Annotated in this window: 51 protein-coding genes (2 of these 51 running past the window's edge); 25 read left to right on the forward strand and 26 right to left on the reverse strand. The window is 67.4% G+C overall.

Annotated elements, in window-relative coordinates:
• Positions 1-506 carry the 5' portion of an RNA 2'-phosphotransferase gene (locus ACAM54_RS23100; protein WP_369649047.1) on the reverse strand. 37 nt of this gene lie to the left of the window's left edge, so the window shows 506 of its 543 coding nt (coding positions 1-506); its start codon is at positions 504-506; its stop codon lies off the left edge, out of view.
• Entirely contained in the window at positions 503-1420 is a 918-nt protein-coding gene (locus ACAM54_RS23105) for a LysR family transcriptional regulator (RefSeq protein WP_369649048.1), read from the reverse strand. Before ACAM54_RS23105 ends, ACAM54_RS23100 begins: the two co-directional genes overlap by 4 nt.
• Positions 1421-1513: 93 nt before the next feature.
• On the opposite strand from ACAM54_RS23105, the gene ACAM54_RS23110 reads away from it, so the two are divergent.
• Positions 1514-2014: a hypothetical protein gene (locus ACAM54_RS23110; protein ID WP_369649049.1), complete on the forward strand. Its 501-nt coding sequence runs from the start codon at positions 1514-1516 to the stop codon at positions 2012-2014.
• Positions 2015-2024: 10 nt separating this feature from the next.
• Here the strand turns inward: ACAM54_RS23110 and ACAM54_RS23115 are convergent, their stop codons facing one another.
• On the reverse strand, positions 2025-2753 hold the full coding sequence (locus tag ACAM54_RS23115) for a glutathione S-transferase (protein WP_307698469.1): 729 nt from the start codon (positions 2751-2753) through the stop codon (positions 2025-2027).
• 54 nt (positions 2754-2807) lie between these two features.
• The gene (locus ACAM54_RS23120; RefSeq protein WP_369649050.1) at positions 2808-3440 is read right to left on the reverse strand and encodes an FMN-dependent NADH-azoreductase; all 633 of its coding nucleotides are present in this window, start codon (positions 3438-3440) and stop codon (positions 2808-2810) included.
• A gap of 103 nt (positions 3441-3543) precedes the next feature.
• On the opposite strand from ACAM54_RS23120, the gene ACAM54_RS23125 reads away from it, so the two are divergent.
• The 3 genes from ACAM54_RS23125 (at position 3544) to ACAM54_RS23135 (ending at position 6678) form a co-directional block, all read left to right on the forward strand.
• A complete protein-coding gene (locus tag ACAM54_RS23125) occupies positions 3544-4431 on the forward strand; it encodes a LysR family transcriptional regulator (RefSeq protein ID WP_369649051.1) in 888 nt (295 codons plus the stop codon).
• A gap of 241 nt (positions 4432-4672) precedes the next feature.
• The gene (locus ACAM54_RS23130) at positions 4673-5683 is read left to right on the forward strand and encodes an ABC transporter substrate-binding protein (protein WP_369649052.1); all 1011 of its coding nucleotides are present in this window, start codon (positions 4673-4675) and stop codon (positions 5681-5683) included.
• Positions 5680-6678: an isopenicillin N synthase family dioxygenase gene (locus ACAM54_RS23135; RefSeq protein WP_369649053.1), complete on the forward strand. Its 999-nt coding sequence runs from the start codon at positions 5680-5682 to the stop codon at positions 6676-6678. Before ACAM54_RS23130 ends, ACAM54_RS23135 begins: the two co-directional genes overlap by 4 nt.
• A gap of 44 nt (positions 6679-6722) precedes the next feature.
• Here ACAM54_RS23135 and ACAM54_RS23140 read toward each other — a convergent pair whose 3' ends face one another.
• Together ACAM54_RS23140 and ACAM54_RS23145 are read right to left on the reverse strand one after the other, a co-directional pair.
• Positions 6723-7724, reverse strand: coding sequence for a Bug family tripartite tricarboxylate transporter substrate binding protein (locus ACAM54_RS23140; protein ID WP_369649054.1), 1002 nt, complete (start codon positions 7722-7724; stop codon positions 6723-6725).
• Between the two features lie 17 nt (positions 7725-7741).
• Positions 7742-8911 (reverse strand): M20 family metallopeptidase, encoded by a 1170-nt coding sequence (locus ACAM54_RS23145; protein WP_369649055.1) that lies wholly within the window; start codon positions 8909-8911, stop codon positions 7742-7744.
• A 102-nt stretch (positions 8912-9013) separates the two neighbouring features.
• Here ACAM54_RS23145 and ACAM54_RS23150 point away from each other — a divergent pair, with 102 nt between their 5' ends.
• From ACAM54_RS23150 to ACAM54_RS23170, 5 genes are all read left to right on the forward strand, one after another.
• Positions 9014-9952 carry a MurR/RpiR family transcriptional regulator gene (locus ACAM54_RS23150; RefSeq protein WP_369649056.1) on the forward strand — a complete coding sequence of 313 codons (939 nt, stop codon included), beginning with the start codon at positions 9014-9016 and terminating at the stop codon, positions 9950-9952.
• Positions 9953-10235: 283 nt separating this feature from the next.
• Positions 10236-11918 carry a ShlB/FhaC/HecB family hemolysin secretion/activation protein gene (locus ACAM54_RS23155; protein ID WP_309927684.1) on the forward strand — a complete coding sequence of 561 codons (1683 nt, stop codon included), beginning with the start codon at positions 10236-10238 and terminating at the stop codon, positions 11916-11918.
• A 21-nt stretch (positions 11919-11939) separates the two neighbouring features.
• The gene (locus ACAM54_RS23160; protein WP_369649057.1) at positions 11940-20747 is read left to right on the forward strand and encodes a hemagglutinin repeat-containing protein; all 8808 of its coding nucleotides are present in this window, start codon (positions 11940-11942) and stop codon (positions 20745-20747) included.
• A 66-nt stretch (positions 20748-20813) separates the two neighbouring features.
• On the forward strand, positions 20814-21476 hold the full coding sequence (locus tag ACAM54_RS23165) for a response regulator transcription factor (RefSeq protein ID WP_369649058.1): 663 nt from the start codon (positions 20814-20816) through the stop codon (positions 21474-21476).
• Positions 21386-23344, forward strand: coding sequence for an ATP-binding protein (locus ACAM54_RS23170; protein ID WP_369649059.1), 1959 nt, complete (start codon positions 21386-21388; stop codon positions 23342-23344). The genes ACAM54_RS23165 and ACAM54_RS23170 overlap by 91 nt, the downstream gene beginning before the upstream one ends.
• Positions 23345-23362: 18 nt before the next feature.
• Here the strand turns inward: ACAM54_RS23170 and ACAM54_RS23175 are convergent, their stop codons facing one another.
• Positions 23363-24325, reverse strand: a complete 963-nt coding sequence (locus ACAM54_RS23175; protein ID WP_192328317.1) for a LysR family transcriptional regulator — start codon at positions 24323-24325, stop codon at positions 23363-23365.
• Between the two features lie 88 nt (positions 24326-24413).
• On the opposite strand from ACAM54_RS23175, the gene ACAM54_RS23180 reads away from it, so the two are divergent.
• Genes ACAM54_RS23180 through aroQ form a run of 6 tightly spaced genes read left to right on the forward strand, consistent with a single transcriptional unit; the run spans position 24414 to position 28720 of the window.
• On the forward strand, positions 24414-25343 hold the full coding sequence (locus tag ACAM54_RS23180; RefSeq protein WP_369649060.1) for a ketopantoate reductase family protein: 930 nt from the start codon (positions 24414-24416) through the stop codon (positions 25341-25343).
• Positions 25344-25730, forward strand: a complete 387-nt coding sequence (locus tag ACAM54_RS23185) for a VOC family protein (protein ID WP_369649061.1) — start codon at positions 25344-25346, stop codon at positions 25728-25730.
• A 25-nt stretch (positions 25731-25755) separates the two neighbouring features.
• Positions 25756-26211: a MaoC family dehydratase gene (locus ACAM54_RS23190; protein ID WP_145739749.1), complete on the forward strand. Its 456-nt coding sequence runs from the start codon at positions 25756-25758 to the stop codon at positions 26209-26211.
• Positions 26208-27431 (forward strand): CaiB/BaiF CoA transferase family protein, encoded by a 1224-nt coding sequence (locus ACAM54_RS23195; RefSeq protein ID WP_369649062.1) that lies wholly within the window; start codon positions 26208-26210, stop codon positions 27429-27431. Before ACAM54_RS23190 ends, ACAM54_RS23195 begins: the two co-directional genes overlap by 4 nt.
• Before the next feature lie 14 nt (positions 27432-27445).
• Positions 27446-28267: a shikimate dehydrogenase gene (gene aroE / locus ACAM54_RS23200; RefSeq protein ID WP_369649063.1), complete on the forward strand. Its 822-nt coding sequence runs from the start codon at positions 27446-27448 to the stop codon at positions 28265-28267.
• Between the two features lie 15 nt (positions 28268-28282).
• Entirely contained in the window at positions 28283-28720 is a 438-nt protein-coding gene (aroQ, locus tag ACAM54_RS23205) for a type II 3-dehydroquinate dehydratase (protein ID WP_369649064.1), read from the forward strand.
• An 8-nt stretch (positions 28721-28728) separates the two neighbouring features.
• Here the strand turns inward: aroQ and ACAM54_RS23210 are convergent, their stop codons facing one another.
• The 8 genes from ACAM54_RS23210 to iolC all read right to left on the reverse strand — a co-directional run bounded on the left by ACAM54_RS23210 (position 28729) and on the right by iolC (position 36901).
• Positions 28729-29745, reverse strand: coding sequence for a Bug family tripartite tricarboxylate transporter substrate binding protein (locus ACAM54_RS23210; protein WP_369649065.1), 1017 nt, complete (start codon positions 29743-29745; stop codon positions 28729-28731).
• A gap of 38 nt (positions 29746-29783) precedes the next feature.
• The gene (locus tag ACAM54_RS23215) at positions 29784-30425 is read right to left on the reverse strand and encodes an HAD family hydrolase (protein ID WP_369649066.1); all 642 of its coding nucleotides are present in this window, start codon (positions 30423-30425) and stop codon (positions 29784-29786) included.
• Entirely contained in the window at positions 30422-31231 is an 810-nt protein-coding gene (locus ACAM54_RS23220) for an SDR family NAD(P)-dependent oxidoreductase (protein ID WP_369649067.1), read from the reverse strand. Before ACAM54_RS23220 ends, ACAM54_RS23215 begins: the two co-directional genes overlap by 4 nt.
• A 23-nt stretch (positions 31232-31254) precedes the next feature.
• Complete coding sequence (locus tag ACAM54_RS23225; protein WP_369649068.1) at positions 31255-32013, reverse strand: SDR family NAD(P)-dependent oxidoreductase; 759 nt, start codon at positions 32011-32013, stop codon at positions 31255-31257.
• 4 nt (positions 32014-32017) lie between these two features.
• Complete coding sequence (locus ACAM54_RS23230) at positions 32018-33001, reverse strand: tripartite tricarboxylate transporter substrate binding protein (protein WP_369649069.1); 984 nt, start codon at positions 32999-33001, stop codon at positions 32018-32020.
• 33 nt (positions 33002-33034) lie between these two features.
• Positions 33035-34018 (reverse strand): Bug family tripartite tricarboxylate transporter substrate binding protein, encoded by a 984-nt coding sequence (locus ACAM54_RS23235; RefSeq protein ID WP_369649070.1) that lies wholly within the window; start codon positions 34016-34018, stop codon positions 33035-33037.
• Between the two features lie 121 nt (positions 34019-34139).
• Positions 34140-34934 carry a 5-deoxy-glucuronate isomerase gene (iolB, locus tag ACAM54_RS23240; RefSeq protein WP_369649071.1) on the reverse strand — a complete coding sequence of 265 codons (795 nt, stop codon included), beginning with the start codon at positions 34932-34934 and terminating at the stop codon, positions 34140-34142.
• A complete protein-coding gene (gene iolC, locus ACAM54_RS23245; RefSeq protein ID WP_369649072.1) occupies positions 34931-36901 on the reverse strand; it encodes a 5-dehydro-2-deoxygluconokinase in 1971 nt (656 codons plus the stop codon). The genes iolB and iolC overlap by 4 nt, the downstream gene beginning before the upstream one ends.
• 121 nt (positions 36902-37022) lie before the next feature.
• Here iolC and ACAM54_RS23250 point away from each other — a divergent pair, with 121 nt between their 5' ends.
• The 5 genes from ACAM54_RS23250 (at position 37023) to ACAM54_RS23270 (ending at position 40869) form a co-directional block, all read left to right on the forward strand.
• Complete coding sequence (locus tag ACAM54_RS23250; protein WP_369649073.1) at positions 37023-37922, forward strand: MurR/RpiR family transcriptional regulator; 900 nt, start codon at positions 37023-37025, stop codon at positions 37920-37922.
• Between the two features lie 539 nt (positions 37923-38461).
• The gene (locus tag ACAM54_RS23255; protein ID WP_369649074.1) at positions 38462-39247 is read left to right on the forward strand and encodes a Bug family tripartite tricarboxylate transporter substrate binding protein; all 786 of its coding nucleotides are present in this window, start codon (positions 38462-38464) and stop codon (positions 39245-39247) included.
• 6 nt (positions 39248-39253) lie between these two features.
• Positions 39254-39589 carry a chorismate mutase gene (locus tag ACAM54_RS23260; RefSeq protein WP_369649075.1) on the forward strand — a complete coding sequence of 112 codons (336 nt, stop codon included), beginning with the start codon at positions 39254-39256 and terminating at the stop codon, positions 39587-39589.
• The gene (locus tag ACAM54_RS23265) at positions 39586-40188 is read left to right on the forward strand and encodes a hypothetical protein (protein WP_369649076.1); all 603 of its coding nucleotides are present in this window, start codon (positions 39586-39588) and stop codon (positions 40186-40188) included. The genes ACAM54_RS23260 and ACAM54_RS23265 overlap by 4 nt, the downstream gene beginning before the upstream one ends.
• Positions 40189-40332: 144 nt before the next feature.
• Positions 40333-40869 carry a helix-turn-helix domain-containing protein gene (locus ACAM54_RS23270; protein ID WP_369651897.1) on the forward strand — a complete coding sequence of 179 codons (537 nt, stop codon included), beginning with the start codon at positions 40333-40335 and terminating at the stop codon, positions 40867-40869.
• Positions 40870-41063: 194 nt separating this feature from the next.
• On the opposite strand, the gene ACAM54_RS23275 is transcribed toward ACAM54_RS23270, so the two are convergent.
• From ACAM54_RS23275 to ACAM54_RS23310, 8 genes are all read right to left on the reverse strand, one after another.
• Entirely contained in the window at positions 41064-41975 is a 912-nt protein-coding gene (locus tag ACAM54_RS23275; protein WP_309927645.1) for an AraC family transcriptional regulator, read from the reverse strand.
• 44 nt (positions 41976-42019) lie between these two features.
• On the reverse strand, positions 42020-42535 hold the full coding sequence (locus ACAM54_RS23280) for a RidA family protein (protein WP_369649077.1): 516 nt from the start codon (positions 42533-42535) through the stop codon (positions 42020-42022).
• 391 nt (positions 42536-42926) lie between these two features.
• Positions 42927-43748: an alpha/beta hydrolase gene (locus ACAM54_RS23285; protein WP_309927641.1), complete on the reverse strand. Its 822-nt coding sequence runs from the start codon at positions 43746-43748 to the stop codon at positions 42927-42929.
• A gap of 34 nt (positions 43749-43782) precedes the next feature.
• Entirely contained in the window at positions 43783-45357 is a 1575-nt protein-coding gene (locus tag ACAM54_RS23290; protein ID WP_369649078.1) for an MFS transporter, read from the reverse strand.
• On the reverse strand, positions 45350-45754 hold the full coding sequence (locus tag ACAM54_RS23295) for a DoxX family protein (RefSeq protein ID WP_369649079.1): 405 nt from the start codon (positions 45752-45754) through the stop codon (positions 45350-45352). Before ACAM54_RS23295 ends, ACAM54_RS23290 begins: the two co-directional genes overlap by 8 nt.
• Positions 45755-45771: 17 nt before the next feature.
• Positions 45772-47661, reverse strand: a complete 1890-nt coding sequence (locus ACAM54_RS23300; protein WP_309927635.1) for an amidohydrolase — start codon at positions 47659-47661, stop codon at positions 45772-45774.
• Between the two features lie 101 nt (positions 47662-47762).
• Positions 47763-48047 carry a DUF1427 family protein gene (locus tag ACAM54_RS23305; protein WP_309927632.1) on the reverse strand — a complete coding sequence of 95 codons (285 nt, stop codon included), beginning with the start codon at positions 48045-48047 and terminating at the stop codon, positions 47763-47765.
• 45 nt (positions 48048-48092) lie between these two features.
• Positions 48093-48746, reverse strand: a complete 654-nt coding sequence (locus tag ACAM54_RS23310; protein WP_369649080.1) for a hydrolase — start codon at positions 48744-48746, stop codon at positions 48093-48095.
• A gap of 171 nt (positions 48747-48917) precedes the next feature.
• Here ACAM54_RS23310 and ACAM54_RS23315 point away from each other — a divergent pair, with 171 nt between their 5' ends.
• From ACAM54_RS23315 to ACAM54_RS23325, 3 genes are all read left to right on the forward strand, one after another.
• Complete coding sequence (locus ACAM54_RS23315) at positions 48918-49691, forward strand: helix-turn-helix domain-containing protein (RefSeq protein WP_369649081.1); 774 nt, start codon at positions 48918-48920, stop codon at positions 49689-49691.
• Positions 49692-49814: 123 nt separating this feature from the next.
• The gene (locus tag ACAM54_RS23320) at positions 49815-50810 is read left to right on the forward strand and encodes a Bug family tripartite tricarboxylate transporter substrate binding protein (protein WP_369649082.1); all 996 of its coding nucleotides are present in this window, start codon (positions 49815-49817) and stop codon (positions 50808-50810) included.
• On the forward strand, positions 50803-51729 hold the full coding sequence (locus ACAM54_RS23325; RefSeq protein WP_369649083.1) for a PhzF family phenazine biosynthesis protein: 927 nt from the start codon (positions 50803-50805) through the stop codon (positions 51727-51729). Before ACAM54_RS23320 ends, ACAM54_RS23325 begins: the two co-directional genes overlap by 8 nt.
• A 57-nt stretch (positions 51730-51786) precedes the next feature.
• On the opposite strand, the gene ACAM54_RS23330 is transcribed toward ACAM54_RS23325, so the two are convergent.
• The gene (locus ACAM54_RS23330; RefSeq protein ID WP_369649084.1) at positions 51787-52464 is read right to left on the reverse strand and encodes a hypothetical protein; all 678 of its coding nucleotides are present in this window, start codon (positions 52462-52464) and stop codon (positions 51787-51789) included.
• Positions 52465-52668: 204 nt separating this feature from the next.
• Between ACAM54_RS23330 and ACAM54_RS23335 the strand changes: the two genes are divergently transcribed.
• Both ACAM54_RS23335 and ACAM54_RS23340 read left to right on the forward strand, forming a co-directional pair.
• Complete coding sequence (locus tag ACAM54_RS23335) at positions 52669-52941, forward strand: helix-turn-helix transcriptional regulator (protein ID WP_354375798.1); 273 nt, start codon at positions 52669-52671, stop codon at positions 52939-52941.
• Between the two features lie 337 nt (positions 52942-53278).
• Positions 53279-54268: a hypothetical protein gene (locus tag ACAM54_RS23340; protein WP_369649085.1), complete on the forward strand. Its 990-nt coding sequence runs from the start codon at positions 53279-53281 to the stop codon at positions 54266-54268.
• Between the two features lie 7 nt (positions 54269-54275).
• Here ACAM54_RS23340 and ACAM54_RS23345 read toward each other — a convergent pair whose 3' ends face one another.
• Together ACAM54_RS23345 and ACAM54_RS23350 are read right to left on the reverse strand one after the other, a co-directional pair.
• Complete coding sequence (locus tag ACAM54_RS23345; protein WP_369649086.1) at positions 54276-55115, reverse strand: haloacid dehalogenase-like hydrolase; 840 nt, start codon at positions 55113-55115, stop codon at positions 54276-54278.
• A 43-nt stretch (positions 55116-55158) separates the two neighbouring features.
• Positions 55159-55705: the 3' portion of a hypothetical protein gene (locus tag ACAM54_RS23350; RefSeq protein WP_369649087.1), read on the reverse strand. It continues 134 nt past the right edge of the window; the window shows 547 of its 681 coding nt (coding positions 135-681); its start codon lies off the right edge, out of view; its stop codon occupies positions 55159-55161.

The raw sequence follows: 55705 nt of genomic DNA on the forward strand, positions 1-55705 counted from the left end.
TCAGTCAGCCAAACCCCGTTCTCGGCGCGATGAAAGGCATGGCCGAGCGCATGCATTCGGCCTGAATCGACCCGCAGCACGTGCGCCTTGCCATGCCGGCTTCCCACCTGAAATGCTGTAGCTTCGTCGGCGGAAAGATGAACATGTTGCCGCGAGCCGGGTACGAGACCTTGCTCACGAATGACGGCAAGAAAGCGCGTGGCCGTTCCATGAAAAAGTTGCGCTGGAGGAACCAGGACATCGAAGCTGCGACTGACCTGGGGCGTGGAATGGCCTTGCAGGGCCCGAATGCGTTGCCCGTCGTCCGAAAGCTCGTAGCGTTTCTTCGCGCCCGAAGTCGCTGCTTGCATAACCTCTGGTCGAGTCAGATCGCGACCGGCGGTCGTTGAGCCCGTGACCAGCGCATCAATGTCGGCCCACCCCTCCGCGTCGAGTCGCAGGCCAATGGACTCCGGAGCGTGCCGCAGCACGTAGGCGATGAATTTGCTGACGTCTTCTGGAGTCATGCTGTTCTTTCAGTCGAGCGAAGGGTCGTCTGCCAACGGTCGCCCTCGGCGAGCAACGCATCCATCAATTTCTGCATGTCCGCAGTCAGCGGCCGGTCGCCTGAATGAAACACTTGGTATTCGAGCGGCGGGTAACCATTCAATGGAATGGCGACCAACCCCTTGGGAATGCGGCAGCAAGCATTCACAACCGTTACACCGAAACCCAACTGGGCAAAGCGCAACATCAATTCCCAGCCATTGGCTTCCAGCACCGGCTGCCAAGGCACTGCCTCGGCCTGCAGAAGCCGGCCAAGAAGCTCGCGATGAGGCTTGCCTGCCGGCGGAACGATGAGCGGCGCATCCTTGAGATCTCGCAGTCGTACTGTTTTACGCGAGGCGAGGGCATGTGTACGAGGCACGACCAATACCTGTCCAACCGTAGTCAATCGGGCCGCTTTCAGATCCGCAGGAACCGTACCGAGCGGCGCAATGCCCAGTTGCGCCTGTCCAGCCCGCACTGCCCGAATTGACTCATCGCGATTGTGCGTAAGCAATTGCAGATGCAAAGACGCGCCAACTCTGGAGAACTGTGACAGGGCTTTGCCCAGCAGGTAGAGATAGGCCCCTTCGCCCGCTGTCAGCGTGATGGTGGGTTTGTCATGCCCCACCTGCAATCCTTTCACGAAGCGGCGATTCAGCATCAGCAACTCCCGTGCGTGCCGTGCGACTTGCTCGCCAAGACGTGTGAGTTCAAGGGAACTTCCCACGCGCAGATACAGCTTCGCGTCGAGCTGTTCGGAGAGCTTTCGGACCTTTGCATGCAGAGCGGGCTGGCTGATGTGCAGCAGGCGAGCCGACTCACTGAAATTCAGCGTGTCGGCAAACACGGCGAACGATTGCAGCGCGTCGAGGTTGGTGCGAGGAATTTCCATCTATCCATTTTATGGATAGCGCTTCCAATATCAGTAGTTCCTGTCGATTCATTTCGTTTTTACGATTCATCTGATTTCAAACAGGAACAAGAAATGAAAAACACAGACAACCATCTTCCCCGCCTTGGCATCGACATAGGACGCGTGTTGATCGCCGCCGAAGGCCCGGGCGGCGCCGATACCTCATTCATCGGTGGCTCGTTGGATGACGCACTGAGCACGCCGCCTTACGAAGGCATGTTCGATGCGGTCGCACCACTGGTCGAAAAGTTCGAGGGACGAGTCTGGCTGGTTTCGAAATGCGGACCAAGTGTGCAGGCCAAGAGTCGTGCGTGGCTGTTGCATCATCGCTTTTTCGAGCGAACTGGCATGGCGCCCTCAAACCTACGCTTCTGCCTTGAACGACCTCAGAAGGCCGACCATTGCCGCGAGCTCCGCATTACGCACTTCATCGACGATCGAACCGACGTACTTCATCATCTGAAAGGCATCGTGCCAAACCGATACCTCTTCGGACCTCAGCGCAAACCAGTCATGGACGCAGGGCTTGTCCTCCTGCCGGCATGGAAAGACGCGGCGGCACTCGTCAAGTGACGGTTCAACCTCAGGCATCCAGCTCCGCATAGCGCCTGAAGATCCCGTCCTCGTTGAACGCGATGCGGCGCGGGCTTTGCAGGTAGTCGTGCACGCGCTGGCGGCGCTTGACGTTGTCGTGCAGCTTCTCGACCGCCGGCGTGGCGGCCAGCGCGCGGGCCGCGGCTTTCGGGAACGCATAGCGCAGGCCTTCGACCAGCTGGAACAGCGACAGGTCGGCGTAGGTCAGCACGTCGCCCACGAGGTGCGAAGACCCCGCGGGGTTGCGCCGCAGCACGCGCTCGAACCAGTTCAGGAACTTGGGAATCCGCTCTTCGCGGAAGGCCCGGGCGCGCTGCACGGCCGCGTCGCGCTGGTCCTCGTAGTAGGCGCCGGTGGAAATCGGATGGTGCGTGTCGTGCGCCTCCGCCACCACGTCGGCAATGGTGAGCTGCAGCTGGTGCGTCCAGAGGCCGTCGGATTCGCCGACGCCCGCGAGGCCGAGCCGCGGCCCGAGGTACAGCAGGATGGCCGCGGTCTGCCCCACGACGATGTCGCCATCGATCAGGAACGGCGGCGCGAAGGACGGGCGGACGATGTCCGGGTCGTCGAGCCGGTCGCCCAGTGCGGACTCGCCGCCGCCTTTCGATTCGGGCAGCCGCGCCACGTCGACATAGTCCGCACCGGCCGCCTCGAGCGCGAGCCGCACGAATTCCCCGCGGCCCTGGATGGTGGGCCAGTAGTGAAGTTGGTATGTCATGCGGCCATGGTGTCAGGCTCCGCATGCCCCTGCAACCGCCCCGCTCTTAGGCCCTCAGAGCCCCTCGGCGAGCTCCACCGCGCGGCGCTTCGCGCCGGCCCTTGCGCCGGCATCCACCTCCGGGCCCATCAGCGTCTTCTCGACCACCACCGAGCGCACCTCCTGCACGCCGATGAAGCGCAGCCAGGTCTCGATGTAGGGCAGCTGGAAGTCGAGCGCGTGCGCGGAGCCGTCCTTTCCCAGCGGGTAGTCCAGCCCCCTTGCGCACACCACTGTCGCTCGCCGGGTCTGCAGCATGCCGGACAGCCCCGAGGCGTCGAAGCGGAACAGCACGTCCTTGTGCGACACCACGTCGATCAGGTGCTTCAGCTTGTAGGGAATACCAAAGTTCCACAGCGGCATCGCCAGCACGATGTGGTCCGCCGCGTGGAAGGGCGCGGCAATGCGCCGCACCTCGTCCCAGGCCGTCTGCTGGGCGGCGGTGAGCGGCACGCCGTTGATGCCGGCGTACTTGGCGTCGAGCATGTCCTGCGACAGCTCGGGGAGCGCCATCGTCCAGGGGTTCAGGGTGGTGACGCGGCACGCAGGGTGGACCCGCTTCACTTCGTCGATGAAGGCACCGGCCACTTCGATGCTGGCGGAGCGCGTGGTCCTTGGCGAGGTCTCGATGTACAGGAGTTCTTTCATGGCGTGCATGGTGAGTGGTTCAGAAGGCCAAGGCTAGGCACCACGGACCCTGCACACAAGCAACATAATTTGCAGCTATTCAGAACTAATCTCACTGAAACCCATGCTCGACTCCCAGCAGCTGCGCGCCTTCGTCTCGGTGGCCGACCATGGCAGCGTGACCCGCGCGGCCGAAGCCATGCACCTGACGCAATCGGCCGTGAGCGCGCAGATCCGGCGGCTGGAAGAGCAGCTGGGCTGCCGCGTCTTCGACCGCACCACGCGGTCGCTGGAACTCACGGCCCAGGGCAGCGTGCTGCTGAGCTATGCCAGGAGCATCCTCAACCTGCAGCAGCAGGCGGTCTCCAGGCTCGCGGCGCCCCGGCGTGCGCCGACCACGCTGCGCCTCGGGTGCTCGGAGGGCTTTCCCAGCGAATGGCTGTTTGCCGCGCTCGCGGGCTTTCGCCAGCGCAGGCCCGACGTGCATGTGGAAATCACCTGCGGCATCAGCACGGCGCTGGCCAAACAGGTGCGGCAGCGCTCGCTGGACCTGATGGTCGGCACGGTCTGCGACGCCGGCAGCGACACCGAAACGCTCTGGATGGAGCCGCTGGTGTGGGCCTTTTCGGAAAGGGCGCTGCTCGACCCCGACGCGCCCGCCCCACTGGCGTTTCTGTCGGAGCCCTGCCCGTTCCGCGAAGCCGCGCTCGCCTCGCTGGCCGGACACGGAACGACCCACTGGCAGATCGTGCTGACCGCGCACGGCTCCGGCCCGTTGATGGCCGCCGCGGCCGCCGGCCTGGCCATTACCGTGCTGACGCCGTCGGGCATGCCGCCCCTGCTGCGTTCCATTCCGCCGGGCAGCTTCCTGCCGCCGCTGCCGCCTGCCCGCTTCGTGATCCAGCAGGCCGAAGGCAGCGCGGAGCCGGAGCCGCTGGCGGCGCTGGTCGACGAGGTGCGCGAGGCCTGCTTCCGCTGGCGCGGGGCGCATGCCTTGCCGCCCCGGTCCTGACCCATCTGCAGGCCACTCGCTGGCACAGATTCTGCTCGCCACGCCAACGCGGAGTAGAAGCGGTCAGCAGATGCACCATCTGCGGGACATTGCTCCGGATGACATCCAGGCAAGCCTCGTTTTGCTTCGTGCGTTTCATCCGCTCCGCCGGCATCCGCCGGTGCCTTCAGCGGACGAACTTCGCATGGTGGCGATGCACCCCTGGATATTTCCAAGGCAACGCATCCACAGGGACGAACGCATGAAACTCTTCACCACAGGCCGCTCCACACTGCTGCGGCGCTGGAGCCTCCCACTGTCGCTGATCGCGGCCATCGCTGCACCCGCGCATGGCGCCGACAAGCTCCGGTTCGGCTTGAACTGGTATCCGCAGGCCGAGCATTGCGGCTGGTTCCAGGCGCAAGCCGCCGGGCTGTACAAGAAGGCCGGGCTGGAAGTGGAACTGATCGGCGGCAGCCCCGACCGGAACGTACCGCTGCTGGTGGCTGCGGGCGAGCTGGACCTCGGCATGGGTTCGAGCTTCACCACGCTCAACATGGCGGCGCGCGGCATTCCCGCGCGCACCATTGCCGCCTTCCTGCAGAAGGACCCGCAGACGCTGGTCGCGCACGCCGACCAGGGCGTGAAGACGCTGGCCGACCTGAAGGGCCGGCCGATCATGGTCGCCAAGTTCTCGCAGGCGGAGTTCTGGGCTTTCCTCAAGCAGAAGCACGGTTTCAGCGACAGCCAGCTGCGCCCCTACGCGTATTCCCCGGCGCCGTTCCTGGCGGATGCCAAGGCGGTTCAGCAGGGCTACATCACGGAAGACGCCCAGCTGCTTGGCAAGGCGCTGCCGAAGCCGCCGGTCTCCATCCTGCTGGCCGACTACGGCTACGAGAACTACGCATCGACGATCTTCGCGATGGACCGCTACATTGCCGCGAACGAAAAGGCGGTTGCCGCGTTCGTCGAGGCAACCCGGGCCGGGTGGCAGCAGTGCATCGATGGCGACTACGCACCCGCCTTGAACGCCGTGGTTGCCGCGGACCCGAAGCACGACGTCGCGCTCTTCCACTTCAAGATGAAGCAGATGAAGGAGCTGGCCATGGTGAAGCATGGCGATGCGCTGCAGTCCGGCGCCGGCGCCATGTCGGATGCACGCTGGAAACGCTTCTTCGACACCATGTCGGCGGCCGGCATCTACCCTGCGACGCTGGACTACAAGGCCGCCTACACGCTTCGATTCAGCAACGCCAAGGCGGCCTGGCAATGATGCAGCAAGCCAGGCACGGCACCGCGTCGGTGCCGCTGATCGACATGGCGCCGTTCATGCGCGGGGACGCCGCCGCGCGGCTCGCAACCGCCCGGCAGTTCGGCAGGGCCTTCGAGGAGACCGGCTTTGCGGCGATCGTCAACCATGGCGTCTCCGCGCGCCTGGCGGACGATGTCTACGCGCAGGCCAAGGCCTTCTTCGCCTTGCCGCTCGACCACAAGTCGCAACTGATGCCGCCCGAGAAGGTCAAGGGCCGCGGCTACCTGCCGATGGGCATCGAGAGCGTGGCGGCAACCCTGGATGGCGAGACGCCGCCGGACCTTTGCGAAGCGCTCGTCTTCGCGTCCCTGCAGCGCGAGCGCGATGGCCGGGGCCAGCGCAACCTCTGGCCCAGCGAGCCGACGGGGTTCGACCAGAACATCAACGCCTGGTTCGACGCCATCCATGGCCTGTGCGGCCGGCTCATGCGCATGTCGGCGCTGGCGCTCGACCTGCCCGAAGACTGGTTCGATGCCTGCTTTAGCGAACCCTCGCTCACGCTGCGCTTCGTCAACTATCCGGACCAGCCGGTCGAGCCGCGGCCGGGCCAGCTGCGCTACGGCGCGCACCACGACTACGGCGGCCTCACCATCCTGCGCCAGGACAACGCGCCGGGCGGGCTGGAGGTCTGCGATCTTCAGGGCCGCTGGCACGACGTGCCGGTGATTGCGGACAGCTTCGTGATCAATGTCGGCGACCTCATGCAGCGCTGGACCAACGGCCGGTGGCGGTCGACCCTGCACCGCGTCAGCAACCCGCCGCGCGACCTGACCGGCTCCACGCAGCGGCTGTCGATGGTGGCGTTCACCGGCCCGGAGGAAAGCACGAGCGTCGAATGCCTGCCCTCCTGCTGCGATGCGGCCCATCCGGCCCGCTTCGAGCCGGTGATTGCGGGGGAGTACATCCAGGGCAAGCTGCGCTCGTCGATGGAATTGACGCCCCCCGCATCGCGCTGACTGCCGCTGCGAACCACGTTTGCAGCGGCAGCCACAGCGGCCTGCTACTCGGCCGTGATCCCCGCCTTGCGCACCACCTCGCCAAACTTCACGAGGCGCTCGGACATCATCTTCTCGAAGGCGGCGGGCGTCATTTCCTCGGGCGCGATCACGCCGCGGTCCTTCAGGCTGGCCTGCATGGCCGGCGACGCGGCCACCTGGCGCACGGCCTTGTACAGCGTCTGCACGATGGCGTCCGGCGTGCCGCCCGGTGCGGCCAGGCCGGTCCACGAGCTGAGGTTGAGCTGCGGGTAGCCCACTTCGGCCATGGTGGGCACGTCGGGCAGCTGCGGCAGGCGCTGGTCGGCCGCCACCGCCAGCGCGCGCACCTTGCCGGCCTGCACGTGGGGCAGCATGATGACCAGGTTGTCGAGGATGAACTGCACCTCGTTGGACAGCACCGCCGTGATCAGCGGCGAGCCGCCGCGGTAGGGGATGTGGGTGGTGAACACGCCCGTGGCGGCCTTGAGCATCTCCACGTTGAGCTGGCCCATGCTGCCCACGCCGCCGCTGCCGTAGTTGAGCTTGCCGGGGTTCTTCTTCGCGTAGTCGATGAACTCCTTGAAGCTCTTGATGGGCAGGCTCGAATGCACCACCAGCGCATTGGGCTGGCGGCCCAGGATGGCGATGTTCTCGAAGTCCTTGATGGGGTCGTAGCCCACCTTGGGCTGCGTGAGCGGGTTGGCCAGGTGGCTGCTCTGCGACGACACCACCAGCGTGTAGCCGTCGGGCTTGGCGCGCGCCACCATCTGCGACGCCACCGAGCCGCCCGCGCCGGCGCGGTTCTCCACCACGATGGGCACGCCCAGCGCGCTCGACAGCGGCTCCGAATACTGGCGCGCCATGATGTCCACCGAGCCGCCCGGGGGGAACGGCACCACGAGCGTGATGGGGCGCGAGGGGTACTTGTCGTCGGCGGCGCGCGCCGCCAGCGGGGCGAGGCCCGCGAGGCCAAGGCCCAGGCCGGCGTTGAGGATGTGGCGGCGGGTGGGTTGTGTGGAATGCATGAGTCGGTTCTCGAAAATCAGGGGTGGTCCAGGATGGCCAGCGCCACGGCCTGGGCGCGCGGCACGAAGGTGGCGAGCTCGCAGTACTCGCGCTCGGTGTGCGCATGCCCGCCTACGGGGCCGGTGCCGCACAGCGTGGGCGCGCCCACCGAGGCGGTCAGGCCGCTGTCGGCCGCGCCGCCCGTGAACTCGCCCTGCACCTCGAAGCCCAGCGCCCTGGCGCCGCGCTGGTAGAGCGCCAGCAGCTCGTCGGGCGTGGGCTTCATGGGCATGGTGCGGCGCGTTTCCGTGATGCGCCCCTTGGTGCGCGACACCGACTCTTCCTCGACGATCGCGCGCACCTTCGCGAGCAGTTCGTCCGGATCGGTTTCCGACGTGAAGCGCATGTCCAGCTCGGCCTTGGCATGCGGCGCCACCATGTTGGGCACGATGCCGCCGTGCACCACGCCCACGTTGGCCGTGACGCCCGTGGCCGGGTCGGTCAGCGCATGCAGCGCGAGGATCTTGCGGGCCAGCGCCTCGATGGCACTGGCGCCCGCCGCGTGGTTGATGCCCGCATGGGCGGCGACGCCCTCGACCTCGAACTCCACCACCATCGAGCCCTTGCGGCTGGTGACGAGGTTGCCGCTGACGCGGCCCGGTTCGGCGTTGAGCACCGCCCGCGCGCCGCGCGCCCTGGCCATGATGCGGTCGCGCGTGGCGGCCGAGCCGATCTCTTCATCGCACGAGAAGAACAGCTGCAGCGGCGACTGGAGCCCGCCGCAGCGTGCGAAGGCCTCGGCCACGAACACGTTCATCACCAGGCCCGACTTCATGTCGGCCACGCCGGGACCGTAGGCGCGCCCGTCTTCCACGCGGAAGGGCCGGCGCGCCGCGGTGCCCGCCGGGTACACGGTGTCCATGTGCCCCATGAGCAGGATGGGCGCGCCCTCGGCGGGCCCGGGCACCTGGGCATGCAGCAGCACGCCATAGCCCGGCACCGGCTCGAACTGCACGGCCACGCCGGCGGCCTCCAGCCGTTCGCGCAGGGCCGCGGCCACGGCGGTCACGCCGGCTTCGTTGCGGCTGCCGCTGTCGATGTCGACCACTTTCTGCAACAGGTCTTGCATGGCCTGCCCCTGGCCGGCCAGCCAGTCCAGGATGCGCGCGCGCACCTGCGAGCGGCTCTCTTCAAGGGTATCCTGCATCTTCGTCCTTCGATGAACCCCGCGGCGGCGGGGTGAAATTTGGGCCGCAGTGTTGCACGCGTTGCTTGTGTTTGCAATGCTTTTTTCATAAATGAGACATCAATGAAATCATCATTGCAAGAATCGGCCGGCCTGCTCACCGAGCGCCTGGCCCGCCAGGGCGGCGAGCTGACGGCCAGCGAACGCGCCCTGGCCGAGGCCCTGGGGCGCGACTATCCGCACGCGCTGCTCGAATCCGCCACCGCCCTGGCCGCGCACAACGGCACCAGCGCCTCCACCGTGGTGCGGCTGTTCGCCAAGCTGGGCTATGCGAGCTATGCCGAGGCGCAGCGCGAAGCGCGGGCAGAAGTCACCGCGCTGCTGCAGACCGCCGGCCAGCGCGCCCCCGTGACCATCGGCACCCAGCGCAGCCTGCAGCAGTGCGTGGACGATGCCCTGCTGCACGACCAGCACAACATCAACGCCACGCGCGACGGCCTGGACATGGCGGCGTTCGAGGCCATGGCCACGCGCATCGCCAAGGGCAAGGGGCGCCTCTTCGTGCTGGCGCAGATCAACAGCGCGCCCGTGGCCGCCTGGCTGGCCCTGCACCTCAACATGTGCCGCCCCGGCGTGCACGAGCTGGGCGCGGGCGCGGTGACCGCCACCGACCAGCTGCTGTGGATCCAGCCCGAAGACGCCCTGCTGGCCTTCAGCATCCGCCGCTACGCCAGCGGGCCGGTGAAGGTGGCGCAGCGCTTTCGCGAAGCCGGCGCGCAGGTGCTGGCCATCACCGACAGCCCCGCCGCGCCGCTGGCCGCGCTGGCGCATCACCGGGTGCAGGTGCGCACGTCCAACGCATCGCCGTTCGATTCCTACACGGCGGCGTTCTTCGTCTGCAATGCGCTGGTGTCGGCGGTGGCGCAGCTGCGGCACGAGGCCGTGCCGCAGGTGCTGGCGCGGCGCGACCAGCTGTGGAAGGACGTGGAGGCCTCGCAGCTCATCGTGGATGAGGCGCCTGTGCGTTCAGTGTCCGCGCGGCGCAAGGCGGGCAAGGGGTAGGCGGGCTCGCCATGGGTGTCGCTTCGAGCGCAGCAGTGCTCGACCGGGACGATCCATTGCCTTTGCGCGCAGGCATCGCGCACCAATCACCGGTTTCCGTGATTCCCAGAATTGCGGCCACATGTAACAGTCCGCGTCCTAACGAAGCCGCCCCGAGGCCCCTCGCAGGGCCTGCATCCCGCACTCGGTGCCGGCCTCGAATCGGACCCGAACCATGCCTCTCGCCAAGCGCCGGCGCCGCCCCTTGCGGCAGACACAGAAAATACATCTTCTGACATTTGTCTTGCTGGCGGCCGCGGCGCAGGCGCAGGCGCAGATCACCCCGGGCGCCCTGGACCGCCAGAACCAGCTCATCGAGCGCCAGCAGCAGGAGCTGCTGCGCCAGGAACAGGAGCGCGCCCTGCCGCAGCGCCCGCCGCCGGGTGGCACCGACCTGAGGACGATCGAGCCGAAGGTGTCGGTGCCGGACCTCGGCGCCCCGTGCCGAGAGATCCGCGAGATCCGCATCGGCGGCGCGAGCCGCCTGCCCGAGGACGTTCGCACCGCCATCACGCGCGACCATGCGGGCCGCTGCCTCGGCACGGCCGAGCTCGAGGCCGTTCTGGCGGCGCTCACCAAGAGCTACATCGACCGCGGCTTCATCACGACGCGCGCCTACCTGCCTGCACAGGACCTGCGCAGCGGCGTGCTCGACATCGCGGTGGTGGAAGGCAGCATCGAGCGCTTCGAGCTGCAGCAGACGGGCCGCAGCGCCAGCGCGGTGTCGATTGCCGGCGCCTTCCCGGCACGCCCCGGCGACCTGCTGAACCTGCGCGACCTGGAGCAGGGCATCGACCAGATCAACAGCCTGTCCTCGAACGAGGCCACGCTCGATGTCCAGCCCGGCAGCCAGCCCGGCCGCAGCGTGGTGGTGGTGCGCAACAAGGCGCGCCTGCCGGTGCACCTGTTCACGACCTACGACAACACAGGCACGCCGGCCACCGGGGAAAGGAGTGCCTCGGCCACCCTGAGCCTGGACGGCCTGCTGGGCCTGAACGAGCTGATCGCGATCACGCGCCGCCAATCGGTGCCGCACGACCGCGAGCACAACGCCGGCATGACGGCGCTGCGCGCCTCCGTGCCCTTCGGCTACAGCAGCTTCAGCCTGGACGCGAGCGAAAGCGACTACACCAACACGCTGGTGCTCCCGAGCGGCAGGAAGCTGGCGTCCGAAGGGCGCACCGCCACGCAGAGCCTCGGCGTCGACCACGTGGTGTACCGCGACCAGGCCAGCCGCATATCGATGTCGGCCAGGCTCTCGGTGCAGGACAGCCGCAACTTCCTGGGCGGCGAGTTCCTCTCGGTGAGCAGCCGCAAGCTGAGCACGCTCGACCTCGGCACCGCAGCCTTCACCCAGCTGGGCGGCGGCGTGCTGAACGCCCGCCTCGGCTTTGTGCGGGGCCTGGCGATCCTGGGCGCGCTGGAAGACCCGGCGGGGCTCTCCGACAAGCTGCCGCATGCGCAGTTCAGCAAGTTCACGCTCGACCTGGGCTACAGCCGCCGCTTCGACGCCGGCGGCCTGCCGCTCCTGTGGTCGAGCCAGTTCAGCGGGCAGCACAGCCGCGACACGCTCTACGGCTCGCAGCAGATCCTGGTGGGCGGCATCGCCTCGGTGCGCGGCTCGCTGCTCAACACGCTGAGCGGCGACAGCGGCTACTACTGGCGCAACGAGATCGCCCTGCCCTGGCAGACCGTGGCGGGCGGCGAGGCGCTGTCGGGCCGCGTCTACCTCGGCTACGACTTCGGCCGCGTGAGCAACCGCGCGGACGGCGTGCCCTCGGGCTCGATGTCGGGCGCCACGCTCGGCGCCTCGCTGCTGTGGCGCCGGCTCAGCCTGGACGTCTTCGCCTCGCGTGCGCTCCACCTGCCCGCCTCCATGACGCGCGAATCGACGCGCGTCGGGGTGCGCCTGTCCTATTCGCTCTGAACCTGCGCTGAAAGGCCTCCCATGAACCACATCTATCGCGTCGTCTGGAACGCCGCCTTCGGCAGTTGGGTCGCCGTTGCCGAAACCGCACGCGGACGCGGCAAGGGCAGCAGGCGCTCGCGCCTGGCCGCCGCGGCCGTGCTCGCGGCCGCGCTGTCGGCCGCGCAGGCCCAGGTGCCTTCCGCCGTGCTCGCCCCCGGCGGGCAGGCCAGCGCCTACGTCTCGCCCAACGGCACGACGGTGGTCAACATCAACGCCGCCAACGCGGCGGGGCTGTCCCACAACCGCTACCAGCAGTTCAACGTGAACGCGAACGGCCTGGTGCTGAACAACACGACCAGCACACAGCAGATCAACTACCAGTCGCAGCTCGCCGGCCAGGTGCTGGCGAACTTCAACATGGTTGCGCCGGCGAACGTGATCCTCAACGAGGTGGTGAGCAACAACCGCAGCACGCTGGCCGGCTTTACCGAAGTGCTGGGCAACAAGGCCGACGTGGTGCTGGCCAATCCCTACGGCATCACCTGCTCGGGCTGCGGCTTCATCAACACCGACCGGGTGACGCTCTCGACCGGCGTGCCCTTCTTCACGGCGAACGGTGCGCTCGGCGGCTTCAACGTCAACCAGGGCGACATCCTGGTCACGGGCAACGGCCTGAACGCCACGGCGCAGCAGGTGCTGGACCTGGTGACGCGCTCGGTGCGGCTGGAAGCCAGCGTCAACGCGAAGGACCTGGGCATCTTCGCCGGCCCGAACCGGTGGGACTACGGCACGCGCGCCATCACCGGCAGCGCCGATGCGCTCGGCAGTGCGCCGGCCTACGCCATCGACAGCTCGGCGCTGGGCGGCATGTACGCCAACCGCATCCGCCTGATGGCGACCGAAGCGGGCGTGGGCGTGCGCATGCTGGGCGATGCGGCGGCCAGCGCCGAGGACTTCACGCTCTCGGCGGCCGGCCGCATCGAATTGCGCAACCGCCTGTCGGCGCAGCGCGACGTGCTGGTGGCGAGCAGCAGCACCGATGCCGCGGCCATCGCGCTGGTCGATGCCACGCTGACCGCCGCCCGCGACGCCCGGGTGGCCGCGGCGCAGGGCGGCCTGGCGCTCGACCGCGCCTCGCTCATTGCCGGCAACGACCTCGAGGCGGGCGCGAGGCGCATCGACGCGGGGCAAGGGTCGCGATTGCAATCGGCGCGCGCCCTGGAAGCCCGCGCCACCGCGGGCGACCTGGCCCTCGGCGCCGCGGCCGTGCGGGCGGGAGGCGACCTGCACCTGGCTGCGGCCGGAACAGTGTCGACCGCGAGCGGCGACGGCCAGGGCGTGCAGAGCACCGGCGGGCAGCTCGCCATCGATGCGGCGCAGGGCATCGCCAATGCAGGCACCCTCACGGCCGACCAGGGCGGCGTCACGCTGCGCGCGGGCGGCGTCATCACCAACAGCGGCCAGATCAATGCGGGCCAGAACCTCGACATCGCCGACGCCGCGGGCGGCGCGACCCAGGCGATCGACAACCGCGGCACCCTGCTGGCGGGCCGGTCGATGACGGCGCGCGCCGCCGCGATCGACAACAGCGGCTGGATGCAGGCCGGCAGCGCCAACACGATCGACGCCGCGAGCCTGCACAACAGCGGCAAGCTGATCGCGGTGACCGGCACCGCCACCCTGCACGTGGCGGGCACGCTCTCCAACACCGGCAGCGTGCGCGCCGCCCAGGACATCGCCGTCGCCGGGCGCGACGGCGCAGCCGTGCAGGTCCTGACCAACAGCGGCGACCTGCTCGCCGCCCGCGCGATGGACCTGAACGCCGCCGTGCTGAGCAACCAGGCCGGCGGCTGGATCCAGGCAGCCACCGGCTCGGTCGTCCGTGCCGGTGCGCTCGACAACAGCGGGACCTGGCTGCTGTCGCAACAGGCCGGTGCGGCGGATCGCATGGAGATCGGCGGCACCCTGCTCAACAGCGGCGTGATGCAATCCGCCGGCGACGCCGCGATCACGGCCGGCGCCATCGACAACCGCCATGCCATCGCCGCCGCCGGCAACCTCGGCGCCACTGTCTCCGGCGGTCTCCAGAATGCCAGCGGCGCCGTGATGCAGGCGGGCCAGACGCTCTCGCTCGCGAGCGGCGGCGCATTCGGCAATGCCGCGGGCGGCACGCTGGCCGGTGCCAACGTCGCGCTGAGCTCGGCGCAAGGGCTGGACAACGCGGGCGTCGTGGATGCCACCAGCGGCAGCGCCGTCGTGCGCGCGGACGGCACCATCGCCAACAGCGGAACGATCCATGCCGGCACCTCGCTGGACATCGCCGACCGCAGCGGCGGCGCCACCGAGGTGCTCGACAACAGCGGCAAGCTGCTCTCGGACGGCAGCCTCGCGCTCGCCGCCGGCACGGCCCGGAACCAGGCCGCCGGATGGATCCAGGCCGCGGGCGGCAGCCGGGTCGATGCGGGCTCGCTCGACAACGCCGGCACCTGGCTGCTGTCCACGCAAAGCGGCGCGGCGCCGAGCCAGGTGAACGTGGCGGGCCTGCTGGCCAACCGCGGCACGCTGCAGGCGCGGGAGGATGCGACCCTCGGCGCGAACCGCCTCGACAACCAGGCGGGGGCATTGCTGCGCGCCGGCGGCCGCTTGCAGGCCAACGTCGGCGCGGCCGATGGCCTGGACAACGCCGGCACGATGCAGGCCGGCAGCACGCTCGGCATCTCGGGCACCGGCAGCAGGCTGGCCAATGCAGGCCTGATGCTGGGCGACAGGCTGGCGATCTCGGTCGCCGAGATCTCGAACGCCGGCACGATCCAGGGCGGCGGCAGCGCGGACTCCAGCGTCGCGGCCACGGGCAGCGTGGACAACCAGGCCGGCGCGACCATCACCCTCGCCAGCACGGGCACCGGCGGCGGCACGCTGTCCGGCCAGAGCATCGCCAATGCCGGCATGCTGCAGTCGCTGGGCGCGCTCACGCTCGGCATCGGCAGCGGCGGGCTCGCGACCCAGGTGGACGGCACGGCGGGCCACGGCGACATCGTGGCCAACGGCGCGCTGACGCTGCAGGCCCTTGGCGCCAACAGCTTCACGGCCACCGTCAACGGCTCGCTGCAAAGCGGCGGCCTGCTGCGCGTGCAAGGCGATGCGAACTCCACCCTGGCGCTCAACGGCAACGCGCTCGGCGATTCGATTGCCGTGAACATCGGCAAGGTCAGCATCGGCGCACAGGCGGCGATGGTGTCGCAGTACACGCTCGACCTCGACGCCTCCGCGCTGTCGCTGGCGGTCCAGGGAACCGGCGCGACCGCCAAGACCGGCCGCATCCTCGCCGCGGTGGACGCGAGCCGCCAGGGCAAGGGCACGATCCGCGTCTCGAACGCCTTCACCAACGACGGCCTGCTGTTCTCGGCCCACGACCTCGAGGTGCAGGCGCCTTCGATCGCGGTCGGCGCGACCGGCGCCATCTCGGCGCTCAACGACCTGAAAGTGCACGCCAACGGCGGCACGCTCGACCTCGCGGCCGCCACGCCCGATGCACAGGCAGGCAACCTGAACAACGCAGGCCTGCTGTACGCGGGCCGCATGCTCACCGCCCAGGCCAACGGCACGCTCGCCAACACGGGCGACATCCACAGCGACGACAGCCTCTCGCTGCGCGCGAACACCCTGCTCAACGGCCGCATCATCAACGCCGCCAACGACATCGCGATCGTGGCGGCCACCCTGAAGAACGAGGTCCCGGGACTCGAGCGCATCACCACGCGCGGGCCCGACAGCGCCCACACCGAGGTCGCCTCGCGCGACGACTACCACGACGGGGCTGCGGATGGCGGCAACAAGGACGAGGCCACGCTGTACCAGTACAGCTACACCACCACGCAGTCCTATTCGCAGCCACTGCCGGAGGTCATGCCGCAGATCACGGCCGGCCGCAACATGCGGCTGGCGTTCCATGAAGGCAGCAACATCGGCGGCACCATCTATGCCGGCGCCTCGATGAACCTGCAGGGCTTCTCGCACGATCCCGCGCAGGCGAACGGCAGCCTGCATGCCGGCCTCGGCATCGCGGACGATGCGGGCCACGGCTTCCAGCTCACCGGCGCGAAGTTCACCAACGACAACCTGGCGCTCACCACCACCACGCATATCGTTCGCTATTCGCTGACGACAAAGTACGTGGCGCTGGGTCCCAAGATCGATTACGAAGACCGCCTGTGCGACCGCAACGGCACATGGGATGCCGTCTGCTACACCAGCGGCTACGAAGACAGCCCGCAGTCGTCCAGCGCCAACAACGTGCTGCGGGCCGGCCTCTACACCGCGAGCCTGCGCGGCTCCGGCTTCAGCCTCGTCAACAACGGCTCCACGGCGCAGGACGTGGGCAGCGACCAGATTCTCGACGGCGTGCGCGAAGCCGCTGCGCCCGCATCGACGGACGTGCCGCGCACGGTCGGCCAGGGCGCGTTGCCCGGCAGCGCCGTCGGCCGCGGCCCCAGCGTGGCCGTCGCTGCCGTCGACGCCGCGTCTTTCGGCGGCAGCACCGGCACGCGCCCGCTGCCGGCCATGTCCTTCCTGGATGCCAACGCCGCCAACGGCGTGAGGGGGACATCCTTCGGCGGCATCAACATTGCGCTGCCGGGCAACCCGAACGGCTACTTCGTGACCGCGCGATCTCCAGACGCGAGATACCTGGTGGAGAGCAATCCGCTCTACCTGACGGGCACCGCCTCGGTCGGGTCGGACTACCTGACCCGGCTGCTGGGGTACGACGCCGACAAGCTGACCATGCGCCTGGGCGACGCCAGCTACGAAGCCTGGCTGGTCAAGCAGCAGCTCATCAAGCAGACGGGCAGCGCGGTGCTCGCGAGCTACCAGGGCGCCGACACGCAGATGAAGGGGCTGATGGAGAGCGCCGCCACGCAAAGCGGCTCGCTGGGGCTGGTCTACGGCAAGGCGCTCACGCCCGAGCAGCAGGCCTCGCTCAAGCAGGACATCGTGTGGATGGTGCAGACCGAGATCGGCGGCAAGACGGTGCTCGCGCCGGTGGTCTACCTCGCGCAGGGCACCAAGAACAAGATTGCCAGCGGCGCCGTCATCTCGGCGCAGGACGCCGACCTCAGCCTCACTTCGCTGACCAACACCGGCGGCACCATCGTGGGCGGCCGCTCGCTGGTGATCGCATCGGCCGGCGACATCACCAACCTGTCGGGCCTGATCAAGGGCGGCGACGTCAGCCTCAGCTCGACGCAGGGCAGCATCGTCAACAAGACGGCCAGCGAAGGCGGCGGAGGCGAGCATTTCTACAACACGGTGATCGGCAAGACCGCGGGCATCGAGTCGACCGGCACCCTCTCCCTGGACGCAAAGAAGGACATCACGAACCTCGGCGCCACCCTGAACGCCGGCACCGATGCCAGCCTCAAGGCCGGCGGCAAAGTGAGCTTCGACACCATCGAGAAGAAGGAGACGAGCAGCACGTTCTCGAACATCCAGGTCAAGAACGGCAGCGGCACCAAGGACAGCACCACGACCAGCGTCACCCAGGTGAAGTCCGGCCTCACGGTCGGCGGCAACCTGGCGGTGCAGGCCGGCAACGACATCACGCTGGCCGGCACCGATGCCAAGGTCGGCGGCAACGCCGATCTGCAGGCCGGCAACAACCTCAACATCGTCGCGCGAGAGAACACGACGACGACGCACACCGAGACCAAGGCGAGCGGCCTCGGCATGAACAACTCGCTGTACGGCACCACGAAGACGACCAGCGATTCGCTGTCGGTGCGCAACGTGGGCAGCGGCCTCGAAGTGGGTGGCAACGCCAGCCTCGCCGCGAAGAACGACATCACCGTCCAGGGCTCGAACGTCGACGTCAAGGGCGACGGCAGGATCAGCGCCACCAACGTCAACGTGCTTGCGGGCCGCAACTACGACGAGACCCACACCACGACCAGGAACACGGGCGTGATGCAGGTCGGCGCCTCCGGCAAGGGTTCGGCCAGCGCCGCGGCGGCGTCGAAGGCCGGCTCGGGGCGCGGGCTCGCCAATGCCTCGGCCGAAGCGTCGGCCGGCGCGGCCGGCAAGGGTGCCGCGGGCCTGGCCTTCAGCTCGACCACCACCACGACCACCGACACCACCGACCTGCGCCATGTCGGCTCGAACCTGAACTTCGGCGGCAACCTCGCGGTGGATGCCTCGAAGGACCTCACGCTGCAGGGCTCGGCCGTCAATGCCGGCGGCAACGCGGCGGTGAACGCACAGAACGTGAACCTGCTCGCCGCGGAGGACAAGAAGACCTCCACCACCAGCACGGCCACCACCAAGGTCGGGCTGATGGCCAGCACCGACAACAAGGCCCAATCGGGCGTGGGCGCGAGCGCCTCGGCCGCAGGCGGCAAGGGCAACCCGAACGCGGGCGCCGACGCCAATGCCGGGGCCTCGGCCACGAGCGAGAACCACCTCGACGTCTTCCAGCAGACGAAGAGCACCACCCGCACGCTCGACACGACGCACCAGGGCTCGGCCATCAACGCCAAGGGAAACCTCGACGTCACGGCGCGCGACAACCTGACGCTCGAAGGTTCGACCATGAGCGCGGGCAAGGACATGAGCCTTGCGGCGACCGACATGAGCTTCAAGGCGGTGCACGACGAGCACCAGGTGTCGAACACCAGCAGCAGCACCACCGCGGGCCTCTATGCATCCGGCAAGGCGCAGGCCGGCGCGAGTGCCGAAGCCGGCGTGGGCATCGGCGCCAAGGCGGGCGCCCAGGCCAACGCCTCGGCCACGGGCGAAGTGGGCCTGTACGGATCGAACACCAGGGCGAGCTCCGTCGAAGGATCAACGACGGCCGTGACCTCCGGCCTCTCGGCCGGCAACAACATCACGCGCAAGGCGGCCAACAGCATCACCGACGTGGGCACGCGCATCGAGGGCGGCGGCAACCTCGAGCAGTCGGCCAAGACCATCACCAGCCTGGCAGCGGCCAACACCACCTACGCCTCCTCGGAGAGCACGAGCCACACCGCCAAGGTGGGCGCCTATGGCGAGGCTTCGGCCAGCGTCTCGGGGGAGGGCCAGGTCGGGCCGGGCGCCAGCAAGCAGTCGATGAACGTCGGCGTCGGCGGCGGCGTGAAGGCGAGCTACGAGTACGGCAAGGAGACCGCGCAATCCAGCAGCAGCACGGCCGTCGTGTCCACCATCCGGATGGGCGGCAGCGTGAGCAGCAGCTCGAGCGGCCAGACCACGCTCGAGGGCACGCAGATCGAAGCAAAGAAGAACGTCACGCTGGAAGCCGGATCGCTCGACTACAGGGCTGCGCAGAACACGAGCAGCAGCAGTTCCAGCACGACGAGCGCGGGCGGCTCGGTCAAGGCCGACATCGTCAACAAGGGCGGCAGCGCCGAAGTCAGCTACCAGGGCGAGAAGAGCAAGGAGAGCACCAGCACCGCGGTGGCCGGCGGCATCGCGAGCGGGGGCAACCTCACCATCAGGACGCAGGGCGACACGCGCCTGGAAGGCACCCACATCGCCGCGGGCGGCGCAGCCACCGTGGATGCGGGCGGCAAGCTCGACTTTGCGGCGGCCAAGAACACGGCCTCTTCCAGCAGCGAGCAGGTCGGCGTGGCAGCCGGCGTCACCGCAACCAAGAAGGGCGGCAGCGGCAGCGTGGACGTGAGCGTCGGCAGGTCGCGCAGCAGCCTCGACCAGGACGTGGCCGGCAGCATTTCGAGCGGCAGCGGACCGCTGACACTGCGCAGCGGCGGCGACGCGAGCTTCACAGGCACGGCCATCGCCAGCACGGCCGGCGACGTGACGGTGGCGGCCGGCGGCAACCTGGCGATGAACGCGGCGCGCACCATCGCCACCAGCGAGTCGCTCAGCGTCGACGTCTCGGCGGCGGGCGGCGGCGGCAACAAGGAGAAGGTCACGGGCAGCACCTTCATCGGCAGCCTGCCCTCCGACAAGGGCACGGCCGTCAACCACCGCAGCGGGCAGGCGTCGCTCGGCGTCGGCTCGTCCAAGTCCGACAGCAACATCGCCACCGCCGGCAGCATTTCGAGCGGCGGAAAGATCAGCCTGTCCTCGGGCGGCAACACCTCGCTCGAAGGCACCCAGGTGGCGGCGGCCAACGGCGTGGCGGTCGACACCGGCGGCAGCTTCGAGACCAAGGCGGCCGTCAGCACCAGCAGCTCGCAGGTGGTGGGCTTCTCGGCCTCCGCCTCCGGATCGAGCATGACGCCCTCCGGCAAGACGGGTGCGAAGACGAACCCTCCGGCTGCACCGGCACCCGCACCCGCACCCGCACCTGCCCCCGCTCCAACCACGGCCCCGCCGGCTCCCAGCCAGCCACCGACGACGCCTCCCCCCGCGACGCCCGGCAGCAGCAATCCACCGGCCGTGCCACCGCCGCCGACGCCCACGGCAGCAGCAGCCGCCGCAGGCACACCGGCCGCGCCCGCCCCCAAGCCCCCGGCCTCCCCCTACGAACAGCAGAAGGGCGGCGGCATGGCCAACGTCTATGTGGACAAGCAGAAGAACACCACCGTGCAGAACACCGCGATCAGCGGCGGCGCGGGCGGCATCGTCGTCAACCAGGGCAAGTCGACGCCCGGCGCGCAGCAGATCACGGCCAGCGTCCCGCTGCCCGCCGCGATGCCGCCTGGCAAGGCGCCCCAGGCCCTGACCAGCGACGGCAAGCCGCTACCGGCATGGCTGAAGTTCGACCCGAAGACCGGCACCTTCCAGGGCAAGCCGCCGGCCGGCTTCAAGGGCGAACTCAAGGTCAACGTCAGCGTGCCGCAGGCCGACGGCACGACCAAGACGGTGCCGATGCGCTTCTCCGGCCAATGACATGGAAGTTGTTGAGAGAATCCAGGCCCACCCTGCCGCCGGCATGGCCCGATGAAGGAAGAGCGCTTGTTGTTGAACGTCCTGATCGTCGATGACGACGAACCCGTGCGCCGGCGCCTGCAGCGCATCGTCTTGCAGGTGCACGGCCACGCGCTGTGCGAGCAAGTCGATTCGCTGGCGCAAGCGCGGGCGCAACTGGCCCTGCGGCGCTTCGATCTCGCGCTGGTCGACGTCGGCCTGCCCGACGGCAGCGGCATCGAGCTCGTGGAATGGATGCAGGCGCATGCGCCGCAGACCGAGACGGTGATCGTCTCCAGCCTCGGCGACGACGCGACCGTGCTGCGCGCCATCCGCGGCGGCGCGACCGGCTACCTGCTGAAGAACGGCGAGGACGTGGAGCTGGAGCTCTCGCTGCGCAGCATGCAGCGCGGCGGCGCTCCCATCGACCCCGTGATCGCGCGGCGCATCCTGCAACTGATGGCCGAGCCGCCGGCCGCGCAGGTGGTTAGGATGGCAGCCGCCCCAGCGGACGCGGGCCTGCTCAGCGAACGCGAGATCGAGGTGCTCGAACTGGTGGCGCAGGGGCAGAGCAACCGCGAGATCGCGCAAAGCCTGTACATCTCGGTCAACACCGTCGAATGCCACGCCAAGAACATCTATCGCAAGCTTGCGGTGCACTCGCGGGCCGCGGCCGTCCACAGCGCCCGAGGGCGTGGCCTGCTGCCCTGACCCGGCGCGGCCGCGTACTGCGGCAGCTGCTGGCGGCCCTGCTGTTCCTGTTCCTGCTTGCGGGCCTGGCGCCGGCCGCCGCGCTCGATGCGCCCGGCTTCGAAGGCATCGAGGCCGCGCGTGCCGACCCGGCGAGCCCCGACACGCCGCCGGCCGAGGGCTGGACCGCGGTGACGCTGCCCGACGCCTGGGCCGGGCGCTGGCCGGCGCACGACGGCGTGGTGTGGTACCGCCTGCGGTGGAACGAGCCCGCCACGGCCGGCGCGCCCGCGCCGCGGGGCCTCGCAATGGACTATCTCTCGATGGCCGGCGCCATCTACCTCAACGGCGCCCTGCTGGCGCGCGACCCGCAGCTCGAGGAGCCGCTGTCGCGCAGCTGGAACCATCCGCGCCATTGGCTGCTGAGCGCGCCGCTGCTGCGCCCCGGGCCCAACGAGCTGCTGGTGCGGGTCTCGGGCCTTGCGGCCTATGCGCCCGGCCTCGGTCCGGTGCTGGTGGACAGCCCGGCCGCGGCCGACGCCCACTACCGGCACGAGCGGCTGATCCGGGAGTCGCTGCACATGCTGAGCCTGGGCATCACCCTTGCCATGGGTGTGCTCTACGGCCTGTTCTGGCTGCTGCGGCGCAACGAGACCTTCTACGGCTGGTTCAGCCTGTTCTCGCTGCTGTGGGTGCCGGTGGGCTACAACTACGTCGCGCGGAGCACCTGGCCCTTCGGCAGCACCGACACCTACCAGGCCGTCAACATGTCCGCCCTGGTGCTGGGCACCGCCGCCTTCCTGATGTTTGCCCTGCGCTTCTGCGGCCTGCGGCGGCGCCGCGCCGTGCAGCTCATCGGCGGCGCCGTCGGCCTGACCACGGCCGCCCTGTGGCTCGCGCCGCACGCGCACGCGCTGCTGTCGCCGGTGCGCGGCGCCGCGGTGGTGGTGGCGCTGGCCACCTACACGCTCAGTGCCTGGATCATCTGCCGCCATGCGCTGGCCTCGCCGCGCAGGCGCGAGGTGCAGGCGCTGGCGCTGTGCACCCTGCTGCCGCTGGCCGCCGGCACGCACGACGTGCTCGTGTTCCACGGCGTGCTCGCCACCAACCTCTACTACACGCCCTGGTCCTCCAGCGCGATGCTGGTGGGCATCTCCTTCGTGCTGACCTGGCGCTTCGTGGTCGGTATGCGCCTGGTCGAACATTTCAACGACGAGCTGCGGCACCACGTGGAGGACGCCACCCGGCGCCTGTCCTCGATGCTGCACCGCGAGCACGCCACCGAACTGCAGAACACGCGCCTGGCCGAACGCATGAACCTCGTGCGCGACCTGCACGACGGCCTGGGCATGACGCTCAGCGGCCACATCGCCTCGCTCGAGAACCGCAGCGCGGCCGGCCACGACACCGCGCTGTGGGCCCTCAAGGAAGTGCGCGACGACCTGCGCCTGATCATCGAAAGCTCGTCACTCGACGACACCGACCGGCTGTCCGAACGGATCGCGCCATTGCGCCACCGCACGACGCGCGTGCTGGAGGCGGCCGGCATCGAATGCACCTGGGCATTGCAGGGCCTCGACCAGTGCCGCCTCGACGACCGGCGCGGGCTCGACTTTCTCCGGCTGCTGCAGGAAGCGCTGGCCAACGTGCTCAAGCACAGCCGCGCCTCGAAGGTGCGCATCGGCATCGAGGCGGCCGACGGACAGCTTTCGCTCTCGGTGGCGGACGACGGCAGCGGATTCACCGCCGGCCGCGACGCGCACGGCGGCATGGGCCTTCGCAACATGGAAGCGCGCGCACGCCGGCTGAACGGCACGCTGGACATCCGGCCGACGCCCGATGGCACCACCGTGGCGCTGCGCTTTCCGGTCGAGTTGCCCGCCGGGTGATGGCTGCGCGGCAGGGAGTCAGGGCACGCGATTGCGCTTCGGCGTCGGCTTGGCAGCCCTCTTCGCAAACAAGTCTTCGCACAGTCCCCGAAGCCAGCGGTTGGCTGGGTCCTGGTGGTAGCGCGCATGCCAGTGCTGCTTGACGGTGAAAGGCGGGACCGGCACCGGGCAATCGAACACCTTGAGCTCGCCGGTGCGCGCCAGCGTCTCGCCGATGTGGCGCGGCACGGTGGCAATCAGGTCCGTCGTCGACACGATGGCGGCCAGGCCCAGGAAGCCCGGAAGTTCCAGCAGGATGCGGCGTGCCACGCGTTGCCGCAGCAAGGCCGCCTCCAGCAGCTGAACACCCGTGCCGCCGACGATGCCGACGTGCGCCTCCGCCTTGTAGTCGCGCAGGCTGAAGCCCTTGCCGCCGATGCGCGGATGGCGCGCGTTGACCAGGCACACCCAATCCTGCGGGTAAAGCACCTGCTGATAGAAGCCTGACTCCAGCCAGGGCACCAATCCGATGGCCAGGTCCGCCTGCCCGGATTGCAGCGCCTGCGCGCTCTGCTCGTCGATGCGTGCCGCTTCCAATCTCACCCCCGGCGCCACGGCACGCACGTGCGCCAGCAACTGGGGCAGCAGCGTGATGTGGCTGGCGTCCGTCATGCAGATGCGAAAACGCCGCGTGGCACTGGAGGGGTCGAAGGCCTGCGCAGGCGCAGCCAGACGCCGCAGCGAAGCCAGCGCTTCGCGCGCCGGCACGATCAGTTCCTCCGCACGCGGCGTGGCCTGCATGCCGGCGGCCGTGCGCACGAACAGCTCGTCCCCCAACTGCCTGCGCAGGCGCCCGAGCCAGTTGCTCACCGTCGGCTGGCTCTGGCCGAGTTGCTCGGCGGCGCGCGTCACGCTGTTCGTGCTGTAGAGCAAGTCGAAGAGCCGCAGCAGCTTGACGCTGAGCAGCGCTGTGCCGTCATCGGTGTCGTCGTCGAGGTTCATTTCAAAACGGAATGTAGATCATTTCAACCATGTCATGGACGGAATGTTGGTCGAAACCTATCGTTCACCCATTCCAACGGAGACACGCATGAAGATCTACTTTCTCGGCGCCGGTGCACTGGGGTGTGCCATTGGCGGAACGCTCGCCGCCGCAGGGTCCGACGTCACGCTGATCGACCCTTTCGAGGCGCACGTCGACGCCATCAGGCGCGATGGCCTTCGCATGAAGGACGGCGACACGGAGCGCGTCGTCAAGGTTCGCGCAACGCTGGACAGCAGCGGCCTCGAACCCGCCGATCTGGTGATCGTGCTGGTCAAGTCCTTCCATACGCGTTCGGCCATCGAAGGCGCCAAGGGCATCGTCGGACCCGGCACGGCCGTCATGTCGCTGCAGAACGGCATGGGCCACGAAGAGATCCTGTCCGAGGTGGTGGGCCGCGAGCATGTGCTGGCCGGCAAGACCTATGTCGGCGGCGTGCTGCTCGGCCCCGGCCACATCATTGCCGGCACGCGAGGCAAGCGCACGGTGATCGGCGAGCTCGACGGCGCCATCAGCGAACGCGCCAACGCGATCGCCGCCGAGTTCGAGCGCGCCGATCTGCCCTGCGAGGTCAGCGGCAACATCATGGGCGTGATGTGGGACAAGCTCCTCATCAACGTATCCACGGGCGCGTTGAGCGCCATCACGGGGCAGGTCTACGGCAGCCTTTACGCGGTGCCGGAGATCGAAGCCACGGCCATCGCGGCCGTCGCCGAGGCCATGGCGGTGGCCAAGGCCGGCGGCGTGAGCCTGTCGATCAAGGAGCCGCGCGACGCCTGGCTGATGGCCGCCGAAGGCCTGCCGTACGAATTCAAGACCTCGATGCTGCAGAGCCTGGAGAAAGGGTCGATCACCGAGATCGACTTCATCAACGGCTCGGTGGTGCGCAATGGCCAGAAGCACAACGTGCCGACGCCGGTCAACCAGACGCTGGTCGCCGCGATCAAGGGCATCGAGCGCCGCATGGAGGCGAAATAGATGAGCGCCGCACCCAAAGCCTATGTCGAGCATGTCGCGATCTGGGTGAAGGACATCCACTGGCACATCAAGTTCTTCCACGACGTGTGCGGCATGACCATGCGCGAAGTGCAGGGCACGGCGGAGGACCCCATCCAGTACTGGACGCTGGGCGGCATGCAGTTCATGGCCAAGCCTGACTTTGCAGGCCCCGAGGGCCGCCTCGGCCACCTTGGCGTGATGTGCGAAGACCTCGAAGCCGCGCTCGCCGCGGCGCGCGCCTTCGGCGTCACCGAAATGCCGCAGGGCCGCAACTGGCTGCGCCTGCCTGACGGCCTCGCCGTCGAATTCATCCAGGCCAGCGCCGGTGCGGTCGCCCAGGCCCTGGCCGTCAATCCCCGCGCCTGAACAACCCATTCCACAGAGACACACCATGACCACCATCGAAGACAAGTACTGGGACGACGCCGTCGTCGGCGAGGAGTGCATCAGCCCGCCTTACGAAGTGACCGAAGCCCGTGTGATGGCCTACGCGGACCTCACCGGCGACCACACGCCCGTGCACACCGACGAGGCCTATGCGCGCACCACGCCCTTCGGCACGCGCGTCGCGCACGGCCTGTTCGGCCTGTCGGTCGCCGACGGCCTCAAGACGAAGAGCGACATGCGCTTCATGCCCGGCATGTCGCTCGGCTGGGAATGGAGCTTCGTCGGGCCGATCAAGCTGGGCGATACGGTGCGCGTGAAGTTCCACGTCGGCGCCAAGCGCGAATCGAAGAGCCGTCCGGGCTGGGGCATCCTGGTGCTGCCATCGGAGCTGATCAACCAGCGCGACGAAGTGGTGCAGAAGGGCGAGCACCGCGTGATGGTGCCGCGGAGGCCGTCATGAGCGCGCAGCAAGCCCTGCCGCTGGCCGGCATCCGCGTGGTCGACTACAGCCACTTCCTGGCCGGCCCGTACGTCGGCCGCTGCCTGGGGGCACTGGGGGCCGAAGTCATCAAGGTCGAGCGGCCCGGCACCGGCGACGCCGGCCGCCAGCACGCCTGGTTCGTTGGCGACCACAGCGGCTACTTCCTGCAGCAGAACATGGGCAAGAAAGGGCTCTGCGTCAACACCAAGGACCCGCGCGGCAACGAGCTGATGCAGAAGCTGGTGGACAGCGCCGACGTGTTCGTCGAGAACTACCGCCCCGGCGCGCTGAAGAAGCTGGGCCTGGGCTACGAGGAACTGGCAACGCGCAATCCCGGCCTGGTGTATTGCTCGATCTCGGCCTACGGCCACACCGGTCCCGATGCGCACCGCGCCGGCTTCGGCCTGATCGCCGAGGCCAAGAGCGGCATCATGCAGATGGTCGGCAATCCCGGCGAGGCGCCGCCGCTGCTGCGCATCTCGCTCGGCGACATGTACACCGGCATCCACGCGGTGGCCGCGATCAATGCCGCGCTGCTCGGCCGCGTGAAGTCGGGCCGCGGCCAGCACATCGACATGGCGCTGTACGACACGCTGGTGTCGATGCACGAGTACGCGGTGCAGTGCTACACCCTTTCGGGCGGCAAGGAAGTGCCGGTGCAGACCGGCCACGACATGCCCAACTCCACGCTCTACGGCGTGTTCCGTGCGCAGGACGGCGACCTCGTGATTGCGGCGCAGGTCGACGACGCCTGGAAGCGCTTTGCCGCGCTGGTGGCGCAGACCGGCGGGCCGGCCGGCTTCGGCGACGCCACGCGTTATCACACCTCGGCCGGGCGCAACGCGAACCGGCTGGAGATCCTGCCGGTCGTCCGGGCCTGGGTGGAAGCTCGCCCCGTGGCCGAGGTGCTGAAGATGCTCGACGCCATCGACGTGCCCTGCGCCAAGGTCCAGCGCATCGACGAAGTGCTGGCCGACCCGCAGATCCAGGCGCGCGGCATGGTGGTCGAACAGGACCATCCGGCGCTGGGAAAGATCCGCCTGCCCAACCTGCCCTTCCGCTTCTCGGACTGCGACACCACGCAGACGCAGGTGGCGCCCGACCTGGGCGAGCACAACGCCGAGGTCGCCGCCAGCCTGGGCTTCAGCGACGCGCAGATCGCCACCATGCAGGCCGATGGCGTGCTCTACAGCAAGTAAAGGAGACGAACCTCATGACCGACCGCTACGCCGTCATCGGCAATCCCATCGGGCACACCAAGTCGCCCATGATCCACGGCAGCTTCGCGCAGGCGACCAACCAGGACATCGACTACAGCGCCATCGAAGGCCCGCTCGACGGATTTTCCGGTGCCGTGCTTGCGTTTCGAGATGCCGGCGGCCGCGGCATGAACATCACCGCGCCGTTCAAGCTGCAGGCCTTCGAGCTCGCGACCGACAAGCTCGAGCGGGCCGAGCTGGCCGGTGCCACCAACGCGCTGAAGTTCGAGGGCGACCGCATCCATGCGGACAACTTCGACGGGGTCGGCCTGGTCAACGACATCACGCGCAACCTCGGCGTTGCGATGAAGGGCGCGCGCGTGCTGTTGCTTGGCGCCGGGGGCGCCGCGCGCGGTGCGCTGCTGCCGTTCCTGGCACAGCAGCCGGCCGAACTCGTCGTGGCCAACCGCACGCTGGCGACCGCCAAGACGCTGGCCGACAGCTTCGCATCGCATGGCCGCGTGATGGTGTCGGGCTACGAGGACCTTGCCCGGCAGCGCTTCGACATCGTCGTCAACGCGACCTCCGCGAGCTTGAAGGCAGAGCTGCCGCCGGTGCCCGCCGAAGTGCTGGAAGGCGCGAAGCTGGCCTACGAACTCGTCTACGGCAAAGGCCTCACGCCGTTCCTGCGCCTGGCCCGGAACGCAGGCGTGCCGCAGCTGGCCGACGGCGTCGGCATGCTGGTCGAGCAGGCGGCCGAGGCCTTCGCGTGGTGGCGCGGCGTACGTCCCGACACGCGCGCCCTCATCGAGCGCATGACCATCCCGCTGGTCTGAAGAAGAGGAGACACCATGAAGGTCCTCATGCTGCACGGCATCAACCACAACATGTTCGGCAAGCGCGATCCGGTGCAGTACGGCACCGTCACGCTGGCCGAGATCGATGCGCAACTCCAGGCGCTCGGCCGCGAACTCGGCGCCGAGGTCGAGAGCTTCCAGACCAACAGCGAGGCCGCGATGTGCGAGCGCATCCACCAAGGCTTCACCGACGGCGTGGATGCCGTGCTGATCAACGCAGGCGCGTGGACGCACTACAGCTACGGCATCCGCGATGCCTTGGCGATCCTGACGGTGCCAGTGATCGAACTGCACATGTCGAACATCCATGCACGCGAAACCTTCCGCCACCACTCGGTGTTTGCGGAAATTGTCAGGGGCCAGATCTGCGGGTTTGGCATCGACAGCTATTTGCTCGCGCTGCGCGCCGCCGTGTCGGCTGCGCGCCGGTAATCTTGCGCTCACTCAGCGCGAATGTCGTTCGCCTTCACGATGTCGCCCCACAGCTTGAAGTAGTGGCGCGTCATCTGCGCCAGCTGCTCCGGCGTGCCGCCGCCGGGTTCATCGCCGCGCTCGATGATGCCCTTCTGGATGCCCGCGTCCTTCAGCGCGGTGTTCATCGCGCCGTTGGTCTTCTTCACGATGTCGGCGTTGAGGCCGGGCGGGCCGTACAGGCCGATGAAGGAGATCACCTCGAAATCCTTGAGCCCGCTCTCCGTGGCCGTGGGCACGTCGGGGAAGGCCGGCACGCGCTTGGCACCGGTCACCATCAGCGGCCGCAGTTGGCCCGACTTGATGAACGGCGCAATCACCGAGGCGGCATCGAGCATCGCGACCACGCGGCCGGCGATCAGGTCGGTCATGGCCGGGCCGCTGCCCTTGTAGGGCACGTGGTTCATCCGGGGCTTGCCGATGCGCTCGCGGAACAGTTCCATCGTCGCGTGCGTCAGGCTGCCGGGGCCGGCCGATGCGTAGTCGATGCCGTTCTTTTCCTTGTCCTGCACCTTGACCCACTCGACGAACTCCTTGAGGTTCTTCGCCGGCACGCTGTTGGGCACGGCCAGGACGAGCGAGGACTGCAGCAGCAGGCCGATGGGCGTGAGCTTGAGCGGGTCCGCCATCGCCGTGTTGCGGTAGGTGTGCGGGTTGAGCGTGATGTTGCCGTTGCCCACCAGCAGGCGGTAGCCGTCGGGCGCCGCCTTCATCACATTGTCGGTGCCGATGTTGCCGCCGGCGCCGGCCTTGTTGTCGATCACCACGCCCTGGCCCAGCACCGCCTGCATGCCGGCCGTGACCATGCGGCCGGCGAAGTCGGTCTGGCCGCCGGGCGGGTAGCCCACCACCAGCGTGACCGGCTTGCTGGGCCACGCGCCCTGCGCGAAGCTCAGCGGGCTGGCAATGGCCGCGGCGGCCGCCAAGCCGTGCTGCAGGACGGTGCGGCGCGTGGCGCGCGCGTTGGCATTGGATGTGTGACGCATGGGTTGTCTCCTCGTCGGGTGGGTGGGATTCTGGTTGCTCAGTGTCGCACCGCCAGATGGGCCGACAGGTCCGCCAGGCTGGCGATGCGCTGCACGGCGGGCGGCAGGTCGGGCGGCTGCTCGCCGAGCGCGAACACGCGCATGCCGGCGGCCAGGCCAGCGGCGATGCCGGAGGCGCTGTCTTCCACCACGGCGCAATCGGCCGGCGCGAAACCCATCTGCTGCGCGGCATGCACGAACAGATCCGGGTCCGGCTTCCAGGCACCGATCTCGTAGGCGCTGTAGACCGCGCCCTCGAACCACGGCAGCAGGCCCGTGAGGCCCAGCACCAGCTCGATCTTGTGGCGCGGGCCGTTGGAGGCCACGCAGAACGGCAGCTTCAGGCCGCGCACCAGTTCCATCGCTCCGGCAATGGGCTGCAGGTGCGCATGGAACAGGTCAGCCATGCGCGCGCGCACGCAGGTCTCGAAGTCGGCAGGCAGCGGCGCGCTGCAGCGCTCGGCCACGAGAGCCATCTGGCGCGACATCGGTGCGCCGCGGTGCGCGTCGAGCACGGCGCGTGCCGTCGGCGGCAAGCCATGCAGCGCGCCCTCGGCCAGCATGGCCTCGACCAGCCAGGGCTCGCTATCGACCAGCGTGCCGTCGCAATCGAAGATCAGCGCGCGGATCGAAGAATTCATTGTTGTGGATTCTGCTTCAGGTCGTAGAGGATGGCAGCACTCGTGAGACCGCCATCGACCACCAGGTCATGCCCGTTCACGAAGCGCGCGTCGTCGCTCGCCAGGAACGCGATGGCATCGGCCACCTCGTCGGCCTGGCCGTAGCGGGCCATGGGCGTGGCCTGCACGATGGCCTGGCGGATCGCCGGGCCGTGCAGCACGGCGGTCTGCGCGGTCTCGATCGGGCCGGGCGAGACCGAGTTGACCGTGATGCCATAGGGCGCCAGGTCGATCGCGCAAGACTTGGCCAGCGCCAGCACGCCGCCCTTGGACGCGCAATAGGCCACGCGTCCCGACCAGACCTGCTGCCCCGAGATCGAGGCAATCATGACGATGCGGCCCTGGCGCCGCTCGACCATGCGGCGCGCCACGGCCTGGGTACACAGGTAGGTGCCGGTCAGGTTGATGGCCAGCACGCGGTTCCAGGCCTGGGGCGGGTTGTCCAGCACCGTGCCCTGGAAGCTCACGCCGGCGCTGTTGACCAGCACGTCGATCGCGCCATGCGCCTGCCAGGCCGCGGCCACGGCCGCCTCGACCTGGGCGGCGTCGGTCACGTCCAGCTCGTGGTGGGTGACGCGGCCCGGCGGCTGCGCCAGTTCGTCGGCGACGCGGCGCAACTGCTCGGCGTTGACGTCGGCCAGCGCCACGTTGGCGCCCTCGCACAGCAGGCGGCGCGCGCTGGCAAGCCCGAGCCCGCTGGCGCCGCCGGTGATGAATGCGGTCTTGCCGCTGAACCGGCCCGCAGGGCCGGGAAGGGAATCGCTCATGTTTCGCTCCAGTGCACAGGGTTTCAGTCCATCAGCAGGCCGCCGTTCATGTCCAGGATCTCGCCCGTGATGAAACCCGACAGCGGCGACGCCAAGAAGCGCACGGCATGCGCGAACTCCTCGGGCTCGCACCAGCGGCCCACGGGTATCTGGCGCAGCAGCTCGGCCTGCTGCTGCGCGGACAGCTGCTGCGTCACCATCGGCGTGCGCACATAGGCGGGTGCGATCGCGTTGCATGTCACGCCGTGGCCGGCCAGTTCGCGCGCCAGCGAGAAGGTCAGCGCCCCCATGGCGCCCTTGGAAACCGAATAGGCCGTGCCGGCCGTCAGCCCGCCGGTCTTGGCGGCCAGCGAGCCGGTGTTGACGATGCGCCCCCAGCGCCGCGCCTTCATGGCGGGCACCACGGCCTGGCTCCAGAAGAACGCACCGTCGAGGTTGACGGCCAGCACCTGGCGCCATTCCTCGACCGCCGTGGCCTCGATCTTCTGGTTGGTCAGCACGCCGGCGTTGTTGACGAGGATGTCGACCTCGCCCAAGCGCTCGCGCACGGCCGCATGCGTGGCCGCGACCGCGGCCGGGTCGGCGATGTCGCACACGAAGCCCGCCGCGCGCGCGCCGAGTGCGGCCTCCAGTTCGCGTAGCGGCGTCTCGGCCCGGTCGATCATGGCGACCCGGCAGCCGTCGTCGAGCAGGGCCTGCACGGTCGCGCGGCCCATGGTGCCGGCCGCGCCGGTGACCAGCGCGACCTTGTCCTGCAGCGAGAGAGAAGATGTCGATTGCATGAAGTCAGATCTTGAGGTTGAGCTTGTTGATCAGCGCGCGGTACATGGCGTTGTCCTGCGCCATCACGGCGCGGAACTCCGGTTGGTCCAGATAGCCTTCCCGCAGATTGAGCTTGTGCATGGTTTCCTTCAGCGCCGGCTCCTGCATGGACTTGGCGAAAGCCTGGCGCAGCACGGTGACGACCTCCGGCGGCGTGTTCCTGGGCGCCGCCAGGCCGCGCCAGCCCGTGACCTGCACGTCGATGCCGCGCTCCTTCAGTGTCGGCACCTGCTCCCAGCCGGAGCCGATGCGCTGCGCGCCCATCACGGCCAGCGGCCGCACCTTGCCGTCGGCCACGAAGGCCGCCATGTCCGGCGGCGTGAGCGACAGCGCCTCCACGTGGCCGCCCGTCAGGTCCAGCAGCGCCGGGCCGGCGCCACGGTAGGGCACGTGGGTGAAAGGCACGCCGGTCTTGTCGGCCAGCATCACCGCGGCCAGGTGGCCCAGCGAGCCGGGGCCGGCGTTGCCGACCTTCAAGCCTTCCGCGCCGGCCTTCCTGCTGGCCGACAGCAGCTCCTCGATGCTGCGGATGGGCGAATCGTGGCGCACGGCGATGGTCGCCGGATCGGCATTGAGCCGGGCGATCGGCGTCACGTCGTCGGAGGTGAAGCGCACCGCACCCATGTGCGGAATGATGGTGATCTCCACCGTGATGATGCCGATCTTGTAGCCGTCGGGCCGCGCGTTCACGAGCTCCGCCCAGCCCACGCCGCCGCTGGCGCCGGCCTTGTTGATGATGATCAGGCTCTGCGGCAGGTACTTGCGCGAGGCCTCGGCCAACGTGCGGGCCAGCGCATCGGTGCCGCCGCCCGGCGGGAAGGGCACGATGAATTCGATCGGCTTGTTCGGATAGCCGCCCGGCTGTGCGGCAGCGGGCAGCAAGGCCCCGCCTCCGAGCGCCGCGAGGGCGCCCATGGCATGGCGGCGGGTGAATGGCAAAGTGGTCATGAAAAAGTCTCCCTGAAAAATGTGCGCCATCGATCAATCGAGCCGGATGTTGGCGGCCTTGACCACGCCGGACCACAGCTTCTGCTCGCTGCGCACGAAATCGGCGAACTGCTGCGGCGCCATCGGCATCGGCTGGATGCCGATCTCTTCGAGCTTGGCGCGCGTCTCCGGCTGCTTGAGCGCAGCCACCAGCTCCTTGTTGAGCCGCTCCAGCACCGGCGCCGGCAGCCCGGCCGGGCCGACGAGGCCCTGCCATGCGTAGGCTTCGTAGCCCGGCACGCCGGCCTCGGCCATCGTGGGCACGTCCGGCAGGATGGCCAGGCGCTGCGGCGTGGCCACGGCCAGTACGCGGAGCTTGCCGGCCTTGATCATCGACAGGCTGGGCGGCAGGTCCACGAACATCGAATTCACCTGGCCGGCCATCAGGTCCTGCAGCGCGGGGGCCGAGCCCTTGTAGGCCACGTGCAGGATGTCGGTCTTGGTCTGCTGCTTGAACAGCTCGAGCGCCACGTGCAGCGGCGAGCCCGGGCCCGACGAAGCCGACGACACGGAGCCCGGCGACTTGCGCACCAGCGCCAGGAACTCCTGCACGTTCTTTGCCGGGAATGCGGGGTGCACGGCCAGCACCAGCGGCATCCGGCCCAGGCCGCCGATGAAGCTGAAGTCCTTCTCGGCGTTGTAGCTCAGGCTCGCATACATCGCCGGGTTGAAGGCCAGCGTGCCCGAGTCGACCGTGCCCACCGTGTAGCCGTCCGGCGCCGAGCGGGCAATGAAGGTGGCGCCGATGATGCTGGCCGCGCCCGGCTTGTTGTCGGCAATGACGGGCTGGCCGAGCGCCTGCCCCATGCGCTGCGCGAGCTGGCGCGCGATCACGTCGGTGGTGCCGCCCGGCGCGTAGGGCACGACCCATTTCAGCGGCTGGTGCGGGTAGGCGGCCGGCTGCGCCTGCGCGGCGCCGAGGTTGAGGCCGGCCAGCAGCGTGGCCGCGAGGAGGCGGAAGGTGGTTCGCTTGGTCATGGTGTCTTGTCTCCAGGGTTTTGGATCTGTCTTCTTTGTTGCCTGTCACGCGCGGCAGCGAGCGACGGCCACGCTGGGCCGCGTCATTCGTCTCGCGTGAGTGGGTGGATGCTGGCCGCCGCTAACGCGGCGCGAGCATCCATTCGTGCGCCGGGTCGTTGCGGAAGGCCCAGTGCCGTTGCGGGCCGGCCATCGTGTTGAGGTAGTACAGGTCGTAGCCGTGCGGTGCCACGCAGGGGTGGTAGCCGCGCGGCACCAGCACGGTGTCGCGGTGCTCCACAGCCATGGTTTCATCGAGGCTGCGGTCGTCGGTGTAGACGCGTTGAAACGCGAAGCCCTGCGCCGGGTTGAGCTGGTGGTAGTAGGTTTCTTCCAGCACCGTCTCGCCATCGCCCGCGGTGTCGTGCTTGTGCGGCGGGTAGCTCGACGCGTGGCCGGCTGGCGTGACGACCTCCACCACCAGCAGGCCTTCGGCCGGCTCGGTCTGCGGCAGGATGTCGCACACGTGGCGGGTGTTGCTGCCCTGCCCTCGCACGCAGCGCGTCATCTGCGCGGGCTCGATCACACGCTCCGGGTGCAGCCCCTTGGCCGGCGCGGAACTCAGCGCCACCTCGGCCGCGCCGCGCGCCACGATGCGCACCTCGCGCCCCGGCGGCACGTAGACCGCCGTGGGAGAACGATCCTCGAACACCGAGCCTCGGCTGCCGAGCGCGCTGTAGCGCCGCGCATTCACCGTCACGTCGACCTGGCCGGTGAGCACCGTGATGCACAGCTCGCGCGCGCCGGTGGCCAGCACCTCTTCCTCGCCGGCCGCCAGGCGCAGCGCCTTGAAGCCGACGTGCGTCCATCCCGCCGAAGCGGGCGTCACCTCCGCGATCACGCGCCCTGCCGGCGCGGCCTTGACCAGCAAGCTCATTGCAGCGCCTCCTCGCCCACCGGTGCGGCGACGCGGCTGGCGCGCCAGCCCTCGACCAAGCGCAGGAAGTTCGCAGCCACCCGGGCCTTGAAGCCGGCGTCGTCGATCTCGCCGCGCAGCCAGGCCTGGCTCGGGTCGCACCACACAGAGCGGCCGACCATGAAGCCCTTGACCAGCGGCACGCGCGCCTGCGCGAAGCCCGCCACCAGTTCCTCCAGCGGCTGCGACAGCCCAAGGATCACGGCACCGCGGCAGTACGGGTCGCGCTCCCGCACCAGCGCGTCGAGTGCCTCCCATTGATGGGCCGACAGCGTGCCGACCTTCCACCATTCGGGCCGGAGGCCCAGGTCGTAGAAATGGCGGATGGCCTGCACCACCGCCTCGCCCGTGTCGCCGGGCGCCAGCGTGTCGCGCGGCGGGATCACTTCCAGCAGCAGTTCATGGCCGCTGGCGCGCGTGGCCTCGGCCACCTGCAGCAGCCATTCGTCCTGCTCGGTGCGCAGCGCGGCGGCGTCGTCAGGGTGATAGAAGACCAGGCACTTCACCACCTGCTCGCGCGGCCAGTGCCTGAGCTGCGAGCCCAGCGAGCGCATGCCGTCGAAACGCAGGGGGCGCGAGCCCGGCTGCTCGATCGGCCGGCCCAGCCACCAGCCGCGGCCGGTGGCGGCGTGCAGCGCGGATTCGCCCAGATCGGGGCGGCCGTCGACCAGCACGCCGAGCCGGCCGCGATAGCCGGGCTCGTCATGCTCGATGCCGGCCACCACTTCGTTCAGCAGGTGCTTGAGCCGCGCCAGCCGCGCCGGCTCGGCACCGGTCTCGCGCGCCATGTCTTCGAACTGCGAGCGATGGTCGTAGGCCAGCACATAGAGTTCGGGCCATTCCTTGCGCCGAACGCTCGCGCGGTGCAGGTGGGCCAGCTGCGGGTCATGGTCCGGGCGCGGATGGCGGTGGCCGGAGAACCAGTGCGCCAGTTCGGCCGGCGTCGGCATCGCGGGCGCGCAGCCGTGGCGCGAAACGACGATGGCACCGCAGGCGTTGGCGATGGCGGCGGACTCGCGCCAGTCCTTGCCGCGCAGCTGCCCGCTCATCAGGCCGGAGGCAAAGGCATCGCCCGCGCCCAGCACGTTCAGCACCTCGATGCGCTCGCCCAGCACGGTGAGTGCGTCGTCGATGCGCGCCGGCACCGCGCCGTCGACGATGCTGCAGCCCAGCGCGCCGCGCTTGACCACGAACACCGCCTGCGTGCATTCGCGGGCGCGGCGCAGACAGGCCATCAGGTCGCCCTCGACGCCGCCGGCAATCATCCATTCTTCCTCCGTGCCGATGATCAACTCGAACTGACCGAGCTGTTCCTGCAGGTGCCGGCTCACCGCCTGGCTGCCGACGTAGCGCGTCTCGCCGTCGCCCCGGCCCGTGAGGCCCCACAGCACCGGGCGGTAGTCGATGTCCAGCACCCGCACGGCGCCGTGGCGGCCCGCCAGTTCCAGCGCGCGCCGGCTGGCGGCCAGCACCGTGGGCGTGCTCAGGTGGGTGCCGGTGATCAGCAGGCTGCGGCAGCCGGCGATGAAGTCTTCATCGATGGCGGCGGCGTCCAGCGCCATGTCGGCGCAGTTCTCGCGGGCGAACAGCAGCGGGAATGTGTCCTGGTCCTTGATGCCCAGCAGCACCATGCCGGTCAGGCGCTGCGGGTCGACCTGGACCTGGCTCACGTCGCAGCCCTCGCGCCGCAGCGTGTCGAGCAGGAAGCGGCCGTTCTGCTCATCGCCCACGCGTGAGACCATGGCCGAGGCCAGGCCCAGGCGCGCGGTACCGAAGGCGATGTTGGCCGAAGAGCCGCCCAGATACTTGGAGAAGCTGGTCGCGTCCTCCAGGCTGCAGCCGATCTGGTCGGCGTACAGGTCGACCGCCAGGCGCCCGAGGCAGGCGATGTCGACCGGGCGGCCCGTGGGAAAGGAAAGGTTGCGCATGAAGCGTTGTCTCCGTGGTGGCGCCGGCGGCGGGTTCAGAATGCCCCGCGCGGCCGGTATGCGTGGTTCGTTTGTCCGATGCGGCCGATCTTAGCGAAAATAGAAAAATATTTCTAGATCAATGAAAAATAGAATTTCTACTCCGCCCGCGGTGCCACCAGCCATCGCTGCCGGCCCGTACGCCAGCGCCGAAGACTTTCTGCAGGCGGTGCGCGCCGGCTTCGAAGGCCTGAGCCGCCAGCTCAAGCTGATCGCGCGCTACGTGGAAACCAGCCGCGACCGGCTGGCGCTGGACGGCGTGCAGGAAACCGCCAGCGAGTGCGGCGTGCAGCCTTCGGCCGTGGTGCGCTTTGCCAAGCACTTCGGCTTCTCCGGCTTCTCGGAGATGCAGGCGCTGTTCCGCGCTGGCGCGGCCCAGCGGCTGGCGCCGCATCGCGACTACCAGGAGCGCATCCGCTCGCTGGTGGGCGGTGCCGGCGCTGCGCCGATCACCCCCGCGCGCATCGCGCACGAGGTGATCGGCGGCAGCATCGAGAGCCTGCAGGCGCTGCAGGCCGGCCTGCCCGACGAGCGCTTCGACGCAGCGGTGGAACTGATGCTCGACGCCCCCGCCCTGTGGCTCGCGGCCTCGCGCCGCGCGTTCCCAGTCGGCGCCTACCTGGCCTACGCGCTGCAGCACACGGCCAAGCCCGTGCATTGGCTGCACGGCCTCGGCCACATGCAGCAGGGCGAGCTGCGCGCGCTGGCGCCGGGCGACGTGCTGGTCGCCATCTCGTTCGAGCCCTACGCGCAGGAAACGCTGGACGTGGTGGAGTTGGCGCTCGCGCAGGGCGCGCGGCTGCTGGCCATCACCGACAGCCAGCTCAGCCCGCTGGCCGGGCGCGCCAGCGCGGTGCTGCTGGCGCAGGACGGCGCCACCTTCGGTTTTCGTTCGCTCACGAGCACGCTTTGTTTGGCGCAGTCGCTGTTCTTGGGGTTGGCTTATCGGATGGAGTTGGCTTATGAGCGCAGGGGTACGTGATTGGAGATGATTCGCAGGGCATTGGTCAATGTGCACATCGCAAGCCGTCCTTAGCCCCCGGCGAGCTCGGGCGCGCCACAACTGCCGCATGCGAATTCAGCAGTCAAGGCTCATCGCATTGGCCAGCTCTCAAGCAGAAGTTGCACGTCAGAAAAACTTCGCACTCCCGACGACGAAGTGCAGAGCACCGCAGCAGTTTGGAAGCAGAGTCTCAGACTGACGGACGCTCTTTTTGCGCGACATGCAAGCGTTGAAGTGGAAGGGGTATCGCTGAATGATTCACCACTCTTACCACTCCGGAACAGCACGCAATGGCTCTCATGTTCTCGCCCCTCCGATGCAGACGCTTTCTTTGGCCGATGGCGGCCTGGCTCGCATTCACAGCGGCTGCGGCAACGGCGCAACCCACCGCCAAGCCCCACGCAAGTGCATGGCCCTCCCAGCCCGTACGGCTGCTCGTCGGCTTCCCTCCCGGCTCGTCGCCTGATCTCGTGGCGCGTGCGCTTGCCGAGCCTTTGTCCAAAGCTCTCGGCCAGCCCGTGATCGTCGACAACCGCCCCGGCGCGAGCGGCAACATCGCTGCGACGCTCGTCGCGCAAGCGGTCGACAACCACACGCTGGGCGTCATGATTAACGGCAACATGACTATCGCCAAGTTGCTGAACCCAGCGACGCACTACGATCCTCTCAAGGATCTGAAGCCTGTGAGCCTGGTCTGCACCGCTGCGCTGCTGCTCGCAGCGCCCGCCGCGGCACCTGGCGGCAACGTCCAGGAGTTTCTCCAGGCGGCCCGTGCCGCAGGCACGAAATGGAGCTATGGGTCGCCCGGCGTCGGCACGGTCGGACATCTCGCGATGGAACTGCTCAAGAGCAAGGCGAACATCGCCCCGGTGCACGTGCCCTACCCTTCCTACCAGCGCGTCGTCGCGGCAATGATCGCTGGCGAGATACAGCTCTCGATGGTGCAACTGGGCGCCGCCGCACCCCAGGTTGCGGCAGGCAAACTCAAGCCAATCGGCGTGACTTCAGCGACGCGAAGCCCGTTGGCGCCCGAGTACCCCAGTCTTGCGGAGGCGGGACTTCCCGGCTTCGAATTGGAGGTCTGGACTGCCGTTGCTGCTCCGGCTTCGATGGACCCGGAAATCACGGCAAAGCTGTCTTCGTTGATCAGCACCATCGCGCGTTCGGAAGAAGTGCGCCGCCAGCTCGCGCAACTCGGCTACAACGGTGTCGGCATCGATGCCGATGGATTGGCGCGCCGAGTCAAGGCAGACTATGACCAGCTGAGCCGCATCATCGCCGCGCAAGGCATCCGACACGAATAGAGTGTCATGAACACCAACAGCACATCAGTTCAATCCGCCTCGGCATCTCATCCGAACGAGGTCCTTGAGGCCCTTCGCTGCGATCTGGACGCCATCGATGCCCGCCTCCTTGAGACGATCCACGCCCGGCTCCAATGCTGCCAACGCATTGGCCACCACAAGAAGCAGCATGGCGTGCCGATGATGCAGCCGCATCGAATCGGCGTGGTCCAGCGCCGGGCCGCCGAGTTCGCAGCCAGCCGTGGGGTCAGCGGTTCGTTCCTGAAGGAACTCTACGATCTCATCATCGCGGAGACCTGCAGGCTCGAAGACCAGATCATCGGAAGCGCGGCATCGCAATGATCAGGTTTGCCACGCTCGGCCCTTCCGGCAGCAATCACCAGTTTGTCGTGGAGCGCTACCTCGCCTTCCATGGCCTCGGTGATTGCGCCACGATCAGCCTGCATTCCGACTTTTCCGCGGGCGTTGCCAGCGTCCTGGATGGGGGGGCCGACTTCCTGGTTCAGTGCGCCGTCCATCCTTCGACGCCAGGCACGGTGGCGCGGTACTTCGACGGCCTTTACGTGGTGGACACCTTCATCTCGCCTAGCCGGGAACTCGCGATCGTCCGCAACCGTGCCAAGCCGCAGTCCCGATCCATTGCCGCGATGCAGCCGACCCTCGGCTACACGGATTTGTCGAAGTGGCAGGAGATCATTCCAGCGGATACGGTGGCCGCAGTCGAGCTGGGGCTCCTTGAGGGCCGCTACGACGCCGGCCTGACCTATGCGTCGCTGGCCGATGATCATCCGGACCGGTTCTGCGTCAGCGAACACATCGGGAGTGTCGACGACGCATGGATCGCCTACGGCCGCCAGAGAGTCTCGGGCGGCGGCCTCGTGGCATGCTCATCCAGTCCCGCGAGGGCGATATTCCGACTCATGAGCGGAGCATCTGCCTAAGGACCTGCCCGCACCATGAAGAAGAGGCAACCCGCATCCCCTTTTCCGACTGCCCGCAAGGCAGTCGTGCGCCTTGCGCCAGTGGCAAGCAAAAAAAAGTCCTCGCCGAAACGAAGCCCGACCTCGGCCAAGGTCGGCCTGCAGATTCGTGCGCTGCGCCTGGCGGCGGATCTCTCGGCCGGCGCCTTGGCGAGTACCGCCGGCGTCTCCCGGTCCATGCTGTCTCGCATCGAAAGCGGCCTGGTTTCGCCGTCGATCGAAGTTCTCGACCGCATCGCAGTGGGACTGGACGTGCCCTTGTCGCGCTTCTTCGGTGATCAGGTGGACCGGACGGACTGCTCCTTTGTGCCGGCCGGCAAAGGCGTGATCGTGGAACGGGTGGGCGCGGTGGCCGGCTATCGCTACGAACTGCTCGGGCACCTGCTGTCGGGCAACGCGTTCGTGGAGCCTTACCTCATCACGCTGTCCGAGGACGCCCAGCCCTATTCGACCTTTCAGCATCCGGGCATCAAGTTCATCCACATCGTCTCAGGCCGCGTGAAGTACAGGTACGGCAGCCGAACCATGGAACTCAAGCCCGGCGACTCCTTGCTGTTCGAGGCCAGGGCTCTGCACGGCGTGGAGTTGATCCACGAAAGGCCGGTGAGCTACATGTCGATTGTTTTCACGCTGCGTGAATAGCCTTCCGGCTGCCGCGGCGCGCCACGAGTGGCCGCACCGCAGACAAGCTACCGACTCGGTCTCCGACCATCCTGCGCACGAATCCGCTGGCCCCGGTCGACGCCCACCTGGTGGATGCTGACCAATTCGCAGCGCCGCCAGAAACCCACGCCCCCAGCGCCGCGGAGATGTCACAGCCCCAGATCCGGCCTCGGCTAGAGATTGCGGCGCCAAGCTGCAGGCGTCGTCCCTTCCATTCGGCCGAAAGTACGCGTCAAGTGGCTCTGGTCGCTGAAGCCACTTGCAACCGCCACGTCCGAAATCGACATCGAGCCCGACTGCAGCAGGTTCTTCGCGCGGTCCATGCGTTGTGCCAGGACCCACTGATGCGGTGACACGCCGGTTGTCTGCTTGAAGGCCTTCATGAAATAGCTTCGCGACAGCCCGCATTCGCGCGCCAGTGCTTCCACCGAAACGTCGAACTCCAGGTTCTCGCGAAGGAAGTCCGTGACGCGCCGCTCCTGCCAAGGGGCAAGGCCCTTGGCCCTCAGCGCGACAGGCGAGCCTTCAAGCCGATAGCGCGACAAGAGATGTGCATGAAACGCGAGCGTCAGATGCTCGATGAACAATCTGGACGCCGCCTGGCGCCGGGCCAGCGCCGGGACGAGCACCCGGCCAAGCCGATGCATCACCTCATCGATACCGCTTTGGTCGGGAGGGCAGTACAGACGTTGCCGCCCCTTCATGCCGGTCTCGTCCGCGAGCTGGTCAATGGCGTTTTGAGAGACGTGGAACTGAAGGCAGTCGAATGGCTCGCGCATTTCCGCAAACCACAACCTGTCCAGGTCATAGATGGAAAGCGTCCCAGGTGCCAAGGCATTGTGCGTGACCGGCTTGCCGTCGACCCACAAGTGTTCCACTCGATAGGCACTGAGTCGAAGGACGACCAGATACGCTTCGTGGGGGTCGTAGGCCTCGGTGCGGCCCGTGCGCTGGCGGCCGCACTTCACGCGCGAAACGCCGATGGCCGAGTGCTGAAGTCCAACGTCGACAACGGTGCTTTCGCCCAGCGCGTCGTTGGCGCGCATGTGGCTTGAAAAATCCCAATCCGGGTCGAGTTGTCCCACGCTCGATGACTCCAGGAATGAAAAAGAAGCGCCTGCGCGTGCGTTCAGGGTGCGCCGTTAGGCACGGCGCCGGTCGCCGGCGGCAGCACGGCGTCCAGTTCGATTTCGATGAAGGCGCCATCCGGCAGGCTTGCCACGCCGACCACAGTGCGCGCCGGCCGGGGCGCGTCCGGCCACGCGGTTTGCAGCAGTTCGGAAGCCGCGTCCAGCACAGCGCTGTGCTTGGCGAAATCCGGCGTGGAGCGCAGGAAGCCGCGCAGGCGGCAGGTGTCCAGGCGGGCCGGCAGCGCGCCGCCGCAAGCTGCAGCGACTGCAGCCAGCACGTTCAGCATCGCGATGCGCGCCGCGGCGCGGGCCGGCTCCAGCGAGGCCCCAGGCGTGCAGGTGCCGACCACGGCCACACCCTCGACGCGGCAGGTCTGGCCGCTGACCGCGAGCCGGATGCATCCATCCTGCAGTTGCCACAGATGAAAGGGCGCGTAGTGACCTCGCGGTTCAGGAGCGGATGGCAGGCGGTGGCCCGCCATCGACAGACGCTGTTCAGGCGTGCTCGCGCTCATGCCTTGCCACCCGGGATTCGCGGAGCGCACGAAGCTGTCCGGTCGATGTCGGTACCGGGGGCGGTGCGTGCCGCAGGGGCATCCGGCCGATGGCGGGCGCTTGAGAAAGGAAGGTGCGGCAGGGCCATGGCATCCATGCGTATGGGGTTGTCTTCATGCTAGGAGCGCGTCGCGTCCCAGACAAACCCAACCACGACACCACGGCAACCCTTTCGCGACAGGGCGTGCCGCGGGCGAACTTACCTCACGCTTCGAGCACCTGCCTGCCAGTGGCGGACAAGAGGTCCTGGGTCTCCGGGTGCTTGCGCATGCAAGCCTTGAACACCGGGCGGCTGTACGCAGGGTTGTCCGTTGCCGCAGACATGGTCTGTGGAGTGCTCACAAGGTTCTTTCAGCTGCGTGCGAAAGCGGCCAAGTCGGCGGTGAGCTGATCCTTGTGGGTGAATGCCGTTGCATGCGGCGCACCGGCATACACCTTCAAGGTCGCGCCCTTGATCAGTTCTGCCGCCAGGCGGCCCGTCGCTTCAAGCGGCACCACCTGGTCGTCGTCGCCATGGATCACCAGCGTGGGCACATCGATCTTTCCCATGTCGGGGCGGAAGTCGGTCTCCGAAAATGCGGTGACGCAGTCGATCGTTGCCTTCAAGGAGCCTTGCAGCGCCGCCTGAAGCGTCTGCGCCAAGACGCCCTTCGACACGTTGGATCCAGGGCGGTTCGTGCCATAGAACAGCGTGCTGAAGTCGTCCAGAAACTGGGCCCGGTCGTTTTGCAAGCCGGCTCGGATTCCATCGAAGACCGAACGGTCCGGCCCTGCCGGATGATCGGCCGTCTTCATGAACATTGGCGTGACGGCACTGACGAGCACCAGCTTGGCAACCCGGCTGGACCCGCTGCGCGCAATGTATCGGGTGACGTCGCCGCCGCCCATCGAGAAACCCACGAGCACGACCTCGCGAAGGTCGAGATGCTCGATCAGCTCCGCAATGTCGTCGGCGAAGGTGTCGTAGTCGTAACCAGTCCACGGTTGACTGGATCTGCCAAAGCCGCGACGGTCAAACGCAATGGTGCGAAAGCCCTGCGATGCCAGCGCGAGCATCTGGTATTCCCACATGTCCGCGCTGAGCGGCCAACCGTGGCTGAACAAGATCGCCGGACCCGAGCCCCAGTCCTTGTAGTAGAGCTCGGTGCCGTCGCGAAGAGAAAGAATGGTCATGAGATTTCCGTTTTGGTGTGTGTGAGAAGTTCGCTCAAAGCGCGAGAAAATGGTGGACCACCGGCCTTTCGAGGCCTTGGTGATAGCGCAGGGCTTCGCTTTGCAGATCGGCATCGGCATGCGACACCCGTTGGTGCTGGCGAAGATGCTCGGCCCACGACTCCACCAGGAACCACTCGACGATGTGTTCGTCGTCGCTGCTGTGTTCCTGCAGGCCCCAGGCGTACGCGCCGTCCTTGCGTCGCTCGGCGGACAACCGCTGCATGGCCGATACGAAAGCCGCGCGGTCCTTGCGACGAATGCGATAGGCGATCTGAATCATCACCGGCCCTCGGTCGTGCGTCACGGGCTGGGAAAGCAGCGGCTCTGGCCAATGATTGGACGGCTGCAGGTCTGCGTCGCCAACGGGCAAGCGGATGCGATGGAAGGCCACGGCTGCCAACGCCAGCCCGGCCGCGCCGGCAACGAGCGTGCTGGACAGTCCGATCGCCTGCGCGACGATGCCCCATGCCAGGCTGCCCGCTGCCATGGCCCCGTTGAAGACCATCAGGTAGACGGCCAGTCCGCGGCCGCGCACCCAGTTCGGAAGAACGGCCTGCGCCACGCCATTCAATGTGGTGAGCGCGGTGATCCAACCGATTCCCAGTGCCAGCATGAGCACTGCGGCCATCCACTGGGGCGGCGCAAACACCAGGGCGACGAGCACCAGAGCGGTGATGAGCGAGGCCATGAGGATCAGACCATCGGCACTGAGCCGCGCACGCAACTTCGGCAGCAAAAGTGCCCCCAGGATCGCGCCTGCCCCCACCGCCCCCATGAGAACGCCGTAGAACCCGGCGGTGCCTCCAAGCATCTGCCTGGCAACCAGCGGCAGCAGCGCCCACGCCGCACTCGCAAAGATGAAGAAGACGGCCGCGCGCAGCAGAACCAGGTGAAGTTCGCGGCTGGCCCGGGCATACCGCAGGCCGGCTCGGAACGCTCCAAAGAAGCTCTCCGACAGTTCACTGGCCTCGGTCTTTGGGCGCCGCCACCAGAAGAGCGCGACGATGACGAAGACGTAGCTCAGCGCATCCGCCCCGTAGGTCACTGCCGCGCCAAAGCTGGCCAGGATCAGCCCGCCCACGGCCGGGCCGACCGCTCGTGCGATGTTGATGCCCAGCGAATTGAGTGCCACCGCGTTGCGCAATTGTTCGCGCGGCACCAGCTCGGGCACGATCGATTGCCAGGTCGGCCCCATCAGCGCCGCGCCGATGCCGCCCACGAAGGTCAGCGCGATGAGGTATTCGACCGTCAACGTTCCGGAGGACGACAGCGCCATCAATGCGAGGCTCACGCCTGCAAGGATGAACTGGACGAAGATCAGGAAGCGTCGACGATCCAGGATGTCCGACAGCACACCCGCCGGGATTGCGAAGAGAAACACAGGCAGCGTCGCGGCGGTCTGGATCATCGCGACCGCAGCCGGACTTGCCGAGAGGTCGGTGATGAGCCAGCCGCTCGCCACATCGCGCATGAAGCTGCCGATGTTGCCCAGGACCGTGGCGCCCCAGAGCACCGCGAACACCGGAATGCGCAGCGGCGCAAAGCTGCCGCGTTGAGCTTCAGCCATGCTCTTTCTCCTTGCGCTGCGCGCGCTCGCGCAAGTCGCTCAGTGCAACCAGCACGAAGCCGCCCACGAGCCCGAGGTGCTCGAAGAATGCATTGGCAGGCATGGTGCGCTGCCCCGGCGGAAGCTCCCAGAAGCGCAGGGCCACCAAGTTGGCGCCGAGTGTGAAGACCGCAAGTGCAATCGCGCCCAGCCAGCGCAGGTAACCGCTGAGAATCAGCGCCGAGGCTGCGAGTTCAAGAACGATCACGCCAATGGCGAAAAGCGCGGCAGGTTCGAGCCCGAACGCCTTCATCTCGGCAAGCGCGCCTTGAAAGTCCCACAGCTTGGTCAGGCTGCCCTGCAAGTAGGCAGCGCACAGCAGCAGCAGCGCCAGCCAGCGAAGACGCACGTAGTACATGGAAGGACTCTTCGCCATCACACCGCCCAGCACCCACAGCCGAGCGCACCCCAGAAGCTCTTGAGGTCCGACACGGGCAGCTTGCTGCCCCAGGCGCTGGCATGCGCGTGGCCATGCACGCCGCAACTGCTGGCGCAGGCACACGACTGCGCGGCCTGGCGCAGCGTGACCTGCAGCGGCGCGCCTTCCTGCGCGCCCCAGGCGCCATAGCCGCCCCAGCGGCGCACCGGCGACCAGTCGGGCATGGCCGGTGGCGGCGCGCTGTCGTCCTGCGCGGCAAAGGGACCGGCGCCCCACACTACCTTGCCGCCCACCACCGTCAGCAGCGAGCTGGTGTCGGCAATGTCGGACTCGGGGCAACTGAAGAAATCCCGGTCGGGCACCACCAGGTCGGCCAGTTGGCCGGCCTGGATGCGGCCCTTCTTGCCCTCCTCGTTGGAGAACCAGGTGCCGTACTCGGTCCACAGCCGCAGGGCCGTGTCGCGGTCCAGGCAGTTGCGTTGCGGATAGATCTGCAGCCCGCCCACGGTCTTGCCGGTGATCAGCCAGGCCAGCGACACCCACGGGTTGTAGGAGGCCACGCGCGTGGCATCGGTGCCGGCGGAGACCTTCACGCCCTTTTCCAGCATGCGCTTGACCGGCGGCGTGGCCTGGGCCGCGCCGGCGCCGTAGCGCTCGACGAAATACTCGCCCTGGTAGGCCATGCGGTGCTGCACCGCGATGCCCCCGCCCAGCGCCGCGACGCGGTCGATGGACTCGTCCGAGATGGTCTCGGCATGGTCGAAGAACCAGTTCAGCCCGGCCAGCGGCGTGTCGCGGTTGACCTTCTCGAACACGTCCAGCGCGCGGGTGATGGTCTCGTCGTATGTGGCGTGCATGCGCCACGGCCAGCGGTTCTGCGCGAGGATGCGCACCACGTCTTCGAGCTCGCCTTCCATCTCGGGCGCCATGTCAGGCCGCGGCTGTCGGAAGTCCTCGAAGTCGGCGGCCGAGAACACCAGCATCTCGCCCGCGCCGTTGTGGCGGAAGTAGTCGTCGCCTTGCTTGTACTTGGAGCTGGCGGTCCATTTCAGGAAGTCCTGCTTTTCCTGCTGGGGCTTTTGCGTGAACAGGTTGTAGGCCAGTCGGATCGTGAGCTGCCTCGCGTCGGCCAACTGCTGGATGACCTGGTAGTCCTCGGGGTAGTTCTGGAAGCCGCCGCCCGCGTCGATGGCGCCCGTGACGCCCAGGCGGTTGAGCTCGCGCATGAAGTGGCGCGTGGAGTTGATCTGGTACTCCAGGGGCAGCCTGGGCCCCTTGGCAAGGGTCGAGTAGAGGATGGCAGCGTTGGGCTTGGCCAGCAGCAGCCCGGTGGGGTTGCCCGCTGCGTCGCGCACGATCTCGCCGCCGGGCGGCGCAGGCGTGTCGCGGCCATAGCCGACCGCGCGCAGCGCCGCGCCGTTGAGCAGCGCGCGGTCGTACAGGTGCAGGATGAACACGGGCGTGTCCGGTGCCACCGCGTTCAGCTCCTCGATGGTGGGCAGGCGCTTTTCGGCGAACTGGTGCTCGGTGAAGCCGCCCACCACCCGCACCCACTGCGGGGCCGGTGTGATGGCCACCTGCGCCTTGAGCATCGCCATCGCGTCGGCCAGGCTGCGCACGCCGTCCCAGCGCAGTTCCAGGTTGAAGTTCAGGCCGCCGCGGATGATGTGCAGGTGGCTGTCGATCAGGCCCGGCAGCACGCGCCGGCCGCCGAGGTTGATGCGACGGGTACCGGGTCCGGCAAGCGACAGGATTTCCTCGGCACTGCCGACCTGGACGAATCGCCCATCCTTGATGGCCACCGCCGCTGCTTCGGGGTTGGCCCGATCAAGCGTGGTGAAGCGACCATTGAACAGGATAAGGTCGGGAACGGTGGAATCGGTCATTTGTGGTGAAGCTGAGAATGCGCTTTGGGGAAGGCCTGCCGATGCAAGGGTGGCGCCAACGGCACCCAGGAATCGCCGGCGCTGCGGGTCCGATGTGGAGCTCATGCGCGCTCCTTCGATCCCGCTGTGTTGGCTTGGCTGTTCAGCTTGGCCGAACGCTGGGGCAGTGCGCCGAAGACGTGAGGCTTGACCTGCTGATGGAGCCAGGAGTTCTGGCTCGGGCGCTCAATGACGTGCTTGATGAGCGGCGGGATCTGCTCCCCCAGAAGAATGCCGAGCAGACCGACCAGGGCGACGATCGGCGGGGCAGGAGAGCGCACCTGGAAAAGCGCATAGATCACGCCGACCAGAAGGCCAAGCGCCAAGGAAACAACATAGACTTTCATGGACGGCGGGACCTCCAAGTGCGATTGCTTTGCGAACGAGGGCGATCAGCCTTCGTGCGCGCCAAACATGGTCTTGGCGTAGTCGATGCCCAGGCCGTAGGCGCCGCCTACCTTCTTGGCGATGCCGGTGGTCATTTCGTAGGTCTCGGTGCGGGCCCAGTCGCGCTGCAGTTCCAGCAGGTACTGAAGCGACGTCATGGGCGCAGCGCCCGCCTGCACCATGCGCTCCATTGCGCGGTTGTGCGCTTCGGCCGAGATGTCGCCGCACGCATCGGCGATCACGTAGACCTCGAAGCCCTGATCGATGGCCGAGAGCGCCGGCCCGACGATGCACACGCCCGTCCAGAGGCCGGACAGGACGATGCGCTTCTTGCCGATCTCGTTGATCTTGCGGATGACCGCCTCGTCTTCCCATGTGTTCATCGACGTGCGGTCCAGCATCGCCTGGCCCGGGAATGCGGCGCTGATCTCGCGAAACATCGGGCCGGAGAAGCTCTTCTCGGCCACGGTCGTGAGGATGGTGTCCACGCCGAAACCGGCGGCTGCCTGAGCCACCAGGGCAGCGTTGTTGCGCAGCGTGACTGCGTCGATCGAGTGGGTGGCGAATGCCATCTGGGACTGGAAGTCGATCATCACCAAGGTGTGGTCCTTGGCGTTGAGCAGCTTCTTGCCGGGGGTTGCGGTCGCTTTGATGGTCATGTGACTGTCCAGAGGGTTGAAGGCCCCCGATGGTCTTCATTCGCAAGTACGCCGTCTTGTCGATTCATCGCCTGCGTTGGACTTTTGGCTCCATGCGGTCGATGCCGAAGCTCGCTCGGCCCCAGTCCAAAATGCCGGAAAATCGCTTGTCCCGTGTCACAGAGGAATGTCATGGCCACTCCAATCCCGCTTTCGTCCAAGCTGGCCGCCACTGCCCAAACGGGCTTCTCCCTGAGGCAGAGCAGCCAGCCCAACTATCACTTCGATTGGCACACGCACGATTGCGCGATGCTGCTGTGGCCGCAGGTTGGTTCACTGGACAGCCGCTGGACTGCCGAGCCAGGCACCGAACATCAAGCCCTTCAGCTGGTCCGTCACACGGCGCTGCTTCTGCCCGTGTCCGCGGCGCACAGCACGCGCTCGCGCGCCAGCCGGCAGCGCCACGGCGAGCTGTACCTGCGGCCCGAGCTGCTTGGCAGGCGCAGCCGCTTCGGCGCGTTCCGCCTGGACGCAGCCACGGTGGCGATGCTGGACGCGCTGTCAGCGCCTACCCTGGCGCCCCAAAGCGCCGAGCCGCTGGTGCAGGCGCTGGTGGCCCAACTCGCCGCACGCCAGCCCTGCCAATCGCTGCAACCAGCACTGGCAGACCAAGCACAGCCACTGTCGCAGCGCATGCTCAAGTGCTATGCGCGCGCGCTGGACTTGGAAAGTCCCATGCCCACTGTGGAAGCGGTGGCGGGCGAACTGGGTGTCTCCGTGCGCCGCTTGCAGCGGGCATGCGCCGCCGAGCTAGGCAGCAGTCCGGTCGCCATACGCCGGTTGCTGTTGGCGACCCGGGCGCGCGAGTTGATCGCCCAAGGCATGGGGCCCTCCACCATCAGTCTGCAACTGGGCTTCACCCACAGCGGGCATCTCAACAGGCTGCTGCGCGGCGTGCCCGCCTGAACCCCGCGTCGCAAACCGCGTCCGCGGCGTCGCGAAGGGGTTCGCGGGCTGTCGCTTCCGGGTTCGCTTTCGCATGCGGCGGTTCCTAGCATGAAGCGAATCATCGTGCCATCTGGAACCACCGTGCCAACACCCTCCCTCATTCCCGCGCGTCGCCGTTTGCTGGCGGTCGCCGCTTCCACCCTCGCCGTTGCTGGCTGGGCGCCTTGCGCAGCCATGGCGCAGGCCTGGCCCAGCCGCCCGGTCACCATCGTCGTGCCCTTCCCCGCCGGCGGGGGAACCGACGTGGCCATTCGCAGCATCCAGCCGCTACTGCAGAAGGAACTGGGCCAGCCGGTCATCATCGACAACCGCGCAGGGGCCGGCGGAACCATTGGGTCGGCCTACGTCGCCAAGGCAGCGCCCGACGGCTATACCGCCGTGCTGGCCACCACGAGCACCCATGCGGTCAGCGTGAGCGTCTACCCCAACCTGCCTTACGCGCCCGAGCGCGACTTCGTCTACGCCGGGTTTGTCGCTACTTCGCCATATGTGCTTGCGGTTCATCCGTCCGTGCGTGCCAGAGACGTGAAGGGGCTGGTCGAGTTGCTGAAGAAAAATCCGCAGCACTACAGCTTCGCTTCGGTGGGCGCCGGGACCGTGTCGCACCTGCTGGGCGAGCAGTTCAAGGCCTACGCCGGCGTGCCGCTGGTGCATGTCCCGTATCGCGGCGCCGCCCCGGCCTACACGGACCTCATGGGTGGACAGGTGCAGCTGATGTTCGACAACCCGGCAGGCCTGGTGCCCTCGATCCGCGCCGGCAGGCTCATCGCCCTGGCCACGACCGCGCCCAATGCGCTGCTGGGCGAAGTGCCCACCTTCGCGCAGCAGGGAATCCCCAACTTCACGCAGTCGCTCTGGTATGGCCTGGCCTTTCCCAAGGGCACGCCGGCCCCCGTGGTGCAACGCATGAACCAGGCCTTGAACAAGGTACTGGCAGACCGCGCGGTTTCCGCCGACTTCGCCGCCAAGGGCCTCAATGCGCGCCCTGGCACCCCCGCCGAACTGCAGGCCGCGGTCAAGGCCGACATCCCCTACTGGAGCCGCATTGCAAAGGACGTGGGAGCCAAGATTGACTGATCGCGATCCGTCCCTGCCCCACCTCTCGCCACCGGCCACCGGAGAACTGCGCCTGGTGGACGTCTTCATCGGCGGCCCCGGCGGCGGCAACCCCGTCCCGCTGGTCGCCGATGCTTCGCAAATGTCCACGCAGGACATGCTGGGCATCGCCCGCGCCACGGGCCACGAATCGGCATTCGTGCTCGAGCCCTCGAATGCGAACGCCAACTGGCGGTTGCGCTTCTTCGTGCCCCAGCATGAAATGGAAATGTGCGGTCACGCCACCGTCGGCACCCTGTGGGCCATGCGGCAGTGGGGCCTGTGGACATCGCCGGTGGCGCGCATCGAAACGCTGAGCGGCCTGGTTGAGGCCGAGTGGGACGAGCGCGGCCAATGCGTGTGGGTGTCTCAGCCGGCGGTCCAGGCGACAGCGTTGCCGCCGGAGGACGCGGCCCGCGTTGCAGCGGTGCTCGGACTGAATGGCGACAGCATCCCGGCGATGGCCAATGCAAGCACCAGCCGAGTCAAGACCCTCGTTCCGATGCGCGACGTGGCTTCGTTGCATGCGCTGCGGCCCGACTTCCCAGCCATGGAGGCCCTGTGCCTGTCGATTGGCTCCACTGGGCTGTACCCCTATGCATTCGGCGACGCGAACGAAGCGGGCGAGCCGGTGCTGGTTGCGCGCCAGTTTCCGAGGGCGTCCGGCTATCCAGAGGATGCGGCGACGGGCATTGCCGCGGCGGCCCTTTGGGGCCACCTGGCGGCCAACGGCGATGTCCCCGTCGGCACGGCCATGGCGCCAATCACCTGCACCGTGCGACAGGGCGAGGCGATGGGACGACCATCCGCCATTGCCGTTCGCGCACGCTTCGCCGGAACAGCGGCACCAACCGGCTGCTGGCTCAGCGGCAAGGTGGCCTGGAGCCTGACGCCAACGTAACGCAGTGTTGCGGCACTTCTCCAGAGCAGTTCGATGCACAGCTGCGCCGCGGACCAGCTACTGCCCCGGCTTCCGACGACCATCCTGCGCACGAATCCGTTGGCCCCGGTCAACGCCCACCTGGTGGATGCTGACCAATTCGCAGCGCCGCCAGAAACCCACGCCTTCCAGCGCGGTGGAGATGTCGATCTTCGCCAGCCGGTAGAACCCCAGGACCACCCCTTGCGCGAATGCAGAGATCAGTGGCTCCGCGTGCCCCGCAACCCTGGAGCTACCGCGGATCAGCTTGCCGCCAAGCTCCATGAGCTTGAGCGCGTGGCTCGACCCGGTTGCGGTGCTTTCCTTCGGCACCCGCAGGCACCAGAGCCTGGAGCCGAGCGTCCACACCATGTGGCGCGGCACGTCGTCGAACAGAGCCCCTTCGATCACGATCTGCCGTGCGCGGATGTCGCCGAAGTCGCGATGGTCCTGGCCATAGAAGAACCTGGCGAACTCGTCGGCCTTTCTCTCCGTGGCGCGGTCGCTGCGCGCCATCTTCTCAGCGGCCCTGAGGCCCGAGACATGCGCGACGAGAAAGCCCAGCTCATCGGATGACATCCGGCGGCCGGACACCATGCGGCGGTCGTACCAGTCCGCCAGCTGGGCCAAGGTCTTGCACTCCATGAAAGCCCTGTCAAAGGGCGTATCAGGAACGAGGCAAGCGAGCCGCTTGGGCTTGCCTTCAATCCGCTCCATGGCAGCGTCCCTTCGCTCGGGCCGCGCTCGAGAAAACTTCCCGCACTTCATTTCGAATCCCCCTGCCGCTTATTGGTATCGCGTCGGTCATTCGCCGCCGCGCAGGAAAGATCGTAGCCTAAAAGGTACTTTTAGACCGCGGCATTAAGGACCGCCATCTCATGGACCGTGGAGTCTTGGACCTTCTAAGACGACCATCGAGAAATGGCCCGAGTACCACCCCCACCAGAAGAAAGACACCCCGCGCTGGTGGCTTTTGGCCAGGCCGTGCGAAACCGGCGGAAGGCGATGAATTTTTCGCAAGAGTCGTTCGCCGACGAGTGCGGGATCGACCGAAGCTACATGGGCGGCGTAGAACGCGGCGAACGCAACCTCGCCATGGTGAACATGATGAAAATCATCGACGCCCTGGGCGTGCAGCCCTCGGAGTTCTTCAAGGCGCTGGATAAGCCCACCAAGAAGAACAAGTCTGCGTAGCGATCGGTGGTTGGGTTGCTCCAACTGGCTGGTTGGGAGATCAATGCGGCGCGGAGATCATGGCCACGCATGCGCTTCGACGCACTCCTCCGTTGAATATCCGCGAAGGCTGCTGTGCAGCGCAAGGGGCCCGTTGCGTTAGAAGCGCATGTGCCGGGTATCAGCCATGTACTGGCCGCTCGGAGATCGACTTCTCCAGCGATGTCGCAAGGAAGCAATTAAGATTCCTCAACTTCTTCTTCGACTGCGTTGCCAACGTTGTACATCGAGGCAATGTTGATCAACGCTCACGAAGAAGCAGGCCAATAGATTTAAGCGATTAACTGCCAATCAGCGCATGAAGTTCAAGCCTCGAAATCTGAGAGTCCTGGCCGACTGCGTCATTGGTGACGCAAATTACTTTCCATACCGGACCAGCTCCCGCATCACCCAGTTCTTCGAAGAGTGCGATCTCGACTTCGCCCACGACGGGACGACTCGGTGGCATTGGACATCTGAGCGCCTTGCCGAACTTCTTGCCGAGCCGCAGTCCGCCCCGCATGTGTTGCCCGACCGCTTCATGAACCTTCTCCGCGTCTTGATGTACAAGGCTGACGCCGAGGATGACGACCCAGGCAGGGTCAAGGCGCTGTCGCTCATTAACCAGCCGTTGGGCCGCGAGGGTTTCGAGGGTTTCTACGGTGAGGACGACCTGCTGTACGTCCGGCACATCGGCACGAAGACGATCTCCGCGCTAGGAAACAACCCGCACCGCCCGTTTACGCCGGAGGAGTTGAAGCGCCGTGAGCAACTCAGCGCGTACCTCAACGTCTGTTCAGAAGACGACCTCATCAATGAAATGCTACTTCCGCTCTTCCGGCAGCTCAACTTCCGCCGCATTACGTCAGCCGGTCACAAAGACAAGGCTCTTGAGTACGGCAAGGACGTGTGGATGAGATTTGTGCTGCCGACCCAGCACGTGCTGTATTTTGGGCTGCAGGCGAAGAAGGGCAAGCTCGACGCCGCCGGCATGACCACCGGTTCGAATGCGAACATTGCAGAGATTCACAATCAGGCGCTAATGATGCTAGGGCACGAGATATTCGATCCTGAAACCAGCAGGAGGGTGCTCGTGGATCATGCGTTCATTGTGGCCGGCGGCGAAATCACCAAGGCCGCCCGCAACTGGCTGGGCGGTAAGCTTGATCAGTCGAAGCGGAGCCAAATTCTGTTCATGGACCGGGAGGACATCCTGAACCTACATATCGTGAATCAGCTGCCATTGCCGGCGGGCGCGATCACGAAACCGAAGAGCCCGTTCGACGACATCGACGACATTCCCTTTTGAAGCACGGTTACGATCTCATAAGGCTTCGCAGTGCACACCGCGCGGCGACTTCGTCGACCCGAGCCTTGATAATCTTGTCAAGAACCGAGCCATCGGTATAGTTCGCGGGCACGACAGAGTGGACTCGCCCGTCGTCCAGGTACTTCGCAGCCTTGGTTTTTCCGCCATGTTTGTTCGGCGCATAGACCGCGACGGACAGGCCGCCTTGTTCCTTCACCAGCCGAAAGCAGGGTATATCGGTCGCACCATCGCCGATAAAGACGATGTTCTCGAACGGCACCGTGCGGTCGGCTTTGGGTATGAACTTGTTGACCGCAGCGTTGTCGCTGATATCCGTGACTCCCTTGTTGATGCGGAATAGATACTGCGTTTTCGTCGTGTAGTTGATCGCCAACGCGGGCCATTGTGCAACGCCATTCGCGTCGAAGAGGTATTTGGACGCAAACACGGCCTCGAAGCGCTTGGCAATTGGCGTGCCGGCGAAGATCTCCGCATTGCCGGACGATATGAGATAGTGCTTGACGTCCACACCTCTCGACTTGGCGTAGGTGCTGATTCGCGTAAACCAGTCGGCCACTCCCTCGAACAGCTTAATTGACTTACCGCGGCTCTTGAAGTCGTCTCGCCGCACCGGCACGTTGTGCGCACTAGCTTTGCGCAACATGAGATTCATGTACACCAGCACTTCGTCAGCTTGGCATTGCTTGGCCGTCTCGTGCACCTCCCTCCAGAACGCCGCGGGCGTCATTCCGATGTCAGGCAGGAACTGGTGCTCCTGCATGTTGCCTGGCGCCAAGGTGCCGTCGAAATCATAAGCAATGGCCATAGTGGCCTTCTTCCGGTTCATGCTGCGTCTCCTGCGTCGCTCGTTGAATGTCACTCAACCGTGATCATTGAATCCCATCCAAGCGACTCTGCACCAACGTGTTTTCGTGAGCGTTACTGACTGCGCCCGTGCGAATTACGCCGAGGTAGGTGTCCTTGTCTTTTAAGACGTCACGAGTCAACAAGCCTCGGTTGTGAAGTGCCACATACAGAGCTGCCGCATAGGCTTGGCAGTTGATAGAGCGCTCGGGGTTGAAGGCAATGTCTGAGAACGCTCGGTATGTCAGAACTTGCTCAGCCAAGTCAGGGTGCCTGTGCAGTGCGTTGATGTACAGCCAGTCGTAGAAAGCAGTGCGTGGCTGCAGCTCCCAGTCTGCGCCGTAGATCGTGAACTTGACGAGCTTTCCACACTGAAACAAGCGAGGATCGCGCTTGGCATCAATGGAGCGCATATCACGAAGGTCTAAAAACGGACCTCCGCGCTCGAATACCTTGGCCGACTGGTACGCGCACTCAAGGCTGTACTCACGCCCTTTGGGTGTTTGGATCATCAGATTGAAGGCACTTAGAGCGACGCCAACCTCATCAGGTGACTTGCTCGATATCTCAAGC

The organism is Variovorax sp. V93 (genome assembly GCF_041154485.1).
Lineage (GTDB): Bacteria > Pseudomonadota > Gammaproteobacteria > Burkholderiales > Burkholderiaceae_C > Variovorax > Variovorax beijingensis_A.

What these genes read in the sequence shown, in the direction of transcription:
- iolC (WP_369649072.1), bottom strand. Translation starts at nt 36,901, where the DNA reads ATGCGCAACCTTTCCTTTCCCACGGGCCGCCCGGTCGACATCGCCTGC.
- ACAM54_RS23265 (WP_369649076.1), top strand. Translation starts at nt 39,586, where the DNA reads ATGATCAGGTTTGCCACGCTCGGCCCTTCCGGCAGCAATCACCAGTTT.
- ACAM54_RS23220 (WP_369649067.1), bottom strand. Translation starts at nt 31,231, where the DNA reads ATGAGCGATTCCCTTCCCGGCCCTGCGGGCCGGTTCAGCGGCAAGACC.
- ACAM54_RS23340 (WP_369649085.1), top strand. Translation starts at nt 53,279, where the DNA reads ATGAAGTTCAAGCCTCGAAATCTGAGAGTCCTGGCCGACTGCGTCATT.
- aroQ (WP_369649064.1), top strand. Translation starts at nt 28,283, where the DNA reads ATGAAGGTCCTCATGCTGCACGGCATCAACCACAACATGTTCGGCAAG.
- ACAM54_RS23335 (WP_354375798.1), top strand. Translation starts at nt 52,669, where the DNA reads ATGGCCCGAGTACCACCCCCACCAGAAGAAAGACACCCCGCGCTGGTG.
- ACAM54_RS23210 (WP_369649065.1), bottom strand. Translation starts at nt 29,745, where the DNA reads ATGCGTCACACATCCAATGCCAACGCGCGCGCCACGCGCCGCACCGTC.
- ACAM54_RS23130 (WP_369649052.1), top strand. Translation starts at nt 4,673, where the DNA reads ATGAAACTCTTCACCACAGGCCGCTCCACACTGCTGCGGCGCTGGAGC.
- ACAM54_RS23195 (WP_369649062.1), top strand. Translation starts at nt 26,208, where the DNA reads ATGAGCGCGCAGCAAGCCCTGCCGCTGGCCGGCATCCGCGTGGTCGAC.
- ACAM54_RS23120 (WP_369649050.1), bottom strand. Translation starts at nt 3,440, where the DNA reads ATGAAAGAACTCCTGTACATCGAGACCTCGCCAAGGACCACGCGCTCC.
- ACAM54_RS23310 (WP_369649080.1), bottom strand. Translation starts at nt 48,746, where the DNA reads ATGACCATCAAAGCGACCGCAACCCCCGGCAAGAAGCTGCTCAACGCC.
- ACAM54_RS23185 (WP_369649061.1), top strand. Translation starts at nt 25,344, where the DNA reads ATGAGCGCCGCACCCAAAGCCTATGTCGAGCATGTCGCGATCTGGGTG.
- ACAM54_RS23170 (WP_369649059.1), top strand. Translation starts at nt 21,386, where the DNA reads ATGCCACGCCAAGAACATCTATCGCAAGCTTGCGGTGCACTCGCGGGC.
- ACAM54_RS23215 (WP_369649066.1), bottom strand. Translation starts at nt 30,425, where the DNA reads ATGAATTCTTCGATCCGCGCGCTGATCTTCGATTGCGACGGCACGCTG.
- ACAM54_RS23260 (WP_369649075.1), top strand. Translation starts at nt 39,254, where the DNA reads ATGAACACCAACAGCACATCAGTTCAATCCGCCTCGGCATCTCATCCG.
- ACAM54_RS23190 (WP_145739749.1), top strand. Translation starts at nt 25,756, where the DNA reads ATGACCACCATCGAAGACAAGTACTGGGACGACGCCGTCGTCGGCGAG.
- ACAM54_RS23175 (WP_192328317.1), bottom strand. Translation starts at nt 24,325, where the DNA reads ATGAACCTCGACGACGACACCGATGACGGCACAGCGCTGCTCAGCGTC.
- ACAM54_RS23140 (WP_369649054.1), bottom strand. Translation starts at nt 7,724, where the DNA reads ATGCATTCCACACAACCCACCCGCCGCCACATCCTCAACGCCGGCCTG.
- ACAM54_RS23160 (WP_369649057.1), top strand. Translation starts at nt 11,940, where the DNA reads ATGAACCACATCTATCGCGTCGTCTGGAACGCCGCCTTCGGCAGTTGG.
- ACAM54_RS23250 (WP_369649073.1), top strand. Translation starts at nt 37,023, where the DNA reads ATGAAAAATAGAATTTCTACTCCGCCCGCGGTGCCACCAGCCATCGCT.
- ACAM54_RS23295 (WP_369649079.1), bottom strand. Translation starts at nt 45,754, where the DNA reads ATGTACTACGTGCGTCTTCGCTGGCTGGCGCTGCTGCTGCTGTGCGCT.
- iolB (WP_369649071.1), bottom strand. Translation starts at nt 34,934, where the DNA reads ATGAGCTTGCTGGTCAAGGCCGCGCCGGCAGGGCGCGTGATCGCGGAG.
- ACAM54_RS23125 (WP_369649051.1), top strand. Translation starts at nt 3,544, where the DNA reads ATGCTCGACTCCCAGCAGCTGCGCGCCTTCGTCTCGGTGGCCGACCAT.
- ACAM54_RS23305 (WP_309927632.1), bottom strand. Translation starts at nt 48,047, where the DNA reads ATGAAAGTCTATGTTGTTTCCTTGGCGCTTGGCCTTCTGGTCGGCGTG.
- ACAM54_RS23330 (WP_369649084.1), bottom strand. Translation starts at nt 52,464, where the DNA reads ATGGAGCGGATTGAAGGCAAGCCCAAGCGGCTCGCTTGCCTCGTTCCT.
- ACAM54_RS23300 (WP_309927635.1), bottom strand. Translation starts at nt 47,661, where the DNA reads ATGACCGATTCCACCGTTCCCGACCTTATCCTGTTCAATGGTCGCTTC.
- ACAM54_RS23150 (WP_369649056.1), top strand. Translation starts at nt 9,014, where the DNA reads ATGAAATCATCATTGCAAGAATCGGCCGGCCTGCTCACCGAGCGCCTG.
- ACAM54_RS23225 (WP_369649068.1), bottom strand. Translation starts at nt 32,013, where the DNA reads ATGCAATCGACATCTTCTCTCTCGCTGCAGGACAAGGTCGCGCTGGTC.
- ACAM54_RS23105 (WP_369649048.1), bottom strand. Translation starts at nt 1,420, where the DNA reads ATGGAAATTCCTCGCACCAACCTCGACGCGCTGCAATCGTTCGCCGTG.
- ACAM54_RS23345 (WP_369649086.1), bottom strand. Translation starts at nt 55,115, where the DNA reads ATGAACCGGAAGAAGGCCACTATGGCCATTGCTTATGATTTCGACGGC.
- ACAM54_RS23115 (WP_307698469.1), bottom strand. Translation starts at nt 2,753, where the DNA reads ATGACATACCAACTTCACTACTGGCCCACCATCCAGGGCCGCGGGGAA.
- ACAM54_RS23135 (WP_369649053.1), top strand. Translation starts at nt 5,680, where the DNA reads ATGATGCAGCAAGCCAGGCACGGCACCGCGTCGGTGCCGCTGATCGAC.
- ACAM54_RS23230 (WP_369649069.1), bottom strand. Translation starts at nt 33,001, where the DNA reads ATGACCACTTTGCCATTCACCCGCCGCCATGCCATGGGCGCCCTCGCG.
- ACAM54_RS23285 (WP_309927641.1), bottom strand. Translation starts at nt 43,748, where the DNA reads ATGACCATTCTTTCTCTTCGCGACGGCACCGAGCTCTACTACAAGGAC.
- ACAM54_RS23110 (WP_369649049.1), top strand. Translation starts at nt 1,514, where the DNA reads ATGAAAAACACAGACAACCATCTTCCCCGCCTTGGCATCGACATAGGA.
- ACAM54_RS23235 (WP_369649070.1), bottom strand. Translation starts at nt 34,018, where the DNA reads ATGACCAAGCGAACCACCTTCCGCCTCCTCGCGGCCACGCTGCTGGCC.
- aroE (WP_369649063.1), top strand. Translation starts at nt 27,446, where the DNA reads ATGACCGACCGCTACGCCGTCATCGGCAATCCCATCGGGCACACCAAG.
- ACAM54_RS23180 (WP_369649060.1), top strand. Translation starts at nt 24,414, where the DNA reads ATGAAGATCTACTTTCTCGGCGCCGGTGCACTGGGGTGTGCCATTGGC.
- ACAM54_RS23315 (WP_369649081.1), top strand. Translation starts at nt 48,918, where the DNA reads ATGGCCACTCCAATCCCGCTTTCGTCCAAGCTGGCCGCCACTGCCCAA.
- ACAM54_RS23290 (WP_369649078.1), bottom strand. Translation starts at nt 45,357, where the DNA reads ATGGCTGAAGCTCAACGCGGCAGCTTTGCGCCGCTGCGCATTCCGGTG.
- ACAM54_RS23280 (WP_369649077.1), bottom strand. Translation starts at nt 42,535, where the DNA reads ATGAGCGCGAGCACGCCTGAACAGCGTCTGTCGATGGCGGGCCACCGC.
- ACAM54_RS23145 (WP_369649055.1), bottom strand. Translation starts at nt 8,911, where the DNA reads ATGCAGGATACCCTTGAAGAGAGCCGCTCGCAGGTGCGCGCGCGCATC.